This is a genomic window from Bacillus sp. FJAT-29790, assembly GCF_019039215.1.
Classification (GTDB): domain Bacteria; phylum Bacillota; class Bacilli; order Bacillales; family Cytobacillaceae; genus Cytobacillus.
The window spans coordinates 1,149,677-1,207,347 of record NZ_JAHNZZ010000001.1; the positions used below are offsets into that span (position 1 = coordinate 1,149,677).

At 38.8% G+C, this 57,671-nt stretch carries 51 protein-coding genes, 2 pseudogenes and 2 riboswitches (1 of these 55 cut by a window edge); of the genes and pseudogenes, 48 read left to right on the forward strand and 5 right to left on the reverse strand.

Annotation, left to right across the window (positions count from 1 at the left end; genetic code table 11):
* The 24 genes from BGM26_RS05380 to BGM26_RS05490 all read left to right on the forward strand — a co-directional run.
* Nucleotides 1-307 carry the 3' portion of an NAD-dependent succinate-semialdehyde dehydrogenase gene (locus BGM26_RS05380; RefSeq protein WP_217040658.1) on the forward strand. 1,127 nt of this gene lie to the left of the window's left edge, so only the last 307 of its 1,434 coding nucleotides appear in the window; its start codon lies beyond the left edge, outside the window; it ends in the stop codon at nucleotides 305-307.
* Between the two features lie 407 nt (nucleotides 308-714).
* Nucleotides 715-1,587, forward strand: a complete 873-nt coding sequence (locus BGM26_RS05385; protein WP_217038687.1) for a 3-hydroxyacyl-CoA dehydrogenase family protein — start codon at nucleotides 715-717, stop codon at nucleotides 1,585-1,587.
* A 37-nt stretch (nucleotides 1,588-1,624) separates the two neighbouring features.
* Nucleotides 1,625-2,386 (forward strand): IclR family transcriptional regulator, encoded by a 762-nt coding sequence (locus tag BGM26_RS05390; protein ID WP_217038688.1) that lies wholly within the window; start codon nucleotides 1,625-1,627, stop codon nucleotides 2,384-2,386.
* Between the two features lie 125 nt (nucleotides 2,387-2,511).
* Nucleotides 2,512-3,201, forward strand: coding sequence for a CoA transferase subunit A (locus BGM26_RS05395; protein ID WP_483297793.1), 690 nt, complete (start codon nucleotides 2,512-2,514; stop codon nucleotides 3,199-3,201).
* Nucleotides 3,179-3,844 carry a 3-oxoacid CoA-transferase subunit B gene (locus tag BGM26_RS05400; protein WP_254119041.1) on the forward strand — a complete coding sequence of 222 codons (666 nt, stop codon included), beginning with the start codon at nucleotides 3,179-3,181 and terminating at the stop codon, nucleotides 3,842-3,844. Before BGM26_RS05395 ends, BGM26_RS05400 begins: the two co-directional genes overlap by 23 nt.
* Before the next feature lie 17 nt (nucleotides 3,845-3,861).
* Nucleotides 3,862-4,638, forward strand: coding sequence for an enoyl-CoA hydratase/isomerase family protein (locus tag BGM26_RS05405; RefSeq protein ID WP_254119044.1), 777 nt, complete (start codon nucleotides 3,862-3,864; stop codon nucleotides 4,636-4,638).
* Nucleotides 4,639-4,651: 13 nt separating this feature from the next.
* A complete protein-coding gene (locus BGM26_RS05410) occupies nucleotides 4,652-5,800 on the forward strand; it encodes an acyl-CoA dehydrogenase family protein (protein WP_217038691.1) in 1,149 nt (382 codons plus the stop codon).
* A gap of 21 nt (nucleotides 5,801-5,821) precedes the next feature.
* Nucleotides 5,822-7,015 carry a thiolase family protein gene (locus BGM26_RS05415; protein ID WP_217038692.1) on the forward strand — a complete coding sequence of 398 codons (1,194 nt, stop codon included), beginning with the start codon at nucleotides 5,822-5,824 and terminating at the stop codon, nucleotides 7,013-7,015.
* Nucleotides 7,016-7,150: 135 nt separating this feature from the next.
* Nucleotides 7,151-8,161 carry a hydroxyacid dehydrogenase gene (locus BGM26_RS05420; protein WP_217038693.1) on the forward strand — a complete coding sequence of 337 codons (1,011 nt, stop codon included), beginning with the start codon at nucleotides 7,151-7,153 and terminating at the stop codon, nucleotides 8,159-8,161.
* Between the two features lie 144 nt (nucleotides 8,162-8,305).
* The gene (locus BGM26_RS05425) at nucleotides 8,306-9,400 is read left to right on the forward strand and encodes a tartrate dehydrogenase (RefSeq protein WP_217038694.1); all 1,095 of its coding nucleotides are present in this window, start codon (nucleotides 8,306-8,308) and stop codon (nucleotides 9,398-9,400) included.
* Nucleotides 9,401-9,743: 343 nt separating this feature from the next.
* The gene (locus tag BGM26_RS05430) at nucleotides 9,744-10,385 is read left to right on the forward strand and encodes a spore coat protein (RefSeq protein WP_217038695.1); all 642 of its coding nucleotides are present in this window, start codon (nucleotides 9,744-9,746) and stop codon (nucleotides 10,383-10,385) included.
* 188 nt (nucleotides 10,386-10,573) lie between these two features.
* Nucleotides 10,574-11,752, forward strand: coding sequence for an ABC transporter substrate-binding protein (locus BGM26_RS05435; protein ID WP_217038696.1), 1,179 nt, complete (start codon nucleotides 10,574-10,576; stop codon nucleotides 11,750-11,752).
* 93 nt (nucleotides 11,753-11,845) lie between these two features.
* A complete protein-coding gene (locus tag BGM26_RS05440) occupies nucleotides 11,846-12,730 on the forward strand; it encodes a branched-chain amino acid ABC transporter permease (protein WP_217038697.1) in 885 nt (294 codons plus the stop codon).
* Between the two features lie 4 nt (nucleotides 12,731-12,734).
* Nucleotides 12,735-13,715: a branched-chain amino acid ABC transporter permease gene (locus tag BGM26_RS05445; RefSeq protein ID WP_217038698.1), complete on the forward strand. Its 981-nt coding sequence runs from the start codon at nucleotides 12,735-12,737 to the stop codon at nucleotides 13,713-13,715.
* Nucleotides 13,687-14,460 carry an ABC transporter ATP-binding protein gene (locus BGM26_RS05450; RefSeq protein ID WP_217038699.1) on the forward strand — a complete coding sequence of 258 codons (774 nt, stop codon included), beginning with the start codon at nucleotides 13,687-13,689 and terminating at the stop codon, nucleotides 14,458-14,460. The genes BGM26_RS05445 and BGM26_RS05450 overlap by 29 nt, the downstream gene beginning before the upstream one ends.
* Nucleotides 14,453-15,163, forward strand: coding sequence for an ABC transporter ATP-binding protein (locus BGM26_RS05455; RefSeq protein ID WP_217038700.1), 711 nt, complete (start codon nucleotides 14,453-14,455; stop codon nucleotides 15,161-15,163). Before BGM26_RS05450 ends, BGM26_RS05455 begins: the two co-directional genes overlap by 8 nt.
* A gap of 122 nt (nucleotides 15,164-15,285) precedes the next feature.
* Complete coding sequence (locus tag BGM26_RS05460; RefSeq protein WP_217038701.1) at nucleotides 15,286-15,855, forward strand: uracil-DNA glycosylase; 570 nt, start codon at nucleotides 15,286-15,288, stop codon at nucleotides 15,853-15,855.
* 273 nt (nucleotides 15,856-16,128) lie between these two features.
* The gene (locus BGM26_RS21645; protein ID WP_302053219.1) at nucleotides 16,129-16,260 is read left to right on the forward strand and encodes a hypothetical protein; all 132 of its coding nucleotides are present in this window, start codon (nucleotides 16,129-16,131) and stop codon (nucleotides 16,258-16,260) included.
* Nucleotides 16,261-16,457: 197 nt separating this feature from the next.
* Nucleotides 16,458-18,782 (forward strand): xanthine dehydrogenase family protein molybdopterin-binding subunit, encoded by a 2,325-nt coding sequence (locus tag BGM26_RS05465; protein WP_217038702.1) that lies wholly within the window; start codon nucleotides 16,458-16,460, stop codon nucleotides 18,780-18,782.
* Nucleotides 18,779-19,612, forward strand: a complete 834-nt coding sequence (locus BGM26_RS05470) for an FAD binding domain-containing protein (RefSeq protein ID WP_217038703.1) — start codon at nucleotides 18,779-18,781, stop codon at nucleotides 19,610-19,612. The genes BGM26_RS05465 and BGM26_RS05470 overlap by 4 nt, the downstream gene beginning before the upstream one ends.
* Nucleotides 19,613-20,101 (forward strand): (2Fe-2S)-binding protein, encoded by a 489-nt coding sequence (locus BGM26_RS05475; protein WP_217038704.1) that lies wholly within the window; start codon nucleotides 19,613-19,615, stop codon nucleotides 20,099-20,101.
* An 87-nt stretch (nucleotides 20,102-20,188) separates the two neighbouring features.
* Nucleotides 20,189-20,335 carry a hypothetical protein gene (locus BGM26_RS05480; RefSeq protein ID WP_217038705.1) on the forward strand — a complete coding sequence of 49 codons (147 nt, stop codon included), beginning with the start codon at nucleotides 20,189-20,191 and terminating at the stop codon, nucleotides 20,333-20,335.
* A gap of 378 nt (nucleotides 20,336-20,713) precedes the next feature.
* Entirely contained in the window at nucleotides 20,714-21,223 is a 510-nt protein-coding gene (locus BGM26_RS05485; RefSeq protein ID WP_217038706.1) for a DUF3189 family protein, read from the forward strand.
* 368 nt (nucleotides 21,224-21,591) lie between these two features.
* Nucleotides 21,592-22,212 carry a branched-chain amino acid aminotransferase gene (locus tag BGM26_RS05490; RefSeq protein WP_217038707.1) on the forward strand — a complete coding sequence of 207 codons (621 nt, stop codon included), beginning with the start codon at nucleotides 21,592-21,594 and terminating at the stop codon, nucleotides 22,210-22,212.
* A gap of 354 nt (nucleotides 22,213-22,566) precedes the next feature.
* Here BGM26_RS05490 and mprF read toward each other — a convergent pair whose 3' ends face one another.
* Together mprF and BGM26_RS05500 are read right to left on the reverse strand one after the other, a co-directional pair.
* The gene (gene mprF / locus BGM26_RS05495; RefSeq protein ID WP_217038708.1) at nucleotides 22,567-25,092 is read right to left on the reverse strand and encodes a bifunctional lysylphosphatidylglycerol flippase/synthetase MprF; all 2,526 of its coding nucleotides are present in this window, start codon (nucleotides 25,090-25,092) and stop codon (nucleotides 22,567-22,569) included.
* Between the two features lie 48 nt (nucleotides 25,093-25,140).
* Nucleotides 25,141-25,737 carry a DedA family protein gene (locus BGM26_RS05500; RefSeq protein ID WP_217038709.1) on the reverse strand — a complete coding sequence of 199 codons (597 nt, stop codon included), beginning with the start codon at nucleotides 25,735-25,737 and terminating at the stop codon, nucleotides 25,141-25,143.
* 207 nt (nucleotides 25,738-25,944) lie between these two features.
* On the opposite strand from BGM26_RS05500, the gene BGM26_RS05505 reads away from it, so the two are divergent.
* The 21 genes from BGM26_RS05505 (at nucleotide 25,945) to BGM26_RS05605 (ending at nucleotide 50,291) form a co-directional block, all read left to right on the forward strand.
* Nucleotides 25,945-26,850 carry a DUF1002 domain-containing protein gene (locus BGM26_RS05505; RefSeq protein ID WP_217040660.1) on the forward strand — a complete coding sequence of 302 codons (906 nt, stop codon included), beginning with the start codon at nucleotides 25,945-25,947 and terminating at the stop codon, nucleotides 26,848-26,850.
* Nucleotides 26,851-27,398: 548 nt separating this feature from the next.
* Nucleotides 27,399-28,343, forward strand: coding sequence for a beta-ketoacyl-ACP synthase III (locus BGM26_RS05510; protein WP_217038710.1), 945 nt, complete (start codon nucleotides 27,399-27,401; stop codon nucleotides 28,341-28,343).
* Between the two features lie 19 nt (nucleotides 28,344-28,362).
* Entirely contained in the window at nucleotides 28,363-29,598 is a 1,236-nt protein-coding gene (gene fabF / locus BGM26_RS05515; RefSeq protein WP_217038711.1) for a beta-ketoacyl-ACP synthase II, read from the forward strand.
* A gap of 253 nt (nucleotides 29,599-29,851) precedes the next feature.
* The gene (gene desA, locus BGM26_RS05520) at nucleotides 29,852-30,880 is read left to right on the forward strand and encodes a Delta(5) desaturase DesA (protein WP_217038712.1); all 1,029 of its coding nucleotides are present in this window, start codon (nucleotides 29,852-29,854) and stop codon (nucleotides 30,878-30,880) included.
* 333 nt (nucleotides 30,881-31,213) lie between these two features.
* Nucleotides 31,214-32,350, forward strand: coding sequence for a sensor histidine kinase (locus BGM26_RS05525; RefSeq protein ID WP_217038713.1), 1,137 nt, complete (start codon nucleotides 31,214-31,216; stop codon nucleotides 32,348-32,350).
* Complete coding sequence (locus BGM26_RS05530) at nucleotides 32,347-32,946, forward strand: response regulator transcription factor (protein WP_217038714.1); 600 nt, start codon at nucleotides 32,347-32,349, stop codon at nucleotides 32,944-32,946. Before BGM26_RS05525 ends, BGM26_RS05530 begins: the two co-directional genes overlap by 4 nt.
* A gap of 380 nt (nucleotides 32,947-33,326) precedes the next feature.
* Nucleotides 33,327-34,400 carry a branched-chain amino acid aminotransferase gene (locus BGM26_RS05535; protein WP_217038715.1) on the forward strand — a complete coding sequence of 358 codons (1,074 nt, stop codon included), beginning with the start codon at nucleotides 33,327-33,329 and terminating at the stop codon, nucleotides 34,398-34,400.
* Nucleotides 34,401-34,544: 144 nt separating this feature from the next.
* A riboswitch (TPP riboswitch) is annotated at nucleotides 34,545-34,653 on the forward strand.
* 65 nt (nucleotides 34,654-34,718) lie between these two features.
* Nucleotides 34,719-34,809, forward strand: a riboswitch (TPP riboswitch).
* A gap of 309 nt (nucleotides 34,810-35,118) precedes the next feature.
* Nucleotides 35,119-35,808 (forward strand): thiaminase II, encoded by a 690-nt coding sequence (gene tenA, locus BGM26_RS05540; protein WP_217038716.1) that lies wholly within the window; start codon nucleotides 35,119-35,121, stop codon nucleotides 35,806-35,808.
* A gap of 84 nt (nucleotides 35,809-35,892) precedes the next feature.
* Nucleotides 35,893-36,708 carry a bifunctional hydroxymethylpyrimidine kinase/phosphomethylpyrimidine kinase gene (gene thiD / locus BGM26_RS05545; protein WP_217038717.1) on the forward strand — a complete coding sequence of 272 codons (816 nt, stop codon included), beginning with the start codon at nucleotides 35,893-35,895 and terminating at the stop codon, nucleotides 36,706-36,708.
* Nucleotides 36,709-36,732: 24 nt separating this feature from the next.
* Nucleotides 36,733-37,536, forward strand: a complete 804-nt coding sequence (thiM, locus tag BGM26_RS05550) for a hydroxyethylthiazole kinase (protein ID WP_217038718.1) — start codon at nucleotides 36,733-36,735, stop codon at nucleotides 37,534-37,536.
* Nucleotides 37,533-38,141 (forward strand): thiamine phosphate synthase, encoded by a 609-nt coding sequence (gene thiE / locus BGM26_RS05555; RefSeq protein WP_217038719.1) that lies wholly within the window; start codon nucleotides 37,533-37,535, stop codon nucleotides 38,139-38,141. Before thiM ends, thiE begins: the two co-directional genes overlap by 4 nt.
* Nucleotides 38,142-38,602: 461 nt before the next feature.
* The gene (locus tag BGM26_RS05560) at nucleotides 38,603-38,935 is read left to right on the forward strand and encodes a DUF485 domain-containing protein (RefSeq protein ID WP_217038720.1); all 333 of its coding nucleotides are present in this window, start codon (nucleotides 38,603-38,605) and stop codon (nucleotides 38,933-38,935) included.
* A gap of 15 nt (nucleotides 38,936-38,950) precedes the next feature.
* Nucleotides 38,951-40,495, forward strand: coding sequence for a solute symporter family protein (locus BGM26_RS05565; protein WP_217038721.1), 1,545 nt, complete (start codon nucleotides 38,951-38,953; stop codon nucleotides 40,493-40,495).
* Nucleotides 40,496-40,924: 429 nt separating this feature from the next.
* A complete protein-coding gene (locus BGM26_RS05570) occupies nucleotides 40,925-42,841 on the forward strand; it encodes a DUF294 nucleotidyltransferase-like domain-containing protein (protein WP_217038722.1) in 1,917 nt (638 codons plus the stop codon).
* A 137-nt stretch (nucleotides 42,842-42,978) separates the two neighbouring features.
* Nucleotides 42,979-43,629 (forward strand): 3'-5' exonuclease, encoded by a 651-nt coding sequence (locus tag BGM26_RS05575; protein WP_217040661.1) that lies wholly within the window; start codon nucleotides 42,979-42,981, stop codon nucleotides 43,627-43,629.
* Nucleotides 43,630-44,269: 640 nt separating this feature from the next.
* A complete protein-coding gene (gene proB / locus BGM26_RS05580) occupies nucleotides 44,270-45,364 on the forward strand; it encodes a glutamate 5-kinase (RefSeq protein ID WP_217038723.1) in 1,095 nt (364 codons plus the stop codon).
* Nucleotides 45,365-45,382: 18 nt separating this feature from the next.
* Nucleotides 45,383-46,630: a glutamate-5-semialdehyde dehydrogenase gene (locus tag BGM26_RS05585; protein WP_217038724.1), complete on the forward strand. Its 1,248-nt coding sequence runs from the start codon at nucleotides 45,383-45,385 to the stop codon at nucleotides 46,628-46,630.
* 103 nt (nucleotides 46,631-46,733) lie between these two features.
* Nucleotides 46,734-47,573 (forward strand): HAD family hydrolase, encoded by an 840-nt coding sequence (locus tag BGM26_RS05590; protein ID WP_217038725.1) that lies wholly within the window; start codon nucleotides 46,734-46,736, stop codon nucleotides 47,571-47,573.
* Nucleotides 47,574-47,772: 199 nt separating this feature from the next.
* Entirely contained in the window at nucleotides 47,773-48,702 is a 930-nt protein-coding gene (locus BGM26_RS05595; RefSeq protein ID WP_217038726.1) for an ABC transporter ATP-binding protein, read from the forward strand.
* Nucleotides 48,699-49,802, forward strand: a complete 1,104-nt coding sequence (locus BGM26_RS05600) for an ABC transporter permease (RefSeq protein WP_217038727.1) — start codon at nucleotides 48,699-48,701, stop codon at nucleotides 49,800-49,802. Before BGM26_RS05595 ends, BGM26_RS05600 begins: the two co-directional genes overlap by 4 nt.
* 54 nt (nucleotides 49,803-49,856) lie before the next feature.
* Nucleotides 49,857-50,291 (forward strand): DUF6526 family protein, encoded by a 435-nt coding sequence (locus BGM26_RS05605; RefSeq protein ID WP_217038728.1) that lies wholly within the window; start codon nucleotides 49,857-49,859, stop codon nucleotides 50,289-50,291.
* A 582-nt stretch (nucleotides 50,292-50,873) separates the two neighbouring features.
* On the opposite strand, the pseudogene BGM26_RS05610 reads toward BGM26_RS05605, so the two are convergent.
* Nucleotides 50,874-52,159, reverse strand: a pseudogene (locus tag BGM26_RS05610) (IS110 family RNA-guided transposase).
* 385 nt (nucleotides 52,160-52,544) lie between these two features.
* Here BGM26_RS05610 and BGM26_RS05615 point away from each other — a divergent pair.
* The 3 genes and pseudogenes from BGM26_RS05615 to BGM26_RS21650 all read left to right on the forward strand — a co-directional run bounded on the left by BGM26_RS05615 (nucleotide 52,545) and on the right by BGM26_RS21650 (nucleotide 53,410).
* Nucleotides 52,545-52,832: an SRPBCC domain-containing protein gene (locus BGM26_RS05615; RefSeq protein ID WP_254119048.1), complete on the forward strand. Its 288-nt coding sequence runs from the start codon at nucleotides 52,545-52,547 to the stop codon at nucleotides 52,830-52,832.
* Between the two features lie 95 nt (nucleotides 52,833-52,927).
* Nucleotides 52,928-53,227 (forward strand): annotated as a pseudogene (locus tag BGM26_RS05620) (DinB family protein); the annotation flags it as partial.
* Nucleotides 53,228-53,278: 51 nt separating this feature from the next.
* Nucleotides 53,279-53,410, forward strand: a complete 132-nt coding sequence (locus BGM26_RS21650; RefSeq protein WP_302053220.1) for a hypothetical protein — start codon at nucleotides 53,279-53,281, stop codon at nucleotides 53,408-53,410.
* A 177-nt stretch (nucleotides 53,411-53,587) separates the two neighbouring features.
* Here BGM26_RS21650 and BGM26_RS05625 read toward each other — a convergent pair whose 3' ends face one another.
* Both BGM26_RS05625 and asnB read right to left on the reverse strand, forming a co-directional pair.
* Nucleotides 53,588-55,063 (reverse strand): UDP-N-acetylmuramoyl-L-alanyl-D-glutamate--2,6-diaminopimelate ligase, encoded by a 1,476-nt coding sequence (locus BGM26_RS05625; protein ID WP_217038730.1) that lies wholly within the window; start codon nucleotides 55,061-55,063, stop codon nucleotides 53,588-53,590.
* 92 nt (nucleotides 55,064-55,155) lie between these two features.
* The gene (gene asnB, locus BGM26_RS05630) at nucleotides 55,156-57,072 is read right to left on the reverse strand and encodes an asparagine synthase (glutamine-hydrolyzing) (RefSeq protein ID WP_217038731.1); all 1,917 of its coding nucleotides are present in this window, start codon (nucleotides 57,070-57,072) and stop codon (nucleotides 55,156-55,158) included.
* Between the last annotated feature and the right edge of the window lie 599 nt (nucleotides 57,073-57,671).

The window sequence follows — 57,671 nt, forward strand, 5'->3', positions numbered from 1 at the left end:
AACCTTCGGACCAATTGCCCCTCTAATACGGTTTTCTTCTGAGGAAGAAGTCATTCAAAAAGCCAATAATATTGAATATGGCTTAGCTTCCTATTTTTACACAAATGATCTGTCACGAATGTACCGAGTTTCTGAAAAACTAGAATATGGAATGGTAGGTATCAATGATGCTGTACCTTTTTCTGTTCAAGCGCCTTTCGGAGGAATAAAAGAAAGTGGGTTAGGAAGAGAAGGAGGCAGAGAGGGGATAGAAGATTATTTGGATATAAAAATGACATCTACTCGTATTCAGTTATTAAAAGACTGATAGATATCTTATTTAAAATAACTTGGGCTGATTATTTTGGTTATCATTTAAAAATATAGACTGTTTTCGTAAACTTTGTTGCTTTTCAAATTGATTTTATATAAAAATCTGAGTTGATTGGAGCGGAGGGCACTTGACTCCAACGGGAAATTGAGGGAACGGGAGACCCCACAGGCGGTAACGCCGAGGAGGCTCCCGTCCCTCCCCGTGGAAAGCAAGTGCCCGCAGCGAAATCGACGGGCTAAATTTAAGGCTAAAAACAACAATATATGCGAAAAGAGATAAATATATAAATAATCAGCCTTATTTCCTTCATATTTTTGTAGAAAATGCACATAGATTTATAGAGTGTTCAACAACGATAATGAAACCAATAGGAAATTTTTAGAATAGGAAGGAGTAAAGATATGACGAATCTTTCAGTAATAGGCTCTGGGACGATGGGAAGGGGAATTGCTTATACGGCTGCTTTGAGCGGATTTCAGGTTACCTTACAAGATATTAACGACGAAATCCTTGTACTTGCAAAAAACCAAATCAGTGCAGAAATGAGGAAGAGTGCTGATCGTGGGTTCGTTGATCCTGACAAGGTGGATGAAGCACTCGGAAATATCAGATTGACAACATCCTTAGAAGAAGCCGCGGAACGAGCTGATATAGTCATTGAAGCTGTATATGAAAACATTGCATTGAAAATGGATCTTTTTAAAAAGCTTGATATCCTTTGCCAAAAGCATACAATTCTTGCATCCAATACATCCACGTTAAGTCCTACAGAAATAGCCTCACAAACAAAACGGCCAGATAAATGTGTGGCAATGCATTTTTTTAACCCTGTTCATAAAATGAAGCTGATTGAAATTATCCGGGGATTGGATACATCAGACGAAACAGTTACCACTGCAAAAGAAATCGCTGCAAGATTTGGAAAAGAAACAGTAGAAGTCAATGAATTTCCTGGGTTTGTCACAAGCAGGATGAATTGCCTGATCGGGAATGAAGCGATGAATATGCTAATGGAGGGAGTTGCTTCGGCTGAAGATATTGATAAAGCGATGAAACTTGGATTGAATCACCCAATGGGTCCGCTTGAGCTGGCAGATCTGGTAGGTTTAGATACTCGTCTAAGAAACATGGAATATTTATATCAAACGCTTGGCGAAAAATACCGTCCATGTCCATTGTTAATTAAGTATGTGAAAGCAGGAAGGCTGGGAAGAAAATCGGGTCAAGGTTTTTATACTTACGAAATGGATGATAGGACTGTTTTGAATAAATAATAACTTCTATTTTCATGTCAAAAACATGAGGGCTGCCATGAACCAAAGTGTGGTAAAAGCATTAAGACTATTACAATATTTCACATTAGAAAATCCAAAATTATCACTCGCCGAAATTGCCAGATCGTCTGGATTAGCCAAACCGACAGCATATCGCTTATTAAGAGCACTTGAAGAAGAAGGCTTTTTAACGCGAAACGAACATAATCTTGAAGATAAGAACTATATGCTCGGACTTCGTTTGTTTGAACTCGGTAATATCGTCGCAGAAGGTATGGAACTACGAAAAATTGCCCTTCCATATATGGAGGAACTACGAAATCAAATTAACGAAGTGGTGCATCTTGTCATTCTTGACAGGACGGAAGCGGTCTATGTTGAGAGAGTAGAAACCGATCGGCCAATGAAATTATTTACCCGCATTGGTTTGCGAACCCCATTATATGCCGGTTCGGCACCGAGATTATTGCTTGCATATATGAATGAAAGTGAAAAAGAAGAGATCTTAAAAGAGATGAAATTAGAACCTTTTACAAAATCAACGGTTAAAAATATCGATCATTTACGAACGCTTTTAAATGATATTAAAACAAATGGCTATTCGATTAGTTATGGTGAATTTGTACCAGGTACATTAGGAATGTCCGTTCCAATAAAAAATCATACGTCAGATGTGATTGCATCACTAACAGTTGCGATCCCAGGTGATCACTTTGATGAAAGGCAAACTACGAATATCTTAGAAAGATTACAATTAACAGCCCGGCAGATTTCGCGAAAATGCGGCTTCAATACTTAAAAATTTGCAATCGACCTATATAAAAAAATAGGTTTTTCAATTGATTAACTAATGAAATGGCATTTCATTTAATGAAACAATTTCGAGGAGGGATGGAAGTGATTCAGCCTATCTATGAAAATATAATGATAAGTCCAGAAGAAGCGATCGGAAAAATCCAAGATAGCGACACGCTTTTAGTTGGTGGCTTTGGCCTTTGCGGAACGCCATTTACTTTAATTGATGCGATCGCACAGCAAACAGAAGCAATGAATCTGACTATTATCAGCAATAATCTAGGGGAATCTGGAAAGGGATTAGGGAAGCTGCTTCCAACAGGACACTTAAAGAAAGCAGTCGGATCTTATTTTACATCTAATCGAGACGCGGTCAAGGCATGGAAAAAGGGAGAGCTTGAAATTGAGCTGATCCCGCAAGGTACATTGGCAGAAGCCATCCGTGCAGGAGGGGCGGGTATTGCCGGATTTTATATTAAAACCGGGGTTGGTACTGAGCTGGCAGCAGGGAAAGAAGAAAAAATATTTAACAATGAACGCTATATTTTAATTGAGGGCATCAGGGCAAAGGTAGCACTCATTAAAGCGTGGAAAGCGGATCGATTAGGGAACCTCGTTTATACAAAATCAGCAAGGAATTTCAATCCGATGATGGCAACTGCAGCAGATTTAGTCATCGCAGAGGTGGATGAAGTGGTTGAAGTTGGCGAGTTGAACCCGGAAAGCATTGTTACGCCGCATAATTATGTTGACTTTATCGTTCAAAGCAAATACGAGAAGTCTGGGGGTGTATATATTGAAAAACCATCAGGATATTAAAATCACGATCGCAAAAAGGATCGCAAAGGAATTAACGGGCGGGGCCGTCGTTAATCTCGGAGTTGGAATCCCTACTTTAATTCCGGATTACTTAGAACCAAGCCAGCACGTATTCCTACAATCCGAAAACGGGATGCTTGGGATGGGGCCAACACCTCCGAAAGGCGAAATTGACATGGATTGTATAAGCGCAAGTAAGCATCCTGTTGTCCTTGATCCAGGTGCCTCTATATTCTCCAGCGCAGACTCTTTTGTGATGATTCGCGGCGGGCATATTGATGTCGCTGTATTGGGCGCCTTGCAGGTAAGCGAAAAAGGTGAAATTGCTAACTGGGCGATTCCTGGGACTGACATACTTGGCGTGGGAGGAGCGATGGACCTTATACCGGGTGCGAAAAAAATTATTGTTGCAATTACACATGTTTCAAAAGACTTTTCACCAAAACTTGTTAAAGAACTAACATATCCGAGCAGTGGCATTCGTTCAGCGGAAATGATTGTTACGGAAAAAGGCGTTTTTGCAATCAAAGAGGGCGTTATGGTCCTAGAAGAAATCGCAGAGAATACAACGATCGAAGAAATCAAAGCCACTACAGAAGCAAGATTTATAGTAGCTGAGAATCTCAAATGTATGACTGTTTAAAGAGAGGGAGTGAAAAATTGGCCTATCAATATATCAAAACAGACATAGCCGATCGAATCGGAACGATTACAATTAATCGGCCGGAAGTGCGAAATGCTTTAAATCTTGACACGCTAAAAGAAATCGAAGCTGCTTTGGATGACTGGAGAAATAATAATGATGTGCTCGTCGTTATTTTTACAGGATCAGGCGAAAAGTCGTTTGCTGCAGGGGCAGATATTGCTCAGCTACAAAAACGAACAATGCTCGAAGCCTTACAGCCGAACATGACAGCTGTTTATCGAAAAATCGAAGAATACGAGAAAGCAACGATTGCTTCCATTAATGGATTTGCTTTAGGTGGCGGGCTTGAACTAGCCTTAGCCTGTGATATACGCATTGCATCTACCAATGCCAAGCTTGGCCTTCCTGAGTTAAATTTAGCGATCATTCCAGGGGCAGGTGGAACTCAGCGATTAACTAGGTTAGTAGGGAAAGGGAAAGCGATTGAAATGATATTAACTGGCGATATCTTAACAGCTCAAAAAGCGGAGGAAATTGGTTTAATCAGTAAAGCGGTTCCTTTTGATGAACTAATGACAGAAGCGAAAATGATGGCCGCTAAAATTTTGAAAAAAGGACCTTTAGCTGTCCGTCTTGCTAAAATAGTCATCCATCAAGGCGCAGACCTTGATATGGGTACAGCACTTTTACTAGAAAAATTCGCACAAACCATTTTGATGGGGTCAGAAGACAAAAATGAAGGTACGCAAGCATTTTTAGAAAAAAGGGCTCCTGAATTTACGGGAAAATAAGAGGAGGATTTAAATGGACTTTAAGTTTTCTGAAGATATAGAATTATTGCGTAAAGTGGTGAGAGATTTTGTTCTCGAGGAAGTAGAAGAAGTGGCAATGGAGATTGAGGAGCAGGATGAAATCCCAGAAAAAATTGTCAACATGTCTAAGGAGCTTGGCCTATTCGGCTTGGGTATCCCGGAAAAATATGGTGGTCTCGAGTTAGATATGGTTGGTAAATGTGCGATCTATGAAGAACTTGGAAAAACACATAATGGCTATACGACGTTGATCGGTGCACATACGGGTATCGGTTCAGTCGGGATTGTGGAACTAGGAACGGATCAACAAAAAGAAAAGTATTTGCCGAAAATGGCGAGCGGCGAATGGATCGGAGCTTTCGCCTTAACTGAGCCGAGTGCCGGTTCCAATGCAGCAAACCTAAAAACGACCGCCGTGAAAAAAGGAGATCGCTACATCATTAACGGATCAAAACACTATATTACAAACGCAGTCTGCGGTCATGTATTTACTGTTATGGCTGTTACGGATCCTTCAAAGGGTGCGAAAGGAATCACATCTTTTATTGTCGAAAAAGACTTTCCGGGATTCCAGCTCGGAGCGGTGGAGCGAAAGATGGGCTTGCGCGGATCCCATTCAGCAGAGCTATTTTTCGATAATATGGAGGTTCCAGCAGAGAACGTTTTAGGTGAGGAAGGAAAAGGGTATGTGAATGCCTTGAAAATCCTAGCCAACGGTCGGGCCGGCCTTGCAGCACGGAATCTAGGATCAAGCGAAAAGCTTCTTCAGATGAGCATGGATTATGCGATGCAAAGAGAGCAATTTGGGAAGCCGATCTTTGAACAGCAAGCCGTTCAGCATATGCTCGCTGACATGGCAATGGAAATTGAGGTTCTTCGGTCCATCACATACCGAGTTGCCTGGATGAGTGATCAGAAAATGCGTGTAGTAAAAGAAGCGGCCATCGCAAAGCTTTACGGTTCTGAAGTTTATAATAGAATCGCAGACTTAGCTGTTCAAATCCACGGAGGCATCGGCTACATGAAAGATTATCCAATTGAAAGATATTTCCGTGATGCGCGTATTACAAAAATCTATGAAGGAACAAGCCAAATACAAAAAAACATCATAGCTGGCGAATTAAAACGGGAATTCCAGTAGGAAAAAGGAGGGCGAGCATAGATGAGAAACGTAGTAATCGTTGAAGGGGTTCGAACAGCCATTGGAAAAATGGGGGGAGCCATAAAGGATATCGAAGTGGATGCTTTATCTGAGGTTGTAATGAAAGAAGTGTTAAAAAGAAGTGGAATTGCCGGAAGTGAAGTTGACCAGGTCGTTTGGGGACATGCCAAACAAAGTTCGGACCATCCTAATTTAGCCAGACTGGCCTCACTTAAAGCAGATATTCCAATTGAAATTCCAGGGTATACCGTGCACCGCCAATGTGCTTCGGGATTGCAGGCGATAATAAACGCGGCACAGGAAATCATGTGTGGGGACAGTGAAATCATCCTTGCAGGCGGAGCTGAGAGCATGAGTACCGCGCCTTATTATTTAAGAGGTGCAAGATATGGGTACGGTGCAGGGAATGCTGAAATCATAGATCCTAACACGGAGAGCCAGCCAAGGGCACAGCCAATAAATGTGTATGGACATTTAACGATGGGAATGACAGCGGAAAATCTCGTCGAAAGGTACGATATCAGCCGAGATGAACAGGACGAATTCGCCCATGAAAGTCAGGAAAAAGCGGCGGCGGCCATCTCAAAGGGAATTTTTCAAAGTGAAATTGTCCCAATTGAAATAAAAACCAGAAAAGAGACGATTCTTTTTGATAGAGATGAACATCCAAGGCTTACGTCGGTAGAAAAACTAGGCCAATTAAACCCTGTTTTCAAAAAGGGCGGAACCGTCACAGCGGGCAACTCAAGCGGTAGAAATGACGGTGCAAGTGCGCTTTTAATTATTTCTGAAGAAGAAGCAAATAAACGCGGCTTTAAGCCGAGGTTCCGACTCGTTTCACAAGCCTCAGCAGGAGTATCACCTGAAATCATGGGTATCGGACCTGTCCCGTCTACCATTAAAGCTCTAAAAAAAGCAGGTCTCACAATAGATGACATCGATTTAATTGAATTAAATGAAGCATTTGCAGCTCAAGCACTTGCCGTCGTAAAAGAATTAAAGATTGATCGTAACAAACTAAATGTGAATGGCGGGGCCATCGCATTAGGTCATCCAATTGGAGGGACTGGGGCCATTTTGATGACCAAATTAATGAAGGAAATGGAGCGCAGAGGGAGCAGGTACGGTCTCGTTACATTATGCATCGGTGGAGGTCAGGGCCTAACGGCGATTGTGGAAAATTTAATCATATAGTGCAATAAAATTACACTTTATCAGCGAGTTTGACTGATTTGTCAGCCAAATTTGTCAGTTTATCAGCCAAATTTAGCTGGTTGTCAGCCAAATTATGTGTTTTATCAGCCAATCAATTATTAAAAGGAGTGCATTATGACGAAGCCTAAAATATTACAAATCCTCTCCATGTATCATGAAGAGGGTGAGAAGATTTTGAATGAAGGCGCGCATGTCATTCGAACTGACAATTTGGACCCACACGTCCTTAATGAATTGGCTAAAGATGTCGAGGGAATTGTTCTTCGGGCGCCTGCCAAAATTACAAAAGAGATCATCGATGCCGCTCCGAACTTAAAGGTTATTTCAGGAGCAGGTGTCGGGCTGGACAATATCGATGTCTCATATGCGACAGAAAAGGGGATCCCTGTCCTCCACGCACCTTCCGTAAATAGCGTATCAACAGCCGAACATGCGGTCACTTTATTGATGGCATTAAGTAAAACATTGATTCCATTTCATAAAGAGATGATCAATGGAAACTATGAATCCAGAATGAGACTCAAAACATATGAGCTAAAAGGGAAGCGGGCTGGCTTAGTAGGATTCGGCAGTATATCAAAAGAGGTAGCAAAAAGATTAAAGATCGGCTTAGAAATGGACGTTACAGTTTGGGTGCGGAAATACGATGAACAAAAGCATGCATTCGCAAAGGAATTAGGCATTAAGGTAACGACTGACTTAGACGATATTTTTCAATCATCCGATTTTGTATCCCTCCATATTCCATTAACACAATATACAAGAGGGTTTATTAATAAGTCTCATTTTAACTTAATGAAATCCTCAGCCTACCTTATCAATACAGCTCGTGGAGGGATCGTTAATCATGAGGATCTATATGAGGCATTAAAAGACAAAAAAATAGCTGGAGCAGCACTAGATGTATTTGATCCGGAGCCTCCTCCGAAAGATCACCCAATACTTTTTTGCTCGAATGTAATTGTCACCCCGCATGTTGGCGGAACAACTGTAGAGTGCAATTATATGATGGCAACCACGGTTGCAAAAAATATATTAAAAGCGCTAAATGGAGAAGTACCAGATCATATCGGAAATCCAGAAGTCTTTATTAACGGCTCGTTTCAAAAAGATTCTTGTTTTTAAACTGGATTTAAATAATAGCAATCGGTGATTCTCCGATTGCTTCAAGTTCATTTCTGACTCGCATCAAGAATAAGTTCATTCTGCTATATTCTAAAGAAATATAGTGCAAAAATAGCCTTAAGATGGCAGGCAGGAGCTGGAAAAATGAGACATTATTCGGTTGCGCTTATTCCAGGGGATGGAATAGGTGTAGATGTAATCAGGGAAGGAAAAAAAGTATTAGACACATTATGTGAATTGGATGGAGGCATCTCCATTGAGTATGAACATTTCGATTGGAGTTGTGAATATTATCTCAAACATGGCAAAATGATGCCTGATAATGGTTTAGAACTACTTAAAGATTTCGATTCGATTTATTTGGGTGCAGTCGGCTATCCTGGTGTTCCCGATCATGTTTCCCTTTGGGGCCTCTTACTCCCGATCAGAAGGCAATTTCAGCAGTATATCAATATTCGGCCAGTTAAACTCCTTCGCGGGATCAAATCCCCGCTTGCAAACCGTGGCACGGATGACTTGGATTTCATCGTTGTTCGCGAAAACAACGAAGGGGAATATTCAAGTATTGGCGGAAGAATGTATGAAGGCACAAACATGGATATGGCGATACAAAACAGCGTTTTTACAAGGTATGGAACGGAAAGGGTATTAAAATATGCATTTGATCTAGCGAATCGCCAGGGGAAAAGAAAGCTTTTAACAGCTGCTACTAAGTCCAATGGAATTAATCATACAATGCCATTCTGGGACGAATATGTTCAAAAGATAAATAAAGAGTTTCCTGAAGTTAAAACAGACATTGTTCATATCGACGCCCTTTGTGCATTTTTCGTATCTAAACCTGATGCATTTGATGTCGTTGTAGCCTCCAATTTATTCGGTGACATTTTAACTGACTTAGGAGCTGCCATTGTTGGGGGAATGGGCATCGCCCCTTCAGCAAACATCAACCCTGAAAAGACATTCCCATCGATGTTTGAACCTGTACACGGATCGGCTCCCGATATTGCCGGAAAGGGACTCGCCAATCCAACTGCCGCCATGTGGACGGCCAGTATGATGCTAGACCATTTTGGTGAACACAGACTATCCTCAGCCCTCATGGACTCCCTTCAGGACATATTGGAGGAAGGGCAGTTCGTCACCCTTGACTTAGGCGGAAAAGCCACAACTGAAGAATTTGGCGATCAAGTCTGTCGAAAATTGAAAATGAAAAATATCTTACAAAATACAAAATAACCGTGAAAACGTGTGAAGATATTTAACTTTATTCAGAAGAAGTCTTCCATTACTCTAAGTGGCGAGATGAATGCAAAAAGGTATTCAATTCAGTGAGGGCTCAAACCTCGGCTGAATAAAGTTAAGCTTCCGGCGGATGCCTCAGATTTTTAAAGGAATTTATCGAGCAAGCTAAGGTAAAAATCTGGTCGCAAATACGCCAAGGCGAATTTGATAAGGATTATTTATATTCGAATAATTTATCCTTTTGGGAATCATGAAGATTCTTATATTTGACGAACAGGAATAAATATTAAATTCCGTCGCAAAATAACCTTGATTTTAAAACAAGGAGGAATCTGATTTGCAAAACCAACAGGGACAAATCATGCACGAAAATATGCATACGGGAATGGTTAACCAACATTTAAACCATGGGGGACACGAAGTCTTTGATGTTCATGAAGTACTGTCAGGAACGATAGGGACTTTAAATTTATATACTTTACTACGTCCGCATGTGAAAGATCAGGAGCTATTAAATATACTTGACCGTCAATATCAATTTATTCAAACCGAATATAATACAACCGTCGACTGTTTTAAGTCCGGGCAAAACCCAGCGGTCCCTACGCAAAGTTATGAAATGACCCAGGGAAATGATTTCATTTACGGATTAAAACCTTCTCAGCCTAAAAAGCCGCTGCAGTCTGTTTCAGAAATTACCGATGAATGCATTTCAGGTCTAATGCTTGGTTCTGTAAAATCGGCTGCTGGAATGAAAACAATGGCTGCATGTGAAGTAACGAACCCAGTCGTACGCAGAGTACTCGCTGACTCTGTGCCGAATTGTATCGAAATGGCCTATGAACTTTCGATTTATCAAAACAAGCACCATTACTATCAGGTGCCGCAGCTCGCTGGGCAAGACATGCAACAGCTATTAAATTCATTTGCACCAGCGCAAATAAATACACAAATGCCAAATCCAAATGCTACTCATTAATAATAATAAATACCTAAAAGGCGATTCTTCATACAAGAATCGCCTTTTTTCATGGAATATTATATTAAAATTACAAATTTCTATTAAAACTTCAAATATTTCGACAAAATCCATTTACTTTAGTGCCTAAATACTATTTAATAGATTTATGTTTTAAAATAATCAGATAATTAGATAGGGGGAGAAAGATGAAGAACATGTTAAAAAAATCATTTTTAGTAATTACTATGTTAACGTTAGCGATGTTAACAGCGTGTAGCGGCAATAGTTCAGAGACTGCCGGCGAAGAAAATCCTTCAAAAGACGGAGAACAAGGACAAGCTACCGAAACAGTGAACGCAAAAATAGGTGTCATTTCTTATTTAACTGGCCCTGGTGCGGCATATGGAGAAGCAATAACGAACGGGTTAAAATTAGCGCAAAAAGAAATTAATGATGAAGGTAAAGTAAATATTGAACTCGTTACGGAAGACTCAGCCGGTAAGCAAGAACAGGCATTATCTGCTGCCCAAAAATTGATGAGCGATGATAACATCGTTGCTCTCATTGGCCCAACATTAAGTACAGAAATGAATGTCGTTGGACCTGAAGCAGATTTAAATGGAATTCCGATCATGGGTACATCTACCACAGCAGAGGGTATTCCGCAAATTGGTGAGTACGTATTTAGAAATTCATTGCCCGAAGCACTAGCAATCCCAGCTGCAGTCCAAAAAGCGGTTGATAGTGTTGATGCCAAAAAAGTAGCGATTCTTTATGGAAACGATGATGTATTTACAAAGTCAGGCTTCGATACCATGAAAAAAGTAGCCGAAGATATGGGACTTGAAATTACGACAATTGAAACTTTTCAAAAAGGCCAAGCAGATTATAATGCACAATTAACAAAAATTAAGGGACAAAACCCGGACTTGATCTTATGTTCTGCTCTATATAACGAAGGGGCAGTTATCATGGACCAAGCCAGAAAAATGGGCGTTGATGTCCCATTTGTAGGTGGAAACGGATTTAACTCTCCACAGGTGATTGAAATTGCAGGGGAAGCTTCTAACGGATTAATCGTAGCCACTCCATGGTTTGGTGAAAAGGAAGATGCAAAAGTTCAAGCTTTTAATGAAAAATATGAAGCGGCATATGGAAAGAAACCAGATCAATTTGCAGCTCAAGCCTATGATGCACTTTATATTTATGCAGAGGCCCTGAAAAATGCCGGAGAGGCTGACCGTGATAAGGTTCGTGATGCTCTTTCCGAAATAAAAGACTTGGAAGGAATCCTAGGCAGTTTCTCCTTCGATAAAGATGGAGATGTCGTTATGGACCCAACAGTTCTTATTATTAAAGACGGAAAGTTCCAACCGTTTGAATAAAACTAAAAATTCCATCAGTAAGGGATTTATTGCATCCCTTCTGGTGGTTCATTTTTTTATTACAAAAAATTAATAATTAAAGGGTGAGATGTCTTGCTGTTAGAACAGTTAATTAACGGAATAACACTTGGTAGCATCTATGCCATCGTTGCCCTCGGATTCACTCTAGTTTTCGGAGTTCTTGGCATCATTAATATGGCGCATGGTGAAATTTTTATGTTTGGCGCTTTTACCGGAGTAATCATAACAAGTACGCTTGGTTTACCAATTTGGATAGCGTTTGTTGCAGCAATTATAGTTACGGCCATTTTAGGGTATTTACTTGAGCGTTTTGCTCTACGTCCATTAAGGGGAAAACAAGGCGTTTCACACTTAGCTCCCTTAATCAGTACAATCGGAGCATCAATCGTTCTCGAAAACCTTTCTCACCATATATTCGGAGCAGGAAATCATCCTTTCAAAAATGCGTTTTCTGAGATTAATTTTAAAATCGGTTCTATAACCGTTTATTTAGTACAAATCTTAATTTTTGTCATCTCAATTCTATTAATGATGGTCCTCTCTTATTGGCTATTAAAAACAAAAGCTGGGAAGGCCTTAAGAGCAACCGCAGAGAATTTAGAGACAGCGAGTATCCTTGGTGTAAACACAAAACGAATCATCATTTTAACGGTTGTCATCGCATCTGCGATGGGAGGGATTGCTGGGATCTTAGTCGGAATGGCATTTAACTCCGTCAATCCGCAAATGGGTTTATCCATGGGGCTAAAAGGTCTAGCAATTATTATTTTAGGTGGTATGGGTAATGTAAAAGGTGCAATGGCCGGCGGGCTGATCCTTGGTTTATCTGAGACTTTGATCGTCGCTTATGGCGATTCAGGTTATCGTGACGCTGTTGCATTTATCACAATTATTTTTATTCTTTTGTTAAGGCCTCAAGGAATATTCGGCAAAAAAACATCAGAGGCAGGACGGTGACGGAATGCTCGGAGAATTAATCAATCCATATTACTTACAAATTGCTTCATTCATTCTGATCAATATTATTCTTGGATTAAGCATTTATATTACTCTTTCTTCAGGTCAACTTTCTCTCGGAAGTGCAGGGTTTATGGGGATTGGTGCGTATACATCAACATTATTAACAATTAATTTTGATATTCCAATCATCATTGGCATCCTTGTGGGATCATTAGTTGCAGGAATATTCGGGATTATTATCGGTATCCCTTCTCTCAGATTACAAGGCGTTTATTTGGCGATAGCTACCCTTGGCTTTGGTGAAGTCATGCGTGTGTTCTTTGTAAACTGGGAATCTGTTACAAAAGGAGCCGTTGGTATTTCAGGGATTCCTCATATCGGGCGAGAATTATTTAAAATGGTTAAGGATGCTGGATTTGATCCAGCAATGATTGGGCTAAAGAATAATCAATTTGTTTTTTTACTCGTATTTATCATCTTGCTTCTCATCAATATCCTGCTCATTTGGTTTTTTATCAGACAAAATCAATCACGGGTTGGACGAGCTTTCGCATCGATAAAAATGGATGAAAAGGCTGCAGAATCTATGGGGATTAATATTACTTATTATAAGGTGCTGGCCTTTACTCAAGGTGCAATCATATCCGGATTTGCGGGGGCGTTATTTGCCCATGTAATGGCTTATATTAGTCCGGCAGATTTTGCCTATCATCGTGCTGTTGAAATCCTCATTTTTGCTATATTCGGTGGCAGTGAAGTCATTTGGGGTGCTGTTTTTGGAGCGACGTTCATGACTGTATTGCCAGAGGCATTAAGATTTATCGCCGAATATCGCTATATGATTTACGGACTTATTCTTATCATCATGATGGCATTCCGTCCACAAGGGATTATCGATGCATCGGTTTTGCAATGGTTTCAAAAGATAAAGCTGCCAAAAAGGGGGATCACCAATGGTTCTAAAAATAAACAACATTACTAAAAATTTTGGCGGCATCTCCGCTTTAACCGATGTTTCTTTTACATTAAACGAAGGGGAAATCTATGGATTAATCGGTCCTAACGGTGCCGGCAAAACGACAATGTTCAATATCATTACAAGTATGTTTCCCCCAACCTCTGGGGAAATCACCTTCAATGGGGATTCAATAACGGGGATTAAACCACATAAAATCACCGAAAAGGGGATTTGCCGCACCTTTCAAAATATCAGGCTCTTTTCCCAAATGACTGCTCTGGAGAACGTGATGGTTGGGGGACATTGCCGCAGTACATCAGGTGTTTTAAAGGGCGTCTTTCGTACAAAAGCACAGCGTAATGAAGAAAAAAAACTGACAGATACCGCAATAGATTTATTGGAATTAGTAGGTTTAGCAGGCTTTGAGGAGGTTATAGCTGAAAATTTAGCATATGGACAACAGCGAAGACTTGAAATCGCGAGAGCTTTAGCTAGTAATCCTAGGCTATTATTGCTAGATGAGCCTGCTGCGGGCATGAATGAAACTGAAACGGACAGTTTGTTTGATTTAATTAAAAAAGTGCAAGCGCGAGGGACTACCGTTTTAATCATCGAACATGATATGCCCCTAGTAATGAAGCTTTGTGATCGAATTACAGTATTAAATTTTGGGAAGAAGCTTGCAGAAGGAACACCGGAGGAAATTCAAAACAATCAGGCGGTCATCGAAGCCTACCTCGGTTCAGAGGAGGAAGATCATATTGCTTAAAATAACAGATATCGAGACTTTTTATGGGAAAATTCAAGCATTAAAAGGAATTAGTCTAGATGTAGAACAAGGGAAGATTGTAACACTTCTCGGGGCAAATGGTGCCGGCAAAACGACGACGATGAAAACAATCGCTGGGTTATTAACACCTCAGCGCGGGAAAATTGAATTTCAAGGGGAAGATGTAACAGGCTTAAGACCGGACCAGCTTCTAAGAAAAGGAATTGCACTTGTTCCAGAAGGAAGAGCGATTCTTGCGGGAATGACGGTTATGGAAAATCTTGAAATGGGTGCCTACCATCGAAAAGATAAGGAAATCAATAAAGACATTGAAAATGTTATGAAACATTTCCCTATTTTAAAGGAAAGAAAGGATCAGCTTGGCGGAACGATGTCAGGCGGGCAGCAGCAAATGCTCGCAATTGCGAGGGCATTGCTTTCAAGACCGAAGCTTTTATTGCTGGATGAGCCTTCCATGGGACTTGCGCCTTTAATTGTTGCTGATATTTTTAAGATTATAAGAGAAATTAAAGATGACGGGACAACCGTTCTTCTTGTCGAGCAAAATGCAAAACAAGCTCTAAAAATCGCCGACTATGGCTATGTAATGGAAACGGGTAAAATTATCATTAACGGAAAAGCTGCTGATCTATTAGATGATCCGCGAATCGTAGAAGCTTACCTTGGAAGAAAATCAACATAGGCTTTTACGGAAATAATACAACGAAGACTCCGATGGATTCGGGGTCTTTCTTCGTCTATGGAATTATTGAATAAATGGAAATACTAAATGTAGTTTCTATCAATCCTAAAGGAGGGAAGCTTATGACAAATTTCTGTCCTGTTCTCTGGCCGGAGGAACCGACCCCGGAACATTTCAAGAATTGCAGTGAGTGTGGACTTAATGAACACGGCTCACGAATGATTTGGGGAGAAGGGAATCCCGAAGCGCCAATTATGGTCGTGCTGGACAATCCGGGAGCACGCGAGGATCGGGAGGGAAATCCAATTGTATGCGGTACCCGACAAACATTACAAGAAGCGGTAAATCATGTCGGTTTGATCAAAGAAGACGTGTATGTAACCTATATTTTAAAAAGAAAACCTGTGCGTGCATATGATAAAGAACGTACCCGGCAAATCTGTATGATTCATCTAAAAGAACAGCTTCAGTTCAAACAGCCTGCTTTAATTGTTTGCTTAGGGAATATTGCAGTTCAATCCTTTTTCCAAAATCCTGAGGCGGATGTGAAGGCATTACGGGGTAAGATGTATCGTGTTCAAGGCTTTCAAACGGCGGTAGGCTACCATCCATTAGCAGTTAGAAGACGACCGAATATGCGGAAGCTATTTGTTGAAGATTGGATGTTTGTTGCGAAGCAATATCAAAATTAATTTGAAAATTACTGGCAATTTATTAAAAACTAATACATTTTGTAATCGGCTAACAGTTAAATTACATAAAAACCTTCAAATTAGAGCACCTATCTAATTTGAGGGTTTTTTTCATAAGAAATAGTATTGATCAGACGACTCTGGGTGGCATCAGGAAAATAGCTAACAACGCTCCGTCCCCATTTCCTCCATAAAAAACATCTTTTCGCAAAATAATTCATAAAATAGAAAACAAAGGCACTAAAAAAGAAAAAAATAGATACTGGAGTGGCCATGGAAAATATTATTCACTTGTTGGAAGCTGTTCAACTTACGAATCAGCGCTGCGTACTAGCAATGATCATACATATTGATGGAACAGCCTATTTAAAGGAAGGAACTTCGCGGGATACGATGGGAAAATAACCATTCTTTTGGAAGCTGTCACGGAAAAATGTAAAAAGGAACTCATGTTTTTAAAATTGGCTTTGGAAAAAACGTAAATATTGTTGGTTAAAAAGTAATAAATTTTGCGAAAATAGCAAAAATAAATGATAAATTTTTGACAATGTGGGTTTTACTGTTAGTTATTCAGCTGGTAAGAAAGAGGGAGGGGATAAAACGTGCATATCATAGGGAAAAGTGTGTACCGGAAGGATTCTGATGAAAAAGTAATGGGGAAAGCAAAATATACAAATGATTTCGATTCGAAAGACATGCTGCATGCAAAAATGGTGACGAGCCCATATGCACATGCAATGATTACCCATATTGATGAATCTGAGGCGCTAGAAATACCTGGTGTGCGTGCAGTGATTAAAGGCGGCAATCTCCCTTTAACTGGGGAAGAAATCCGGGACCGGCCGCCAATTGCATTTGATCGTGTTCGTTATCATGGTGAAGTAGTAGCGCTTGTAGTAGCTGATACACCTTATCTTGCAATACGCGGAGCAGTTGCAATAAAAGTTCAATACAAGTTGCTTCCAGTGGTGAATTCCCCCAGTCAAGCTTTAGCCCCCGATGCACCAATTATTCATGAGAATCTAGCAAACTATAAAATAATGCCCGGTGCCTATCCAGAGCCTGGTACCAATGTGGCTCACCGGACAAAAATTCGCAAAGGCGATATAAAACGCGGTTGGGAAGAGAGTACACATACAGTGGAAGCTAATTTTTCATTCCGACCTTCTGATCATGTGGCAATGGAAACAAGATGTTCATTTGCACAAATTCATCCAAATGGAAATATTGAAATAACATCATCATCACAAGCTCCTTTTATGATTAAAAGAATGATAGGAGAGTATTTCAATGTCGAATCCGGAAAAATAATCGTTCATACTCCTTTAGTTGGTGGTGCTTTTGGAGGGAAAGCGTCCATTCAATTGGAAATCTTAGCGTACATTGCTTCAAAAGCTGTCAATGGAAAATTAGTGAAACTACTTAATAGCCGCGAAGATGATATTATTACATCACCCGGTCATATCGGCCTCGATGCGACAGTCAAGCTCGGCTGCACAGACGAAGGGATCATAAAGGTCGCTGAAATCCTTTACTTGTTTGATGGAGGCGCGTCCGCCGATAAATCAGCAGACCTAAGCAGGGCGGGAGCTGTAGATTGTACCGGCCCTTATCATATTGAAAATATTTGGTGTGATTCCTTGTGTATGTATACAAACCATCCATATGCCGCACCATTTAGAGGCTTTGCCCATTCGGAGGTATTGTTTGCTTTTGAAAGAACAATGGACATCCTAGCAAAAAAAATCAACATGGATTCACTTGAACTCCGATATAAAAATGCGATTATGCCAGGAAATACGACACCAACACAAGTTCTACTGAATTCTAGTAACGTTGGAAACCTGCAAAAATGTATTTTAAGATTAAAAGAGTTAATAAATTGGGATGAAGGCCAAATGATGGATCTAGGAAATCATAAAGTACGAGCAAAAGGAATTAGCTGTATTTGGAAAACATCTACGATTGATCCAAATTCCAGTTCCGGTGTGATCTTAACATTTAATCCGGATGGCAGCATTAATTTAATTTCGGGTGTTGTAGAGATCGGTACAGGAACGAAGACGATCTTAGCCCAAATGTTAGCGGAAAAAATGAAAATGAACATTGAAAATATCCATGTGCAAATGGAAGTCAATTCACAAAATACCCCTGAACATTGGAAAACGGTTGCCAGCAGAGGTACCTTTATGGCTGGAAGAGCGCTTTTAGAAGCTGCGGATGATGCTATACGTCAGTTGAAGCAAATTGCCGCCTGTGTTTTGCGTGTATCTGATGAGGATTTAGAAGTCGGGTTTGGCCAAGTGTACTTAAAAGATGATCCGAGTATAAAGATAGCCATTAAAGATATTGCATATGGCTATACGTACCCGAATGGAAATGCCATAGGCGGCCAAATTATTGGACGCGGTAACTATATTTTAAGACACATTACTTATTTGGACAAAGAGACCGGGGCTGGTAAACCGGGTCCTGAATGGACAGTAGGTGCTCAAGGTGTTGAAATCGAAATCGATACAAGGGATTTTACTTACAAAATTTTAAGAGCGGTATCCGTCATCGACATTGGGCGGGTTCTTAATCGAATGACTGCATTGGGGCAAGTAAAGGGCGCAATGAGTATTGGCCTATCCTTTGCTGGAAGGGAAACCTTTGTTTTTGACACATATGGAAGGGTTCTTAATCACCAATTTAGAACATACCGCCCCATTCGATTTGGGGAGCATCCAGAATATATCGCTGATTTTGTTGAAACCCCGCAAATCGACGCACCATACGGAGCACGAGGTGTCGGGGAGCACGGATTGCTTGGCATGCCTGCCTCATTAGGCAATAGCCTATCAACTGCACTTTCTGTCCCAATCAACAACCTACCCCTCATTCCAGAATTACTTTGGAGGATCAAAGAAGGGGGGCAATCCCAGTGATCTCTACTGAAATCGAATACTATAAACCTGCAAGCCTGAAAGAGGCCACTGAATTATTTTTCGCCTTAAAGCATGAAAACAAACAGCCGATGTATTATTCTGGCGGCACCGAAATCATTACTTTTCGGAGATTAAATCTCATCCATACAGGGGCGATCATCGACATAAAAGGCATACCTGAATGTATGATCTTTAATATAAATGAGGACTTTCTAATAACAGGGGCGGCACTTCCTTTAACTTTATTAGAAGAAAAAAATTTTTTTCCACTTCTCAGTCAAGTTTCGAGTGGTGTAGCTGATCGCACGGCTAGAAATAAGATTACTGTAGGTGGAAATATAAGCGGTCAGATTTTTTATCGTGAAGCTGTACTCCCATTCCTGTTGGCGGATAGTTATGCGATTGTTGCAGGATTAAGCGGAGTGAAAAGCGTGCCTGTCAATGAGATATTCAACCAAACACTTCAGCTTGAGGATGGGCAGTTTCTTGTTCAGCTTATGACAGACCGGAGTTTTCTGACTCTCCCTTATTTAAGTATCAAAAAGAGGCAGCAATGGGAAACCGGATATCCATTAATTACAATTGCTGCCCTAAAAAAAGATGATCAAATCAGATTTGCCTTTAGCGGACTTTGCCCGTTCCCGTTTCGTTCATTCGAAGTTGAAAGAGAATTAAATAATCTTCTCTTACCCTTAGATGAAAGAATCCATCTTGCCATTGAACATCTGCCGGGTCCAATACTTAATGATGTTGAAGGATCAAGTGAATACCGATTATTCGTGCTAAGAAATACATTGATGGATATTCTTCTAGAAATGGAGGGGAAATAAATGGATGTTACACCATTAAAAAAACTTAATGTCCCGCTTCATATTAATGGAGAAATTTATCATACGGAAATAAGACCAGCAAGCACACTTCTGTCTGTTCTCCGTGAACAATTAGCTTTAAATGGGGCGAAGCCGGGCTGCCTAAATGGAGATTGCGGCGCATGTACGATCATAATGGATGAGACCCCATACAAGTCCTGTATTATGCTTGCTATCGAAGCAGTTGAACATAAAATAATAACGATTGAAGGCTTAATAAATACGCCTATCCAAAAGGCGTTTATTGAACATTTTGCCTTCCAATGCGGATATTGTACCCCTGGCTTCATTATGAATTGTCAAGCCTTGCTGACGAATCATCCAAATCCGAACCAAGAAACGATTAGGGAATGGTTAGCGTCAAATATTTGCAGGTGCACTAGCTATGAAGAAATTGAAAATGCGGTGAAGTCGGTCATTCAATTTAATACGGAACCGAGGAGTGAATAAAAAAAGCCTAGGTAGTTAGAAAGAAAAATGAACATATCGCCCAATTCTGCATATGATTTGAATGAGAAGGAAAAAGGAGCGATTTCATTGAACGCTGAACAAATTTGGGTTGATAAATTAACTTTCATTGGTCGATTATTTACTGTGGGCAGTTCGATATTCTTTTTTATTGGAGCGATAATTGCAGCAATCGTTGCGTTTCCAGCCTTCAAGAGGGCAGTTTGCTTAGAATGATAGTCGCATCACAAATTAGTTTGAAGAATTCGTTTGAAATCTTCCCTAATGTCGAAGACTAGATTCGACATTAGCCATTTAAATAATTTCTCTCCATTGAGTGGTGACTCTAACCTCCTATAGCTACTTATTCCAGCCGCCATATTCATACCTTATACCACTAAGCCAAAGGCAATAGTTTTGTGGGATAAAGGTTTTTGATTGGCGGCTTTTTTATTTATGCTTCTTTTAAAACCACTATACTCTCTGTCGGAAAGATGCCTAGATTTTCAATCTAAATGACCTTTGGCAAACTTTTTAATCTCAGTTGCTTTTGCATGAATGCCTGATTATTGGTGATAATACAACTAATAAGAATACCTGACAAAGGATGATATTGTGATTTATATATATAATGATTATGGCGGCACACATACCACATCCCTAGCAGCAGCCTATCATTTACAGAAACTCCCTACTGATCGTAAGCTGACGAAAGAAGAAATTTTGAATGTTGATTATTTCAATAAATTAGATCGATCAGATACGTGCAGATTTATTTTTCATGGGATCGATGAGGACGGAAACCGCGTTTATTCAATTGGCCGCAGATCGTCCAAGCTTGTCGTTCCTGCATTAAAAAACTTAAGCTTATTATATCAAGAACAATTTCATATTGATGAAAAAATCATTTATTCAAATACATCCCCAACCGTTCCATTTGCGATGACGATGGGGGGATTTTTTTCAAGAGGGTTAAAGATTGATTTCATTGGGGTGCCATTATTAGTGATAGGTGCTAAACAGGCCTGTAAAAATATTTTTCAGCTTGTCGAATACACAAAACAAATCGGGAAAACAGCCAATTCAAAAGTGACCGTCTTAGAAAATAAAGATTTTCAGGCGTAATAATCAAATGAAAACAGACGAACGTTTAAAGTCTGTTTTTTTATTATTTCAAAAAGTCTGTTTTCGTAAAGTTTGTTGTTTTTAAAATGTGATTTTAATAAAATAATCTGAGTTGATTGGAGCGGAGGGCACTTGACTCCTGCGGGAAATAGAGGGAACGAGAGACCCCACAGGCGGTAACGCCGAGGAGGCTCCCGGCCCTCCGCGCGGAAAGCAAGTGCCCGCAGCGGAAATCAACGGGCAAATTTTGAAGGCTAAAAACAACCATATATAAGAAAAGAGCTTTTTAAAAAACTGTACATTTGCTATTTCTTAGAAAAACCATCAAAATTAATAGGAAAATGAATTCGCAATAGAGGAGATTGAACATGTTAAAAAACAAAATGCAGGAATACATTTCAAATGCAATAACAAAGCACGATGCTGAAATATTAACACTTGAAACATTTAAAGAGGAAATCGAGTATGTTGAAAAACATCAATTGATTGGAACTGAACTTAACGAGAAAATTACTCTGATAGAGAAAAATCCTGTTTCCCGCTTCTCAGATATTTATATTGAGCGATCTGATAAAGAATCAGAAGAACTGCTTGCAGAAGAAAATGCCAATTTTTTAGAACAACCCATTGACTATCTGAAAAAACACAAAAACGAATTTATTTACCTTGAATCTGATTGGTTTGAGATGATCGGTGCAGATTCCGTTTCTTTAGAGGTCGATGATGTGTTCGGTACATACGAAGTTATGCTAGGCTTAAAGCTCAAAAAGAAATATGAAGGGGCATTGAAAGCACAGCTAAAAAGTGAATTAAAAGAAGGAGCCAAATTTAGTTTACTCTTTAGCCAAGCTGACGGTTTATGGGATTTTAATTTTGCTTTGGATTATGTAGAGGGGTTTAATGAAGAATTGACGATTGGTGAAACATGCAGTTTATTTTATTCTTTTCTTTTTAAGCTAGTTGAAACTGTCGAAGAAGAAAAAGAATGATTGTCTAATTTATAGAAGGCTGTTTTCTAAATGATTGTTGTTTTTAAATAGGTATTGTATGTAGTTGATTGGAGCGGATGGTGCGAGATCCTCGAAAATGCTATCGCATTTTCTTCGTGCGATGATAATTCAAGGAAGCTTATTCAATGTCCTGCGGGAGTAGCGGGACAGGTGTGACCCCGCAGGCGGGAACGCCGAGGAGGCTCACCGCCCCGCGGAAAGCGAGCTCCTGGAGCGGAAATCAACTAGACCTCATCTCTGTTAAATAGAAACAAAGTTTAAGAAAACAAGCTTATTGAAAAACAGACTTTCAAAAGAAGGTCTGTTTTTTACGTAGATTAATGAGCAATGATATTATGCTCTTTTTTTTCCAATCAAAAGCGCGACTTGCGCCATCGTAAAAGGCAAAGAGGACTTTTTTCGGAAAGCGAGATATTTAGGTTCCCATACATCTGCATATTTTTCTTTGAATTTTCTGAGGCCTTGAAAATGGTAAACAAATTGGCCATGTAAATAAATTTGTGAAGCGATTTTTTCACTTAAAAAAGAAAACTTTGAAAGGCCTACATTGGATAGGGGAGCCATTCCTAAATTAAAGTGTTGATAGCCTTTTTCTTTTGCCCATTCAAATAACGACAGAAAAATAAAATCCATTGTACCGGATGGTGAACCAGGCCTGAACCGCATTAAGTCCACGGAAATTGTTTGGTTGTCATCATAAACCGGCATGAGATTTGCAAAACCGATAATTCGGCTATCATTTGACTTCATAATGGCAATCTCATTCTTATTGAGATAACCTACATCGAAGTAGCCAAGTGAAAAGCCTTTTTCACTTCTCCCTTGGAGCCAGTCATCTGATACTTCATTAAGCTCCTTCATCAATTCGTTACTAAATGGCGGTGCCACAATTTCAAAAATAAAATTCTCGCGCTCAAACTTATTTTTGACTGCTCGAGCCCCCTTCATTTTTTTGCCAGTAAGCGAAAAGCTTTCTAAATTCACAAAACCTTCCTCACCAAACTTAAAAAAATCATAACCATTTCCATGAAGAGTAGGAAGCATTCCATTGCTAACCTCATAATAAACAGGCGTAAACCCATGAAGATCTGAAATTTGCTGAAATTCCTCTATGGCAGATAAAAAATCAGCTTTCTCACCGATCGGATCCCCAAGAACGACTAGCTTGTCTGCATATTTTTGAAAAGAGAATAGGACGTTTTTCTTGTTATTCCAGAAAATATATTTATCATGCAGAAAAATTAAATGAGTTAAGACGTTTCCATTGTATTTGTTTATATGTTCGACTATGTTATCCTCATGGCTAAACGATTTTGTCATCACCCATTTTCTAGGCTTCTTAATCAAATATCCGATAGCGAGAACAAGCAAAGCGATGATCAGACCGATTAAAGCACTATAAAACAAATCTCGATAATCCGTTATAACGTACGGCATCAACTTTTTCGGGATGATAATTTTTGCGGATGGCAAGTTTACATATCCGATTAACAGATACATGGAAGTAATGAAGATGATCACCATTACATCAATAATCGTTTTACCCCATGTTAAAACATAGCTTTCGCGATAAAATCGAGTCTTGGATATTCTCAGTAGAAGAGCTACGATCAGCAGAAAGCTAGCCTCCTCATAGTCCAATCCTTTAAATAGTGAAAATAATGCGGCAAGGGCCAATACTACAAAGGTTAGATTATAGGCTCGTTTTACTTTATATTCAATCCCTCTAGATAATCCAAGCAAGATAAATCCAGTCGCAACGGAAAGCTGGTGTGAGATATTCATAATCGGTAAGGATAATAGCTCCTCAGCGATTGTTAACCTCTGTGTGATTCCGGGTACAGCTGCCGACAGAAGCAGGATCAGACCTGAAAGAAATACCATGATCGTTAAAAGCACATGGCTCGCACGCTGAATAAGCGCATTCGGCAGATTATCCCATGATTGATTCCATTTATCCCAATATTCTTTTAAAAATAAAACAACTCCGAAAAAAAACGGAATAAAAAAATAGCCAATTCGATATAAAATCAAAAGTGCAATGATCTTCTCATCCTGGATGCCTAATTCATGCGTCCCCCAAATGAATACCAGATCAAATGAGCCAAGCCCTCCAGGGATCATACTGACAATTCCAGCACATGAAGCAACAATAAAAACAGGAAATAAGTCATCGAACCGAATCGGTATTTTCATCACTAGGGCCAAGAGCCAGACAGCTAGGAATACAGCTGTCCACTCAAGAAAAGAAACAAAAATAAGCTGAAGCCTAGTCCGCAAGTCTACGGAATGTTCAGTTTTTCTTTTCAAAGTATATGATATGAGAATTATAGGTAGATATGAAGCGACCACTATCACGGCAAGGTAAAGCCACTTGGTAGTTAATAAAAGTGAAATCTCTCTGTAACCCGCAAGTAATATCCACGAAAGTAATGATATGCCTGTTAAATAATATAGTGAAACGAACGCAATTGTTTTCAACAGTTTGCGCTTGTCCACTTCATATGCTCGATAAAAGTATGTTCTTAGCATTGCACCGACTAGCCCGCCAAAACCAATTAAATTTGAAAAGGAATTAACTATTAGTGAATACTTTACTAATTTTTTTGTTGGCATTTCAATCTTTAATAATCTTACTATCACTACATCATAAAAAAGCATGGGAATGAGCGCAGCAAATGTACTCAATAGGACGATTACCAGGATTGCAAGATGGATTTGGCTTACTTCATGCCAAATTAATCCAATATCTAAGCCCCCAGCAAACTTTTGAATTTCGATTGCTGCAAGGATTAATAACATGACTGGAAATGCAAGCTTTAAGAATAGATATATTTTTTCCTTTTTAAAAATTTGCATATTCATCTCCATTTTCTTTTTCAATAAATGTAATATTTCAAGTCATGTTTACGCCTCTTTTGACTTAAGATGACTTCTCCAGAAAATAAAAACAATTACACCCAGTCCAATAATTAAACCTAGAATGATACTGTATTTTGAAAAATAAAACTCTACCTTCCCCCAATTTTTTCCCAGTACTTTTCCTAAAGTAATAAATGAAAAACCCCATAACGCAGCTCCTGCGTAGGCAAAAGCCGCAAATTTTCTAAATGGAAATGAATTTATTCCTGCAAGATACGCCGTAACATGTCGTACACCAGGGATAAAATATCCGATAAAAAGCAGAAAGGGTCCAAACTTCTCAAACATTTTTCTTGTCTTATCAATTTTTTCTGCAGTTAAATTTATTTTAGGACCAAATTTTAACAGGATGGGCAAACCTAATTTTTTCCCTAATAAGAAGCTAAGAGAGATTCCCCCAACTGCACCTATAAACGCACTAAGTAAGGAGGGTATGTAGTGCATGATTCCTTGGGAAACATTATATCCGACATACGTTAGAAGGATCTCATCCGGAATGGGCAATCCAACGATCCCGCCAACTAAAGCGATCACAATCCCTATATAGCCAAAATGTTCTAATAAATAATGGATGTGCTGCATTTTCTCGGGGAAACCCACCTTCTATTTTTTATTATTATTCTCCCTCACTTGATCGATATTATAAAAATTCAGGAATTTTCTCGAAAAGTATGTTAAAATTCCCTATACATTATGCTCGTTCATGATGAATATTATGTGCTAAAAAAATCAGATATTCGCTTTTTGAATGAAAAAGGGAGAGTCGGAAGTGAAATGATACTTATGAGAATGATGAAATGGATCATGATAGCAACTGTATTAACTTTTGTTCTTAATTTAGGCAATAGCGCCATTGCATCCAACGGAAATAATGATGAAGAAAGCATTAACGAAAAATTTGGTATGCCAATCATTGTGTACGGAGCCGCATTGTCTCCTGCCCAGAAAGAGGAAGTCCGGAAGTTATTAGGAGTAAAGGACACAAGCAAGGTAAAGGAAATTACCGTGAGCGGTGAAGATCTTGTTACCTACATAAAAGGGGACCGGAATGCTAATATGTATTCGTCCGCAAAAATCACGCGAAAAGAAAGCGGCGAAGGACTTGTCATCAATCAGGTGACTCCTGAAAATATTACCGAAGTGACAGATGAAATGTATGCGAATGCTCTACTGACAGCGGGAATCCAGGATGCAGTCGTCGATGTTGCTTCACCAGTAAAAGTAAGCGGCCATTCCGCTTTAGTTGGAATTTATAAGGCTTATGATGAGGGAAATGGCGCAGAACTAAATAAGGAGCATACGGAAGTAGCGAATGAAGAGCTTAGTCTGGCAACGAATCTTGCGAAGAAGGAAGGACTAGATCCAGATAAAGTCACAGAGCTGCTAACAGAAATCAAAAAAGAAATTGCTTCACAAAAGCCCGTTACAAAAGAGGAAATCGAACAAATTATTAATGAGAAATTAAATACACTTGAAATTCAATTAAGCCCGCAAGATCGGCAGTTGCTCATTGACTTATTTGAAAAAATGCGCAGTCTTAACATCAATTTTGACAATGTTCAATCCCAGCTTGAAACGATTTCGAAAGACATTAAACAGCGTATTGAAGAAGCTGTTGGCGACAAAGGATTTTTACAAGCAATCTCTGATTTTTTTAAAAATCTAGTCGACAGCATCAAAGCTATTTTTTCATAAGTGTTGGCTGAACTAAAAAAATAAATTGGCTTCAGGAAAAACGCTGTTAATATAACTGATTAACAGCGTTTCTTTGTTATGGATTCTCTTGAGTTCAATCCTTTCGCGTTAACTTTATTCAGTAGAAGTCTCCACTTTTATAAGTGGCGTGATGAATGCAATTAAGTATCCAATTCAGTAGGGTTCAAACCACGGCTGAATAAAGTTAAGCCTCCGCGGATGCCTCAGATTATTATCGAGCAAGCTCGATAATAATCTGGGCGCAAATACGCCAAAGCGAATTTGATTATTACATTTTAATTATTTTTATATTTTAATAAAGCTTTTTTACTAGAAACGTTTATAATATTTAGATAGGAGATAATATGACCTGGTCATTAAAATGAATTTTTCAAAAAGCAGTATTTTTTATTATCCTCCAAAATGGCTTCTCTTCTTCTTTTCAATTGGTCGTGTATCCTGCACGTAAATCCTGGATAGAGTGAAATTTCCATTTTGATTTTTACTGCTTGTTTGTCTAGGATAAATAAAATTGTCAGGGTGATTAAATGAAATGTATAGGCATTATCGGTGTAGGGGCTTATCTGCCGGATAATATTGTAACTAATCGTGATATGGAAAATAGGGTTGATACAAATGATGAATGGATTCGAACTAGAACAGGGATTGAGGAACGCAGAATTGCCAGCGATCAAATGGATACGTCTGATATGGCTATTATTGCCGCGAAAAAAGCCCTTTTAGACGCATCTTTGGATGCTTCAGATATCGATTTAATTTTGGTTGCAACAGCGACCCCTGATACCGCTTTTCCGTCTGTTGCCTGCATGGTGCAAGAAGCCCTTGAAGTGAATAATATACCTGCTATGGATGTAAGTGCTGCTTGCTCAGGATTTGTCTATGCTTTAATAACTGCCCATCAATTTATTGCAGCCAATACATATAAAAATGTGTTAATTATTGGCAGTGAGAAATTCTCGAAAATTATTGATTGGTCAGACAGAAATACTTGTGTGTTATTTGGCGATGGAGCCGGGGCAGTAATCCTTGGGGAAGTCTCTAAAGAAAAAGGGATCCTGTCATTTGAATTAGGTGCTGACGGTACGGGTGGTAAACATTTAGCTGTTGATAAAAAAACGAATTTTGTAGGCATGAATGGCAGGGAAGTATTTAAATTTGCTACCCGTCAGATGCCTGAATCTTGCTTGAATGTGATAGAGAAAGCGGGTCTTAAAAAAGAAGATGTTAATTTTCTAATCCCACATCAAGCAAATGTGCGAATTATTGATGCAGCAAGAGAAAGACTAGGACTTGAAAAAGATAAAGTTTCTACTACTGTTATCAAACATGGAAATACATCGGCAGCCTCTATCCCTTTAGCCTTGTTTACTGAAATACAGAACGGAAGGATCAATGATGGGGATGTCATCGTCATGGTTGGTTTTGGTGGTGGATTAACATGGGGTTCTGCCTGTTTAAGATGGGGTAAATAAATTTGAAGGGGAATATAAAATGAAGAAACGGGTAGTTATTACAGGCATTGGAGCAATCACACCTATAGGAAATGATGCCTTTACAACATGGGAAAATATTAAAAATGGTGTGTCAGGCATTGCGCCAATCACAAAGTTTGATGTTGAGAAATTTAACGTTCGGGTTGCAGGGGAAGTCAAAGACTTCGTACCAGAAGAATTTATGGATGGCAAAGAAGCAAAAAGAATGGGGCGTTTCACGCAGTTTGCTGTTGCTGCGAGCAAGATGGCTATTCATGATGCGGGGGTTCAAATCGGCCAGAATATTAACCCAGAGCGTGTCGGCGTTTGGATTGGCTCAGGTATTGGCGGATTAGATGAATTCGAAGTCCAGCATAAGCGATTTTTAGATAAAGGCCCAAGACGTGTCAATCCATTTATTATCCCTATGCTGATCCCAGATATGGCTTCTGGGCGTGTGTCGATTGAATTGGGGGCAAAAGGAATAAATAATTGCTCGGTTACAGCATGCGCATCTGGAGCAAATTCAATCGGAGATGCATATCGTGTCATTCAAAATGGCGAAGCTGAAATGATGATTGCTGGGGGAACGGAAGCAGCGATCACGGAGATGACGATTGCAGGATTCTCAAACATGACTGCACTTTCTACGAATCCAGATCCGGAAACAGCAAGCCGCCCATTTAGTAAGGATCGCGATGGATTTGTTATCGCCGAAGGTGCAGGAATTATTATTTTAGAAGAGTTAGAACATGCGTTAGCACGCGGCGCGAAAATTTATGGGGAAATGGCAGGTTATGGCGCTACAGGTGATGCTTACCATATTACGACGCCAGCCCCAAATGGAGAAGGCGGTCAGCGGGCAATGAAACTAGCTTTAAACGATGCTGATATCGCTCCTGAACAAATTGATTACATCAATGCACATGGGACAAGCACCTATTATAATGATTTATACGAAACAATAGCAATCAAAGAAGTTTTCGGTGATCATGCCTATAAATTAGCTGTTAGCTCAACGAAATCTATGACTGGACATTTATTGGGCGCAGCTGGTGCAATTGAAGCCATTTTTTCTCTCTTATCAATCAAGGATGGGATCATCCCGCCAACCATTCATTATGAAACACCAGATGAAGAGTTAGACTTAGATTATGTTCCAAATAAAGCAAAAAATGCTAGCTTAAATATAGTCTTATCCAATTCATTAGGATTTGGCGGACATAATGTGTCATTAATATTCAGGAACTATTGAATAAAAAAAGCTTGTAGGCATCGTCAGTATTTGGGCGATTCTACGAGCTTTTTTCTATAATAGGATGCTCCATAATAGTGATAGTTGAAAACGTGACAATAAATAAAAGTAGAATTCACTACTAATAACTGAATTTTGTTTTCAAACCATGACATTTATCATGGTTTGTACATGACACGTATGACTTATCATTCTTTCTTCATTCTTTTACTATTAGAATTAATAGAATAATTAGAGGAAGGGTCCAATTAATATGACTAAACAAAAGCAAAATAATTTAAGAAAACAAATGGCTCCATATGAAAAATCAAATACAAAAGCGAGCATTATGCAGATCATTAATACGATAGTGCCTTTTATATTGTTATGGTTTCTAGCATATAAAAGTATATCTGTTTCATATTTATTAACGTTAGCACTCGCTGTAGTAGCAGCAGGATTTTTGGTGCGAATATTCATCATTTTTCATGACTGCTGTCACCATTCCTTCTTTAAAAATCGCCTTGCGAATAAAATTATCGGAACGATCACCGGTGTAATAACTGTTTTTCCGTACAGCCAATGGCAGCACGACCATTCCGTCCATCATGCAACAAGCAGCAATTTAGATAAGCGGGGTACGGGGGATATTTGGATGCTTACGGTTGATGAATATATGGCTGCGTCATTTTGGAAGCGTTTAGCCTATCGCCTTTATCGGAATCCACTTGTTATGTTTGGACTTGGACCTATCTATGTTTTTCTTATTCAAAATCGATTTAATCGAAAAAATGCCCGCAAGAATGAACGGATGAATACGTATTTGACGAATATTTCGATTGTTGCTTTATACGCATTGCTCTGCTGGGCAATTGGCTGGGAAGCATTTTTATTAGTACAAGGCCCAATCTTTTTAATATCAGGCGCCGCAGGTATTTGGTTGTTTTACGTACAGCATACATTTGAGGATTCATATTTCGAAGAAGATGAAAACTGGGAGTACGTGAAAGCAGCGGTCGAAGGAAGTTCGTTCTACAAGCTGCCGAAACCGCTGCAATGGATAACTGGGAATATCGGTTACCACCATGTTCACCATTTAAGTCCAAGAGTGCCAAATTATAAGCTTGAAGAAGCGCATAATAATACACAACCATTGCAAAACGTACCAACTGTTACTTTATCCACAAGCTTAACTTCTTTGCAATTCCGACTTTGGGATGATGAAAATAAAAAGTTTATCGGATTTAGGGAAGTTACAGATTATATGCAAAGCAGAAAAAATAGCGAGTTAGCGTCTAAGTGAAATCGGAACGTTTGAGATGAATTTATAATGGAAGTATATTTTTGTTATTGAAAATTGAGAACGGCTGAAGAGATCAAAGAAAAATATTCTTCCGGACAAAGTGAAACCTCCAAATGTGGGGGTTTTACTGTATGGTAAAGTAGGATAGAATAGCATGTGAGTCCCATTTCAACAAGTAAGGCGCTGTTAAACAAGATTGTTGGTACCGCACGGGTTCGATTTAACTTCAAAAGTTTACGTTTTGCATACGCAAAAAGGTACTCGATTGGATTGTCGCCATGCGATAAATCAACTTTATTCATTAATAAAGCCAATATTAAAAGAGGTTCTATCATGTTTAAAAGGTATTTACCATTTCTAAAGAGCTCAGGTATTTCTCCATATATTTGGAGCGTTTTTAGCATATTGCCATTTTATTTTATTTTCCAAACCTCCTCCACGATAGAAATCATTGTTGGTTTTACCCTGACTATTTTGTTTTTTATTTCGTATCGATTTGCTTTTATGTCAAAAAAATGGCCCATTTATTTATGGACATGTATCTTAATCGGTATATCCACAGCAATGGCGATCCACTTCCAATTTGTTTATTTTGCTTTTTATATTGCCTATTACAATGGCAATATAAAGAACCGCGTGACTTTCCTGACGTTATATATTATTCACTTAGTCTGTACGACCATTTCGATTAATTATAACTTTGTTCTTAAAGATGAATTATTTTTACGGCAACTGCCATTTATCATTATTATTTGGATTAGCGTCATCCTTCTGCCCTTCAATATTTTCAATAAGAAAAAGCAGGAGCAGCTTGAAGAACAACTGGAAGATGCCAATAAGAAAATTGCAGATCTCGTTAAACAGGAGGAGCGCCAACGGATTGCCCGCGACCTTCATGATACACTAGGACAGAAGCTCTCGCTCATCGGATTAAAAAGCGATTTAGCAAGAAAATTAGTTTACAAAGATCCTGAGCAAGCGCGAAGTGAAATGAAAGATGTTCAACAAACGGCGAGAACTGCCTTGAATGAAGTCCGGAAAATGGTATCGCAAATGCGTGGAATTCGATTGAAAGAAGAAATGATTCGGATTAAACAAATCCTAAAGGCAGCCCAAATTACCTTTGTTCATGAAAAGGAAGTAAAGCTAATAAATGTGTCCATTTTTCTTGAAAATATTCTTAGTATGTGTATGAAAGAAGCAGTAACCAATGTTGTAAAACATAGCAAAGCGACAATATGCGAAATCACCATTGAGCAAACACCAAATGAAATATGCATTATCGTTTCCGACAATGGAAAAGGCATTGTCGAAGATTATGATCTTTCAAAAGGGCATGGTTTACTAGGAATAAGAGAACGTCTTGAATTTGTTAACGGAAGCCTTGAAATTGTTGCAAATAAAGGGACGATGATCACGATGAAAGTACCAAGTGTCGTAAAGCAGACAGATAAGGAGGAGCTTAAATGATTCGAATTGTCATTGCTGAAGACCAGCGGATGATGTTAGGAGCATTAGGTTCACTACTCAATTTGGAAGAAGACATGGAAGTTGTTGGAAAGGCAAGCAATGGTGAAGAAGCTATTGCGCTTGTGAATAAATATCAACCCGATATTTGTATCATGGATATTGAAATGCCGGAGAAAAGCGGTCTTGAGGCTGCTGAGGAGATAAAAGAGCTAGAATGCAAAGTGATTATTTTAACTACCTTTGCTCGTTCTGGTTATTTTCAAAGGGCTCTAAAGGCAGGAGTCAGAGGCTATTTATTGAAAGATAGTCCAAGTGAAGATCTTGCAAATTCCATCCGCATGGTAATGGGCGGAAGGCGCATTTATGCTCCCGAACTAATGGATGATGTCTACAGTGAAGAAAACCCTCTAACCGAAAGGGAGAAAGCAGTCCTGGAACTCGTTGCAGACGGAAAAAACACAAAAGAAATCGCCGATCAACTTAGCATCAAAACCGGTACCGTCCGAAACTATATTTCACAAATACTAGATAAACTTGAAGTGAAAAACCGAATCGAAGCGATTACCCAGTCAAAGGAAAAAGGCTGGTTTAAATAAGAAATATATTAGGGGAGAGATTCTATTTTCATAGGATCTCTTTTGTTTTGGGTGTTTTTTAAATCAACTAGATCTCTTTTTGGTTAAATAGTAACAAACTTTACGAAAACAGCCTTTGTTTTATACAATTTTCGCCTCAAAATCGAAGCAGCAATCACAAGGAAACAAAATTTTTTGATTAATTTGTAAAAATCACTCGACAAAAGCCTATTAATTGTCGGATAATTATTATTATAATTACTAGTTAAAAATGAAATACCAGTATTTCTAGTAAAAAGGTTGCGTAAAGCATATTAGAGAGGTTCATTTTGTGATCAACTCTTTATGATAAGCAACAGAGCTCAAGTGAGCTGCATTAATAATAGACAGGGAGAAGTAAGATGACAGACTATCAAATTGAAATTAACCTAAGTACAACAAGAAAACAAAAACCTGCATTTGATCAGCTTCAGTTTGGAAGGAATTTTACAGATCATATGTTTATTGCGGATTACACGGAAGAAAAAGGCTGGCATGATCCACGAATTGTACCATATCAGCCGATCACCTTAGAGCCTTCCGCTATGATCTTCCATTATGGACAAACGGTATTTGAAGGACTTAAGGCTTATCTGACAAAAGATGAGCAGGTATTACTGTTTAGACCTGAGAAAAATATGGAGAGGTTAAATCGTTCGACCGCACGCCTATGCATGCCGCAGATGGATGAAGAGTTCGCATTAAATGCGTTAAAAAAATTGCTAATCGTTGATAGAGAGTGGGTTCCTACTGTTGAAGGGACATCCTTATATATCCGCCCATTTATGATTTCAACAGAGCCATATTTAGGTGTCGCACCTTCACATAGTTATCAATTTATCATAATACTTTCTCCGGTGGGTGCTTATTATAAAGAAGGCATTAATCCAGTGAAAATTGCAGTAGAGCAAGAATTTGTAAGAGCCGTAGCAGGCGGAACAGGGAATGCAAAAACAGCCGGGAACTATGCTGGCAGCTTAAAAGCACAAGAAGAAGCAAGTCTTGCTGGTTATTCCCAAGTTTTATGGCTGGACGGGAAAGAAAAGAAGTATATTGAAGAAGTTGGAAGTATGAACGTCTTCTTTAAAATCAATGGAGAAGTCGTCACTCCGATTCTAAATGGAAGTATTTTAGAAGGAGTAACAAGGGATTCAATCATTCAACTATTAAAACATTGGAATATCCCTATCGTAGAACGTCAAATTTCTATGGAAGAAATTCAACAAGCCCATAAAGATGGATTATTGGAAGAAGCGTTTGGTACAGGAACAGCAGCCGTCATTTCACCAATCGGCGAGTTTTTCTGGCAAAATGAAAAGCTTATCGTCAACAATGGGGAAACAGGCGAGTTATCCAAAAAATTATACGATACATTGACTGGCATTCAAAATGGGACGATAGCTGATCCATTTGGCTGGACGATGAAAGTCGAGTAATATCATAGAATTTAACTGATCGACATAAACGCAATCTTCAATTGCTTTAGCAACACGATTCTTGCTCTGTTATATAATAATCTAAATATTACACCATTTCCCTTGCTTAAATAAATATACATGTTATGATATGAATTAAATGGTTGTTAACACTAGGGGTGTCTTTTTTTTAAGACTGAGATTGAGCGGACGTTCAAAACCCTTTGAACCTGAACTAGTTCATTCTGGCGTAGGGAAGTGGATAATGGTTGAAAGAATGTCGTTTATGTCAACCCCCACTCTAATGTCAGCTGAGTGGGGGTTTTTTGATAACTTTATATGATCTGCTAGGGGCGCCTTTATGGCTGAGAAGTAACCCTTTGAACCTGATCTAGTTTGAACTAGCGTAGGGAAGTAGTTTTGATGATTGACAAGAATCAGTAAATCATTCAACCGCTTTCCAAATCTGGAAAGCGGTTTTTCTGTTTGCTGAGATTTAGAATCAGTTATTTTCTGTGTGAATAACTAATTGGACCTACGCAGAATTTGCCTTAGACGAACCATATCCATTTCCGTGAAAGAGATTGAACGACATTTACATACTGTGCTTTAAAGTAGATGCGCATGAGTGTTTGTTTTTTATAAGTACAAGGCAAATTTCCTTAATTATTGTAATACTGAAATACCAATATATAAAACTGGAAAATACTTTCGTTTTTTCCATTGAGGAGGAATTAGGGTGGAAACCGTAAAAACAAAGAAATTCACAGACAGATTATTTGAAAACGTGCAGCCAATTTGGGAGAAAAATCACAATCATCCATTCGTTCAGGAGATAGGAAAAGGAATATTAGAAGAAGAAAAGTTCATTTACTACATGAAGCAAGATTACGCATATTTAATCGATTATTCTAAGCTTTTTGCGGTGGGGGTATTAAAGGCGCAAGACTTAGAGACGATGGGGAAATTTGCTCAAATTCTGCATGAAACGTTGCATTTTGAAATGGAATTACACCGTCAGTTTGCATCGGAATTTGGCATTTCAAGAGAGGAGCTAGAGGCCACAAAACCTACCCCAGTCAATCTAGCATATACCAGATATATGTTAAATGTCGCACAAAATGGGAGTTTAGCTGAAGTAGTCGCGTGTTTACTCCCATGTGCTTGGGATTATTGGGAAATTGGAAAACTATTAAGAAAGCAATATGGGGATCAGATAGAAACTAATCGGTATGCAAAATGGATTGAAACTTATGATTCCGAAACATTTGGTGATGGTGCTAAATGGTTAATTCAGCTGATGGACAAGCTTGCAGAAGGGAAACCGGAGCGTGAGCTTGCTGTATTAGAAGAGCATTTTCAGATGACATCCAAATATGAATATTTATTTTGGGATATGAACTATCGCAAACAAGACTGGCCGATCTAACGAATAGTTCTTATACAGGGGCAAACATGGGTTACGGGCTATTGAAAATATTAATTAGAAATAAGGCGGTAGGAGGAATCATTCATGAAAACAGCACTTACAATCGCGGGCTCTGATTCCGGGGGCGGTGCAGGAATTCAAGCTGATTTAAAAGCATTTGCAGCTCATGGTGTCTATGGTATGTCTGTTATTACAGCAGTGACAGCGCAAAACACGCTCGAAGTTCGTTCCGTGCAAAATATGGAACAGCCGATCATAAAGGATCAAATGGAAGCTGTCTTTGATGATATTCGCGTTGATGCAGTAAAAATTGGGATGCTTTCATCCGCTGCCACAGTAGATGTTGTTGCCCAATCTCTAGAGAAATACAAACCTGCCCTTATCGTTTTAGATCCTGTGATGGTGTCAAAAGGGGGACATTATTTATTACAGGAAGAGGCGATTTCAGCATTGAAAGATAAAATGATCCCGCTATCGACGATCATAACACCCAATATTCCAGAAGCAGAAGTATTGATAAAGAGACCCATTCATACTGATGAGGATATGAAGGATGCATGTCTTGTGATCAACTCCCTTGGGGCAAAGACGGTTCTCTTAAAAGGTGGTCATTTAAGCGGTGAGCCAAATGATTTATTTTACGATGGGGCAAATTTCCATTGGTTAAATGGAAAAAGAATTCATACAAATAATACCCATGGAACGGGCTGTACGCTTTCATCCGCGATTACGGCAAATCTAGCAAAAGGCGCTTCCCTAATCGAAGCCATTCAGATTGCAAAAAAATATATTGAGATAGCGATTGCGCATAGTCTCGATCTCGGCAATGGGCATGGGCCAACAAATCATTTTTACGAACTCTATAAAAAAGCAAATCTTATACCTTTACTAAGTAAATAGTAATCGATATGGAGGATAAATCGTATGAATATAACTGCCATTAAGGATTTATTTTCAAAAATAAGAGACCAGCATCCACTTGTTCACCACCTTACTAATACTGTGACGATTAATGATTGCGCAAATGCAACACTTGCAATAGGTGGTTCACCTGTGATGGCAACGAGTTTGGATGAGGTTGAGGACATGGTAAACCTTGCAGATGCACTTGTTATTAATTTTGGCACAATTGATAATCTTACGTACGAAGCTATGGTAATTGCTGGCCAAGCTGCAAATAAGAAAGGAATACCTGTTGTTTTCGATCCTGTTGGTGTTGGAGCTACTCGTTTTCGATCAGAAAGGGCGAACGACTTTTTAAAGAATGTAAACGTCTCAATCGTACGTGGAAACGCAACCGAAGTGTATGCGCTAATTGGTGGTAAGGCACAAACAAGAGGGGTGGATGCAGGGGAACTTTCTTTGTCTAAAGAAGAACTAGCCCTAAAGGCTTCCCAGCAGCTACAAGCGATCACGGTCATTAGTGGAGAGCATGACGCTATATCGAATGGAGAAAAGTGTATCCAAATTGCTAATGGCGATATTTGGTTGACGCGAGTCACCGGAACTGGCTGTATGACCGCTTCCTTAATCGCTTGTTTTGCAGGGTTAACAGATGACCTGTTTTCAGCTGCAATTGCAGGAATGTCTGTCATGAGTTTATCCGGGGAACGTGCTAAAAAAGCGTTACATGAAAACGATGGAATTGGTACGTTTCGAATAAAACTAATGGATGAAATCTTTCAGATGGATGAGCATATTTGGGAAAAAGGAGTACGTTTCGTATGAATTACAAGCTATATTTAGTCACAGAAGAATCTGTTCCTATAGAGGAGCTTCTCAGAATTATAGAAGAGGCTATAAAGGGCGGGGTGACGCTCGTTCAACTACGTGAAAAAAAGACTACAGGAAGCAGCTTTTTAAAAAAAGCGAAAAGTGTCAAAGAATTGCTTACACGCTACGATGTCCCGCTTATCATAAACGATCGCGTCGATGTCGCCTTAGCAGTTAATGCCGCTGGTGTACACGTCGGTCAAAGTGATCTCCCTTTATCAGCTGTTAGGATAATTGTACCGGACTCAATGATCGTTGGAATTTCAGTATCAACAGTAGAAGAAGCGAAAGAGGCGGAGGAGAATGGTGCTGATTATATTGGTGTCGGTGCCGCTTTTCCAACTCAATCAAAAAGTGATGCAGAAGTCCTTCCTAAAGGAATGCTAGAAACAATTGCTAATGCCGTTTCCATCCCCGCAGTAGCAATTGGTGGGATCAACCTTAGAAACATAGAAACAATTCGAAATATAAACCTTGCCGGCGTTGCGATTGTTTCAGGGATTATGAAAGCTGAAAATCCCTTTGAAGCGGCAGTCGCATTTCGGAAGGCTTGGGACTAGATTGTAATGGAGTAAAACCCCTTTATAGGGGTTTTGCTTTTCTTTTTGAGAATTTTTACGAAAATGATTTGAAATTGTAACTAAATCAAAATCCTTATTGTAAAATATAAGTAAAAAAGGGAAAATTAATAGAAGTTTCTATTGATTAATTTCTGAAAATTTGAAATAATGTATATTATGTGATAGAACAGTATAATGTTTTATTACATTTTTCAAACAGGGGGGGTTAAAAAACTCGATGGACTCTCTTTTTTTAGTGCTTACGAGAGACCAAATCAAGGGGGGAAGACAGGTATTAAGCAGGACTGGTCCCTTTTACATTGAAGGTGACTAAGCGTTCAGTCTGCAGGGGGTGGTAAATTCATAGAGACATATAACAAATAGAAAGAAGAGGAATGCACTATTATACTTCCCGAAGACAGAAGATTGCGCATCTTCAAAAAAATAAAGGAGCTGAAACGATGAGTAATAAAGCGTACAAAAAAGAACTGGCTACTGATTTAGATTATGAGAAAATTGTCAATACACCGGAATTCAAAAGTTTTGTCAAAAGAAAAAATAAATTTATGACGCCTTATATTATATTCTTTTTTGCTGCCTATTTCTTATTACCTATTCTGACTGGATTTACATCAATTCTTGAGGTGAGAGCGATCGGTTGGATTACATGGACATGGATGTACTCTTTCGGGATGTTCATTATGGTATGGGTGTTTGCAACTATTTATATGAAAAAAGCTTCTGGATTCGATGAAGAATCGGAAGAAATTATCGCAAAAAACATTTTAAAATAAAAGGGGGTATTTAATTTGGAATTTGATGTTTTTTCAGCACTTATATTCGTTGGTGTCATTGGAATTACACTGTACATCACTTACTGGGCATCGAAACGGACATCGACAGCGAGTGAATTCTACACAGCCGGTGGATCTTTGACTGGATGGCAGAACGGGCTAGCGATTGCAGGTGATTACTTATCTGCTGCATCGTTCCTTGGGATTGCGGGAGCCATATCGTTAAATGGATTTGATGGTTTTTACTACAGCATAGGCTGGCTTACGGCATACTTAGTCGTTTTGTTTCTTATCGCAGAGCCTTTACGAAATTTAGGGAAATATACGATGGCGGATATGATCGGTTCGCGTTTTTCTGCGACAAAAGTCCGTGGTGCTGCAGCTTTAAATACGATTACGATAGTTATTTTTTATATGATTGCCCAACTTGTTGGGGCTGGTGCACTTATAAAGTTACTTCTTGGTATCGACTATTGGATTTCGGTACTAATCGTCGGGGTGATGATGTCGATTTACGTACTGTTCGGTGGAATGGCTGCTACGAGCTGGGTACAAATTGTTAAAGCGGCTCTTCTTATGGCTGGAACCATTATTATTTCTTTCCTTGTTCTTCTGAAATTTAATTTCAATATGCTTGACATGTTTGCCCAAATGTCGACAGCAACTGCTCACGGAGAGAGTTATTTACATTCAGGTGTTGTTTATAAAAATCCGTTCGATCTTATATCCGTTCTTATTGCACTAATATTGGGTACTGCTGGCTTACCGCATATCTTAATGCGTTTCTTTACCGTAAAAGATGCGAAAACTGCTCGTTCTTCCGTTATTTACGCTATTTGGATTATTGGAATTTTTTATGTTATGACGATCTTCCTTGGTTTCGGGGCGGCTAAATTCGTTGGAGCTGATGCAATTATCGCTGAAAACGCAGCTGGAAATATGGCGGCACCAATGCTTGCAGGAGTTCTTGGCGGTAACTTACTTGAATCGTTTGTCGCAGCTGTTGCGTTTGCAACCATTCTTGCGGTTGTTGCAGGGCTTGTATTGTCAGGAGCTTCAGCAATTGCACACGATCTATACGGACAAATTATTAAAAAAGGAAAGGTGACAGAAAAGCAGCAAGTAAACGCTGCACGTTGGGCAGCTCTCGGCGTGTCTGTTTTCTCTATCCTTCTTGCACTTGGTTCAGAAAAACTAAATGTAGCGTTTCTCGTTTCACTTGCATTCTGTGTCGCTGCATCTGCGAATGTACCGACGATTCTTTTTACAATCTATTGGAAGCGCTTTAATACGACAGGTGCAGTTGCTTCAATGCTGACGGGTTTGATCGTCGCAGTCGTCCTTGTTGCTGTAAGCCCGAACGTTATTAATCCTGTTGAAGGAAAAGCGTTTTTCGTTGGCAATCCGTTATTCCCATTCGCAAATCCTGCCCTAATTTCTGTTCCAGCAGGATTCTTGGCAGCGATTGTTGGTACCCTGCTTTCATCGAAAAAACAGGATGAGAAGAAATTCGAAGAGGTGCACTTCCAAGCGCAGACAGGTTATAGAAAACTCGGTTAATTTCCGATTAGGAAACCGTATAGATGATGGGAAGGTAGCTCTTTTACTTTTCAATAAAATCTTTTAATCCGTATCCCCCGTCTTCTTAGTGAACGGGGGATTTTTAAAATAATTGAAGGCTGCTTTCGTAAAGTTTGTTGCTTTTATAATGTTATTTTTATTTAATAATCTGAGTTGATTGGGCGTAGGGCACTTGACTCCTCGAAAATGCTATCGCATTTCCTTCGTGTGTGGGCCAATTCAAGGATGTAAATTCAGTGTCCTGCGGGAATAGACGGAAGGGAGACCCCGCAGGCAGTTACGCCGAGGAGGCTCCTGTCCCTCCCCGCGGAATGCAAGTGCCTGCAGCGGAAAGCAACGGGTAAACTAAGAAGGCTAAAACAACAATATATGCGAAAACAGCCTAAAAAAATAATGGAGATAAGATAGATGAACGTTCATGAAGAGAAAGAACGATTAAAGTTGGTACACAATCAGCCTCTTTTTAAAGGAATTCCAGATGAAACATTTGCACTGCTGATGGAAGACTGCAGACTGAAGTATTATCGAAAATCCGAAAAAATACTTCACTCAACCCCCCCTTTTGAAGGACTCCTTCTTATTTTGACAGGTATGGCCGAAGTTTACGTCGAAGACGAAAACAATAACTGTGAAGTTCTTGAAGTGCTTCAAGAAGGAGAATTCTTTGGTTTTTACACCCTTGCTCATTTTTTAGGAGAGGTTGAAGATTCTATTGATCACCACAAATTCGAAATCGAAGCCGCGGAAAATTCATACTGCCTCCATATCCCTTATTCGGTCGTTCAAGTCAGATGGGAAGATGAATTTGTTCGTAATTTTATATTAAAGAAGGTGGCGGTCCGCCTCCGGGATACATACTCATCACTAGCGGAACAACTGAAATTTACTGGTGAATGGGGAGAAAGTGAGCCATTCGTCCGCCGTGTGCAAGATTTAATGCAATCACCAGCTATCACTGTTAATGAAGAGGAAACAGTTCAAAATATTGCGGAGAAGATGGTCGATTATTCGATCAGCTCCGTCCTAGTTATTGATGGAAATGAGCATCTCACAGGGATCATTACCGAGAAAGATATCGTTCAACGTGTTGTGGCGAAGGCCTTTAGCGGCTCTCTAAAAGCGAAAGATATTATGACGAGTAGGTTGTACACCGTTTCCCGACACGATTATTATTTCGAGGTACTTTCAGCATTTTATATGAATGGAGTAAAACACTTACCTGTCGTTGAGGGAGAAAAAGCAGTCGGTATTGTAACACTTTCTAATTTGTTAACAAAAAGAAATCGAGGATCAATGGGAATAATCAAGACGATTGAAGAATCTTCGTTCGAAAACTTACCAAAGGTGAAATATGCTATCTACGATGTTTTATCTAATTTAATACACGATGAAATCTCTACCATACAAACACTTGAAATGATTACAAAGCTATACGATCGGCTTGCGCGCCACTGTGTAAAATTGGCTGTCGATTCGTTAGAAAGACAAGGGAAAGGGATCCCGCCTGTTTCTTTTTCCTGGTATCAAATGGGCAGCAGCGGGCGTGGCGAGCAGTTCATGCTAACAGATCAGGATCATTTCCTTGTCTACGCTGACCCAGAGAAAGAAAATGAAGCATTTGTAGATAAATACTTTTCCTTGCTCGGGCAAGAAATTGTTAATCATCTTCAACAAGCTGGTTATTCCTTATGTAAAGGTCGGATGATGTCAAGCGAAGAGGAATGGCGAGGTTCCGTAACTAAATGGCAGCAGCGCATTCGCCAGTGGGCATTAAAGCCAACTGACGATCATATACTCTTAGGATACAATTTTTTATCCTTTCGTTTTTTATATGGAGATCCCTCATTGGATGGGCTATTTACAAATATGGTGCAGTACCAAATGAAAAGCTCTCAAACCTTTGTTTATTACATGGCCCAGCAGGAGCGAGAAAAACTTGTTCCGCAGTTTGAACATCCCTTTCAGATTTTGTTTAAAGGGAAGCGGCAGATGATTGATATAAAAAAACATGCTTTGTTTCCACTCCATCATTGCCTGCAGGTGTTAGGTGTCCATAACGGCATTATTGAAGGAACACCGGTGCTGCTATTGAATGAGCTAGTAAAGAGAGGTGCGCTTTCAGATGGGTTTGCGGATGATTTACGCCATGCATATGAAGTGGCACTTAGAACACGCATTCAAATGTCATGGAAAAAGCATCTACGCCATGAAGAAATTACGACAGAAATAAAATTCGCACTCATTCGCAGCTGGGAAAAAGATGAATTAATTACGATGTTAAAAACAGTCCGGTCTTTGCAATTTCACCTTTTATCAAAATTGTAAAAATATCTTCAGGTTAAAACAATGCAGCTTTTGGACACTTCACAACAAAAGCTAGATTATACGATCGGGTCTTTCTTAAATGGTTCCTTTGCGGAATGCAGTAAAGAAGAAACAAAGGGGGATGGAATTTGTTTTGGATGAAAAAGCGATTAAATTACCGTTTAGGTGAATCTCTACAGCTAGACACGCCGGTTCGCGATTTGTCATTTACGGTATTTGATACAGAAACGACTGGCTTTGCGATTGGTGCAAATGATCGGGTTATCGAAATTGGCGGCGTTCTTGTTGAAAAGATGGAAGTGACAGATAAGACTTTTCAATCATTTATCAATCCGCATCGTGTTATTCCGGCCCATATTACAGAATTAACATCCATCGAACAGAAGCACCTGGAAGAAGCTCCATCTGCTCTTGAGGCGATAGATCAATTCTTTCAATTTATGGTGAATCATCAAAGTACAGGATGGGTAGGGCATTATCTTAGCTTTGACGCAATGGTCATCAAAAAAGAATTACAGCGGGAAAAATTTAAATTTAATGAACCGATGTCCTTTGATACACTTGACTTCATCAACTATTTATATCCAACATGGGATATGCACGATCTTGAGGAATATGCCCATTTGTTTAATACAAAAGTGTTTACACGCCACAGAGCACTTAAAGATGCATTGACAACAGCCCACGTGTTCGTTGAACTACTAAGGCGTCTTGAGGAAAAAGGGATCACAAGACTCGGTGACTTACTGCGCCTATCTGGGGGAAAAAATAATTACTATGCATTGTAGTCTAGAAAATAACAAATCGAGTTTGAATGGTTTGCATCACTTGACATTCTATTACATCTCCGTCATAATATTAAAAAAACATTGAACGTTTACGGAGAACTAGTATGTGGACCTTTATGTGCCAGAGAGCGAGATTTATAAGCTGGAAGATTTCGCCACAGATAAGCCGCAGAACCTGTCTCCCTAGTCCTATGCTAAATCATAGGCGCATACCTGGCGTTAATAGGCAGAGTGGGATGTATTCATACATCCAATCAAGGTGGTACCACGGAAGCAGAGCCCTTTCGTCCTTATTTATAGGACGAATTGGGCTTTTTTTATTGATATTATTAATTGGCTGTTTTCGTAAACTTTGTTATTTTAAAAGTATGATTTAATATAACAATCTGAGTTGATTGGAGCGGAGGGCACTTGACTCCTCGAAAATGCTATCGCATTTCCTTCGTGCGTGGGCAGATTCGAGGATGTAAATTCAGTGTCCAGTGGGAAAAAGAGGGAGCGGGAGACCCCACAGGCGGTTACGCCTAGGAGGCTCCCGTCCCTCCCCGCGGAAAGCAAGTGCCCGCAGCGGAAATCAACGGACAAAATTTCAAAGCAATGAAAATAATTGATTAGATCAAATAAATAGGAGTTATCGCAAATGGAAAAAAAACGAGTGGTTGTGAAAATTGGCAGCAGTTCTTTAACGAATGAAAGGGGAGAAATTGATCAAGCAAAGTTTTCTGATCATATCAATGCTGTTGCGGCTCTTCGGAAAGCCGGCCATGAAGTATTATTAGTATCTTCCGGGGCTGTAGCGGCAGGCTTTGCACGACTAGGTTATCCATCTAGGCCAATTACGCTAAAAGGAAAACAAGCTGCGGCAGCTGTTGGTCAAAGTCTTCTTATACAATCTTATATCGGAAAATTCAGTGAACATAGCATTGTGCCTGCACAAATTCTTTTGACGCGGAGCGACTTTTCAAATCGCGACCGGTACAAAAATGCTTATGCAACACTAATGGAACTTTTAGAAAGAAGGATTTTACCGATTATTAACGAGAATGATACCGTTTCTGTAGAGGAATTAACATTTGGAGACAACGACATGCTTTCAGCCCTTGTTAGTGGACTTATTCACGCGGACCAACTAATCATTTTGACAGATATTAATGGACTTTATGATTCTGATCCACGTTTCAATTCACATGCCAAAAGAATGGATTTTCTTGAAACTGTTTCAGATGAAATGTTAGCTGCTGCAGAAGGATCCGGTTCAAAGGTAGGAACAGGTGGAATGAAGTCGAAACTAATAGCTGCAAAAACAGCAAGTTCCCTTGGTGTACCTGTTTTTATCGGACAGGGAAAAGGAACTCGAAAGTTAATTGAAATCTTAGAAGGAAATGGGGATGGTACATACATCAGTAATAATGATCTAGGTTCACTAAATACAAGCCGACAATGGATCGCACTCCATTCAGAAGTTGCAGGGGAAATTTACATTGATCAAGGGGCAGAGGAGGCAATCCTCTATAACGGAAAAAGCTTGCTCCCACCTGGGGTTTTTAAAGTGAAAGGAAGCTTTGACAAGGGCGATGTTGTAGAAGTATTTGGACGAAACGGCTTGTTAGGGAGAGGGGAAGTCACCTATTCCTCAGAAGATTTGATAAAAGTAATTGGGAAACGTTCTGATAGAAGAGAACCCATTATGTCAAATATTGAAGTTATTCATCGTGACAGATGGGTAAAAGTATAAATTTTGGAGGGATCCGCAATGAGTGAAGTAAAGACAAAAGGACATGCAGCTAAATTAGCAAGCTATTCATTAATTGGTATTACAACTGAGGAAAAAAACGAGGCATTGGAACTGATCGCTAACCAGCTTGTAGAAGATCAAAATACAATTCTTGCAGAAAATGAAAAGGATCTCCATGAAGGAAAACAAAACGGGCTTGCTGATGCGATCCTTGATCGGATCATGCTAAATGAAAAGCGTATTCATGATATGGCTCATGGAATCAGGCTTTTAATTGAACTAAAAGATCCAATTGGAGAAACACTAGAAACAATCCAAAAAGAAAACGGATTATTGATTAAAAAAACTCGCGTCCCACTTGGCGTCATTGGGATGATCTATGAAGCAAGACCGAATGTCACGATCGATGCGGCAACCTTATCCTTAAAAACGGGGAATGCGGTCATATTAAGGGGGAGCTCATCCGCCAAATTCTCGAACATGGCTCTTATTCAATCGATCCATCGAGCGCTTGAAAAAAGTGTCATCCCAACTGATGCGGTCCAGCTCCTTGAAGATACGAGCAGAGAGACTGCGAAGGAGCTTTTTCATCTGAATGAATATTTAGATGTCTTAATTCCTCGCGGTGGTAAAAACCTAATTGAAACAGTTGTGCGGGAATCTACTGTTCCAGTTTTAGAAACAGGAGCAGGGAACTGCCATATTTTTATAGATGAAACAGCAAAACAAGAAATGGCCGAACAAATCGTGTTAAATGCTAAAATTCAGCGTCCATCTGTCTGTAATGCTATTGAAACGATTCTAATCCATGAAACATGGTTTGAACAATCTGGGGAACGGTTACTTGTAGCACTGCAACAAAATGGTGTTGAAATTTATGGAGATGAAAAAGTCACAAGCGTATTTAAGGCGGCAAAACAAGCAACTGAAGACGATTGGTTAACAGAATATCTAGCTTTATCTGTAGGCATTAAAGTAGTGAAAAACCTTGATGATGCGATCGATCATATAAACAAGTACGGTACGAAGCACTCTGAAGCGATTATCACCAATAACGATCTTCATGCTGCTGCCTTTTTAACTAAAGTTGATGCAGCAGCTGTTTATCATAACGCATCGACCCGTTTCACGGACGGTTTTGAGTTTGGATATGGGGCAGAAATTGGAATCAGTACGCAAAAGCTTCACGCAAGAGGTCCAATGGGATTAGAAGCACTCACTTCAAGCAAATTTTTCATATTTGGAAATGGACAGATTCGAGAGTAAGAAGGTACTAGCCATTTAGATAGCTATTGCAAACAATTCAAAAAAGTAAATAGTATGGTAAACTAGTATTCAAACACTAAAACAAACAAAAGTGAGGCTCGAAATGATAAAAGCCATTTTTTTCGACTTAGATGATACACTTCTTTGGGATCAAAAAAGTGTTAAGGAAGCCTTTACAGCTACGTGTAACATAGCTGGGGAACGATATGGGGTAGACCCTAATCAGTTTGAGGAAGCTGTTCGCGAAGCAGCTAGAAATCTATATTCCTCCTATGAAACTTACTCATTTACGCAAATGATTGGGATTAATCCGTTTGAAGGATTATGGGGAAATTTTTTAGATGATGATGAAAATTTTAAAAAAATGAAAGAAATCGTTCCTACTTATCGAAGAGATTCGTGGACAATGGGGTTAAAGGCTATCGGTATAGATGACCCGGACTTTGGATCCGAGTTAGCTGAACGTTTCCCGCAGGAGCGCCGAAAAACACCGTTCGTGTACGAAGAAACGTTTCATGTATTAGATACGTTAAAAGAGAATTTCCAGCTTCTGCTTTTAACGAACGGTTCACCAGACTTACAAAATACGAAATTAACAATAACACCAGAGCTTGTTCCATATTTTGACCATATTGTTATTTCTGGTGCTTTCGGAAAAGGGAAGCCAGATCCTGCTATCTTTGAACATGCATTATCCCTCATGTCCCTACAGAAAGATGAGGTTCTCATGGTCGGAGATAATTTAATGACAGATATCCTTGGCGCTAATCAAGCAGGAATAAAATCAGTATGGATAAACCGTCATGAAAAAGTACGGAATGAGGTCGTTCCTACTTTTGAAATTCAGCATTTAGAAGGACTATATCAAATATTAGAGGAACTCAGTGAAAAAAGTTTGCGTAACAATATGATAGGCGTAGATGAAACAATGGACAAAAGATAACCCCAAAAAACCAAAAATAAGGCGAAGGTACTCAATTAACATTTATAGCATATTTATTGACGGAGTTGATTTCGAGATCAGCTCCTTTTGTTTTGTTAGGAATGTAGAGACGATAAATTGATAAATATTGACAACAGCAGGTACAGAATTCTATATTTAACCATATGCGGTTGGTGATGAAAGATTTGGAGTGTGAGAGATGAATTCAGCGGAAGAGATTATTAAAGTTCAGAAGCTTTTGAAAAAATATGGTGATTTTACAGCGGTAAATGGGATCGAGTTTCAAGTGAAGAAAGGAGAAGTTTTCGGCTTGCTTGGTCCGAATGGTGCTGGCAAAACAACGACATTAGAAATGTTGGTTGGGCTTAGGAAACCAGATGATGGTACTGCGTTTATTGATGGATTTGATATCACCCGTGAATTAAATAAGATAAAAGAAGTGATCGGTGTTCAGCTCCAATCCACAACACTTTTTGAGCTACTAACAGTGAAAGAAATATTACACTTATATGCCAGCTTTTACAATAAACAAGTGTCTATTCCTGCATTAATCGAAGATATGCTTCTTACCGATAAAACGAAGAATCGGATCAAGAGTTTATCTGGCGGACAAAAACAAAGATTAGCGATTGCATTAGCACTTGTACATGATCCAAAGATTATTTTTTTGGATGAGCCGACAACAGGACTTGATCCCCAGGCTAGGAGAACACTGTGGGATATTATTCTTCGCCTAAAAGAAAGAGGAAAAACGATTGTTTTAACGACTCATTATATGGACGAAGCACATGTCTTGTGTGATCGAATTGCCATTATGGATCAAGGGCAGCTAATTGCCTTGGATACACCTTCTTTGCTCGTTAAAAACCTGCAATCAGATAGTGCTGTAGAGTTTCGTTTTCAAGATGAGTCCCTTGAAGTGGATTTAAAGGAAATTGAAGGAGTAAAGCAAGTTGGAAATCATAAAGATACTTATGTTCTTTACACTGATGATTTGCAAACCACCTTAACGAGCTTGATTCAGACGGCCTCCGACAAACACCTCAAATTAGTAGATCTGCAGACACGTACAGCTACCCTAGAAGATGTGTTTATACACATGACAGGAAGGAGGTTACGTGAAGGATGAGAGCATACTGGCAATTAACGCTATCGCAATTACGCATTTTTCTGCGTAATCGCCAAGTCTTATTTTGGACGTTAGCCTTTCCAATTTTTCTCATGATCATGTTAGGCTCATTTTTAGGAAACGGAAATGGAATGTCAGTATCGATTGGAGTAGTGGATCAAGATCAATCCACTCAGTCGCAACAATTAATTGACATGTTAATACAAAACGAAGCCATTCAGTTGAATGAAGAAAGTAGTAAAGACGATGCATTTATGCAGTTAAAAAAAGGCGATCTTCATGTCGTTGTAGTTATACCGAAAGGATACGATTCTTTTTTGAACAAAACAACTTTAGATACACAGCAGCCGTTTTCTCTACCGGTTTACTATAATGAAACCAATTTTGCCGTTTCTCAGGTTGGTATTCAGCTAGTAAACGGTGCGATAGATGGAATTAGTAAAGCGAAGGTTGATTATGTTCCAGTCATTGTTACCGATACGCAGGGAATCGAAGCATTAAACTTAAAATATATTGATTTCTTAGTTCCTGGGATTGTCGCGATGATGATTATGAGCAACAACATGAACGGGGTCGCGGGGCAAATTGCGGCTTGGAGGGAACGCGGGATTTTAAGAAGAATGCAAGGAACTACATTAAAGGCATCAACCTTTATTGCTGCACAAATTACCGCAAGACTAGTATTAAATGGCATGCAGGCACTCATTGTTCTTGGTGTTGCCCATCTTATTTTCGGCATTGAAGTTAGAGGATCGTGGCTTACTCTGATCAGCTTTGTCATCCTAGGAACTTTAGCATTTATGGCGATTGGATTCATCATTGCAGGTATTGCAAAAACGCCAGAAAGTGCTGCACCTATTGCTGGTTTTCTTTCCTTTCCAATGCTGTTCTTGGGAGGAGTATTTTTTCCGATTAAAGACATGCCGGAATTTCTGCAGCCGATTGTTCAAACCTTGCCGATCGCGCATTTAAGTCATGCACTCCGAGAAACGATGAATGTCGGAGCATCGTTTATGAGTTTAGGAACAGAGGCACTTATTCTAGGCGGCTGGCTCATAGGAGCATTTATCGTTGCCAGCTATACGTTTAAATGGGAATAGGGTAAAGGACTATCGAATAAAATGAATAAACTGGGAGAAAAAAAGGAGGACACAATGAATAAACAAGATTATCAAACACATATACGAATGCATCCGATTTATCATTATGTTTTAACGGTATTAGTATTAGGAACTTTAGTAGCTACCATTGTTCAACTGGTTCGTTCCATAAATGAAGGAGCAAACATTCTACAAGCAATAATTCTACTTTTGCTCTTAATCATTATTGTCATTATCGCAGGTCTTGTGAGATTATACCCATTAAAAGCTCAAGATCGTGCCATACGCGCAGAAGAAAACCTGCGCCATTATGTATTAACTGGGGAATTATTAGACCGGAAACTAAGCATGGCGCAAGTGGTAGCTTTACGTTTTGCAGATGACAATGAATTTCCTGTACTTAGTAAAAAAGCTGTGGAGGAAAATTTAAAGCCGGATGAGATAAAGAAAGCAATCGTAAATTGGCGACCTGATATGAATAGAGTTTAAATGATTGTTGAACAATTCAGGAGTTTTGTAATAAGGAATAATATAATAAATCATCGAAACAAAACGTGTGTTCTGCATCTGGAAATGGTATAATAAAAAAAGCAATAGATTAGATTTCTCAAGGGTGGTCGGCATTTCCCCGATGAAAGGGGGTGATGCTGGTGACGGTGTTTCAGGCGTTTATGGTTTATCAATACCTATTAATAAAAAAGTTATAATTTAATTGTGTTCTATCATTGTAGACATGTATTTAAAGAATGATTTAAAAATGGCTAATCTTTAAGGATGTTAGCCATTATATTTTCCAAAGATATCTTCCAAAGTTTCATTTGTGGCATTGAAATAAAGTTCGATAATTTATAAAAGTTTGATCAAAAATCCTGTATTGATATGCAGGATTTTTTCTTGTTCAGCAAAACCAGCCAATAGTTGTCAACATTTTTTAATAAAGTTATTAAAAATATCATGTTATACTAAAATTATGCATGCCAAATAACCTTCCAAATACTATGTTTTGGAAAGTCTTGGTTCACTTGGTTAAATTGTTAAATCAAGCTAAATCTTGAAAAGAAGTTTTGTTGTTTAAAGTGCATAAATCCAATGTAAGAGCTTGTTTGCACAAGCGATCACAGCTACTCTAAAAGGTTTTACTACTTCCAGTTTCTTATCATAGAACGCTCGTAATCTCTTATTACGAGGAAGGATTTCATCAGTTGTTTTCTGTTTTCGACAGTCACGAATAGCACATTTAACAGCCATATACAAGGCTTGCCGAAGTCTGCTAGATCCTCTTTTGGTAATTCGATTGTAAGTACCTTTGAATGTGCCAGATTCAAAGACACTTGGGTCAAGACCGGCAAATGCCACTAGTTTCTTAGGGTTATTAAACCTTTCGATTTCCCCAATTTCAGAAATAATCGTTGCCGCGATTTTTTCACCAATACCGGGAATTGAACGGATAATTTTAGATTCCTCAATATGCTTTGCCAAGGCATCTATTTCATTTTCAAGCGTGGATAGATGCTTCTTGCGCTCAAATAGCATATTAATATACATATCCAAGCTTAGGGAAAGGCTAGAGTATAAAGTCTTCCGAAAAGGGTTTTGTGCTGCTGCAGTCATTAGTTTTTCGGCCTGTTTGTTTGCCCATTGTAGTGACCGGGAGTTACAGAATTCCTTTATTTTAACCGTTAATGTTTCAACATCGGTGTTCAAGACATCTTCTGAAGTAGGAAATGCTTGTAATGTTTTTAAAGAAACATCCGAATATAAGTCTCCAAAAACCTTACTATATTCAGGGAATATTTGATCCAAAACTGCCTGAAATTGTAGTTTGGTTTGTACAAACATGCCTGTAATATTATCGTGCTGCCGCGTAAGATGACGTAGGTTCATCAGTTGAACACCACGCTTTTTGTATGGTTCTAAATCCTCTTTGTAATACAGCTCGCAGAGGTGATTGGCATCAATGATATCTGTTTTTACCTTTCGCAAACTAGAACTTTTTGCTTTATAGGAGATAAGTGGATTTACAATAATAATTAAATAACCTTTGTCCTCAAAATATTGATATTTGGTGTGTGATAATGACCCGTTGATTCCATTACAAGAGGTGGGCGTTCTCCTGAAATATCTTCTATCTCTTTAATAAATGCTAATAAACTAGCTAACCCATCAAGATCATGTTTAGCTTTGAAACTTTTCTTATAAGGCTTCTTTCTTTCCAAGTATGCTTGAACCTGACTTTCACCTTTTGCCACATCCAGACCAATGACTGGATTCATTATAAATCTCCTCCTCCAAATATAATTACCGGTACCCCTAGTCCTTCTTGTAGTGTCATAGCTTCGCTTGTTATACGAGATCATTGTCCCAACCAGCCTCAAACGTGTTTCTACAAGTAGGGGGCGAACTGTTTTGCGGACGGGATCATGTCCCACGGGCCGTTACGTTCTACCCCGGCTACCATTAGCATATATCGATAAAAAAAATGATCAACCAGAAATATTTTCTGGCTGACCTTATAATACGATCGGGCCATTTAATTGAATAGGGAAGGAATTATTAGAAAGTAAATCGAAGTAAAAGTACTAACAAAGACTGTTAAGAATTATGAGGTGAAGAAATGAATAACCAAAGAATTATTGGAAAAACAAAGGATGTCGGATTTCAGGTCGGAGTTAGAAGGACTTTTTCAATTTCACAGGAGAAAGCTTGGGAGCTTATTACTTCTAGGAAGGATTAGATTTATGGTTGGGTGAGATTACTAGCATCATTCTTGAACCAGGTCAGAAATACATAACGAAAACGGGGGCAGGGGAAATTCGGATTGTTAAACCGTTACAACAGCTTCGCCTAACATGGAAAAAAGAGGAATGGGAAAAACCCTCAACAGTTCAAGTCTGTATTATATCGAAAGCAAGTAATAAAACAACGATTAGTTTGCATCAAGAAAAGCTTGCCGATAAGAATGTTCGAGAGGAAATGAAAGTATATTGGGGAGAAATTCTAGATGGAATAACGGAAAGGCTGCAAAATTAATCCGATTTAGATAAAGAAGGGTTGATGTGAAGTAGAATGCTTGCCCACTCGACTGAGTTTATAGTACTCAAAACCATAAGTGAGGAGAGGAATTTATGATTAAACAACTGATCATTGGCGACGCAACGCATGAACTGGCCTCTACGCGCCGCATTCTGGAAGGTTTGTCCGATGAACAGATGTCTTGGAAGCCGCACGATAAATCAATGACGCTCGTAGGACTAGCCACACATCTGATCAACCTGCTAAATTGGCAAATTGCGATTTTACAGTACCCCGCGTTCGATCTTGCGACCATACCGCAGAGGAGAGAGGCTTTGAAAAAACGCGCTGATGTTCTGGAGGATTTCGACGCGAACATCGGTAAGTTAATAAAGTTACTAGACGAATGCGATTAGCTGTGGGTGCTTTAGTGGTAATGTTATTTACTGAGATGATGTAAATATTTGAATCCTAAGGAAATGAATGTAGAAGAAATCGAGGATATTGATGGAGGATTGGATCCGTTTTTTGATGATTACCTTGAGGAATCCTTATTAAATCATATGATTGTTTATCCTGGGATTGACCGAATCTAATTAAGTTGGGCAATGCAGCAGAAAAGATTAAAAAAGTACCCAAGCGAAATTTCGTCAATGCCTGGGTAGGATGGGTAATTGTTAAAAATCCCCATATCTGTATTTTGAAAACTTAAATCAGTAACAATAAAGTCGTTTGAAAGTATGGGCAATGTCTTTTAGTTGAAGAAAGGCATTTTATTCCTTCTTCAATAAAGTCTTCTTGGCTATTATTTTATCATCAAAGTGGATGGTCTTATCTTTTAGTATTTGATAAGTTTCATGTCCCTTTCCTGCTATTAGAACAACGTCATTAGATGAAGCCATGTTAATCGCCTTTTTAATAGCTTCTTCACGATTTACAACTAATTGATAATGACTGGAGCTCTTCATTCCTTTTTCAATATCCTTCATAATTATAATGGGATCTTCTGAACGTGGGTTATCAGAGGTAACAAAGACAAAGTCACTATAACGATTGGCTATTTCACCCATGATAGGCCGCTTTGTTACGTCTCTATCTCCACCGCATCCAAAGACAGTAATTACTTTACCGTTTGAAAACTCCTTGATTGTTGTAAGTACATTTTCTAAAGCATCAGGTGAGTGAGCATAATCGACTAATACAAGAAAATCTTGCCCTTCATCTATTATTTCCATCCTACCTCCAATACTTTTTAGGTCAGATAAACTATTCCTAATACTTTCTAAAGGTATTCCTTCAATCAAAGAAGATGTTATTCCCGCTAAAGCATTATACACATTAAATTTACCTACTAAATTAAGTCTTATTTCTATTTCACCAATAAAAGAAGTAAGTAAAAATCGGATACCTCGTGGTGACATGATAATATTCTTTGCAGAAACATCAGATTTATTGTTAATTCCATATGTAATAACCTCTGTTGAAGTTAATTTACGGAAATATTCAATTGAAGGGTCATCTGCATTTAGAACAACATACTTTTTGTCCTCAGGGAGGAATGTATTTCCAAGCCTTGAAAATAAAAGCCCTTTAGTTTTTCTATATTCTTCAATAGTTCCATGATAATCTAAGTGGTCTTGAGTTAAGTTTGTAAATACAGCAGTCCTGAAATTACATCCCAAAACTCTCCCCATGTCCAACCCTTGGGATGTGACTTCCATTACACAATAATCAGTTTTGCAGTCTCTCATTTTCCGTAAATTTCGTTGAAGTATTGGTGGTTCTTGAGTATTAATATCAGTGGGGTATAAATGATTATTTATTTTCATTCCGTTATTACCCATCAAACCAGTTTTAGATCCATAGTCGGCCAATATTTTTTCAATAATATACGACGTTGTTGTTTTACCATTTGTTCCTGTAATTCCTATAAGTCTCATTTCATTTGATGGATAACTATAAAAATGGGATGCAATAACTGACATGGCATGTCTTGCATCCTGAACAAATATCTTCGGAATGTCTATATCTATATCTCTTTCAACAATAAGTGCTATGGCCCCGTTTCTAACCGCATCTTCTGCATATAAATGCCTATCTGCAAGAAATCCTCTAATGGCAGGAACACATATAAATAAATTTCCTTTTTCTATTTTTCGGGAGTCCATTTGTATGCCTGTGAATTCTACATTCATATCCCCCACCGTCTTCTTAACCATAAAAAGGTCTGCAATCTCTTTTAACTTCAATTACAACATCCTCTCGTTTATTAATTAGTTAAACATTACATTCCACATGGTCTTAGTAATTATTTCTTTAACTAAATTAAACAACTTTATTGTTAGTCAACAATGGGGGGATAAGCGATACTCTTACTTTGTACTTGATTCGCATGTAAATAATTAAAATCGTAGGCACCTTCTATATTAATTTGATGCCAGATCATAAACACAAAAATGGTCCATAACTTTCGACTGTTATCTTTTTTGTTTACGACATGTTCTTGTAATAAATTGAATACTTTTTGTTTATTAAAAAGGTAATCTGTTGGGCTTGAGCGAACTAAATTGGTGGCCCAATCATACATTTCGTCTTTCAACCAATGGCGGATAGGAACCGGGAAACCTAATTTTTTTCGATTCAATACATGTTCTGGAACAATACCTTCTGCTGCTTTTCGGAGTATATACTTAGTCGTATTATTTTTGATTTTTTGATCTGATTGTATTTTTGCTGCAACTTTGAAAACTTCTTTATCCAAGAAAGGAACTCTTAGCTCAAGGGAATGGGCCATCGTCATTTTATCTGCCTTCAGCAAGATATCTCCCATTAGCCATGTAAGAATATCCAAATGCTGCATTTTTGTAATGGGATCATATGATATGGACTGGTTATAAATCGGTTCGGTTACAGCTGAATAATCTAAGTTGGACTTGTAATTCCTAAGCAACAATTTCTTTTCTCTTTCTTCAAACATTTTTGCATTACCAATATATCGCTCTTCCAAAGGAGTAACACCGCGTTCAATGAAGTTTTTACCTTTTACACCATCTGGTAAAATACGGCTCAGTATCTTTAAAAGATACTTTATCGGATTTGGGATATAGTTAAACATTTTCAATGATTGAGGCTCTCTATAAATATTATAGCCACCAAAAAGCTCGTCCGCCCCTTCGCCGGATAGTACGACTTTTACGTGCTTTCTGGCTTCACGGGCCACAAAATATAATGGAACAGCTGCTGGGTCTGCCAGCGGATCGTCCATGTGCCAAATAATTTTAGGGAGTTCTGCCAAATATTCTTCAGGGGAAATGATATAGCTAATATTTTCTAAATTAAGAGCTTGGGCTGTTTCTTTCGCAACATCAACTTCACTGAATCCATCTCTTTCAAAACCAACGGAGAACGTTTTTAAATGAGGATTAACCTCTTTTGCTAAAGAAACAATAAAGGAAGAATCAATGCCTCCAGACAAAAATGATCCTACAGGTACATCACTACGCATATGCACATTCACGGAATCAATTAGAATATTACGAATTTCTTTAGAGAGTTTTGCTTCAGATAGATCCATCGGTTGGAATTTTGGTGACCAATACCGTTTGATGTTCATCTTATTTCCTGTTATTTTCGTAAAGTAATGACCTGGTAAAAGTTTTTTTATATGGTTTGTCATCGTATCAGGTTCGGGTACATATTGGAAACTTAGGAAGTGCTGCAAAGAATTGGAATCCATTTTACCATCCATCGCAAGAAGGATACTTTTTTTCTCGGAAGCAAAATAAGCAATGTCCCCTTGTTCAGAGTAAAAGAAAGGTTTTATGCCAAAATGATCCCTTGCTCCGAATAATTTTTGCTCTACTTTATCCCAGATGACAAAGGCAAACATGCCCCTCAGCTTTTCTACAGCTCGTTCCTTTATGGCGCTGTATAAGGCGATGATAACTTCTGTGTCAGATTCTGTAGCAAATTCATATCCTTTTTTCGTTAATTCTTTCCGTAATTCAAGGTAGTTATAGATTTCTCCATTGAAAATAATCCAAAATCGATCGTTCTCATAAGAAAGAGGCTGGTGCCCACTTTCAATATCAATAATACTAAGTCGTCTAAATCCAAAGTTTATATAATCATCAAAATAATATCCTTCATCATCCGGTCCTCTGTGGGTAATAATGTTGTTCATTTCTTTTATTTGATTATCCATATCTGTATTCATTTTTTTAGGTTGATGATACATACAACCGATAAATCCACACATCGTAGCCACCTACCTAATAAATTTCAGATATCTAGTTTTTCTTGTTATGATTGTACTTTATCAAAGAAGATATACGTATTAACACCAACTAAGTATGTAGAAATTATGGAGTCACTAATTTATTATAAGATTTTTGCCGAAATGGTTGTTTTCACCATATCCCTTTCTGTTTAAATAATTTCATAGTACAAAAACAGCTTCGTGTACTAATAATGTAGGTACGGGCGTTACTAATGAGCAGTTCGAGGAACAGTGGGGAATAGTGGTTTCTTGAAAAAGGAAATTATAAAATGGAAAAACAACGATTTTTCGATGAAATCGCTGTTTTTATTGTTCATTTACTTGAATTAATTTTATAAAGCTATATAAAATTGAAAAATGAACAATAATTTTGGTTTCATATATTGTTTTTCGCTTAGATCAGAACAATAGTTGCGATAAAATTTATTTTCATTCGTTTTTGGGTTTGGTTTAACTATATAAAATGTTTGCAGTTGCTTTTGCAAGCTTATTAATAGCCATTCTGTCATTTAACCAAAAAAAATAACCCACCCTTGAATATAGCGGCTCGAGTGGATTACTTTTCCAATAAGTGCTGA

Bases quoted from the DNA above. Each gene is read 5' to 3' on its own strand.
- BGM26_RS05390 (WP_217038688.1), top strand. From the start codon at position 1,625: ATGAACCAAAGTGTGGTAAAAGCATTAAGACTATTACAATATTTCACA.
- desA (WP_217038712.1), top strand. From the start codon at position 29,852: ATGACTAAACAAAAGCAAAATAATTTAAGAAAACAAATGGCTCCATAT.
- BGM26_RS05505 (WP_217040660.1), top strand. From the start codon at position 25,945: ATGATGAAATGGATCATGATAGCAACTGTATTAACTTTTGTTCTTAAT.
- BGM26_RS05450 (WP_217038699.1), top strand. From the start codon at position 13,687: ATGGTTCTAAAAATAAACAACATTACTAAAAATTTTGGCGGCATCTCC.
- BGM26_RS05425 (WP_217038694.1), top strand. From the start codon at position 8,306: ATGAGACATTATTCGGTTGCGCTTATTCCAGGGGATGGAATAGGTGTA.
- mprF (WP_217038708.1), bottom strand. From the start codon at position 25,092: ATGCAAATTTTTAAAAAGGAAAAAATATATCTATTCTTAAAGCTTGCA.
- BGM26_RS05570 (WP_217038722.1), top strand. From the start codon at position 40,925: ATGAACGTTCATGAAGAGAAAGAACGATTAAAGTTGGTACACAATCAG.
- BGM26_RS05385 (WP_217038687.1), top strand. From the start codon at position 715: ATGACGAATCTTTCAGTAATAGGCTCTGGGACGATGGGAAGGGGAATT.
- BGM26_RS05605 (WP_217038728.1), top strand. From the start codon at position 49,857: ATGAATAAACAAGATTATCAAACACATATACGAATGCATCCGATTTAT.
- thiD (WP_217038717.1), top strand. From the start codon at position 35,893: ATGAAAACAGCACTTACAATCGCGGGCTCTGATTCCGGGGGCGGTGCA.
- BGM26_RS05530 (WP_217038714.1), top strand. From the start codon at position 32,347: ATGATTCGAATTGTCATTGCTGAAGACCAGCGGATGATGTTAGGAGCA.
- fabF (WP_217038711.1), top strand. From the start codon at position 28,363: ATGAAGAAACGGGTAGTTATTACAGGCATTGGAGCAATCACACCTATA.
- BGM26_RS05575 (WP_217040661.1), top strand. From the start codon at position 42,979: ATGAAAAAGCGATTAAATTACCGTTTAGGTGAATCTCTACAGCTAGAC.
- BGM26_RS05560 (WP_217038720.1), top strand. From the start codon at position 38,603: ATGAGTAATAAAGCGTACAAAAAAGAACTGGCTACTGATTTAGATTAT.
- BGM26_RS21645 (WP_302053219.1), top strand. From the start codon at position 16,129: ATGGAAAATATTATTCACTTGTTGGAAGCTGTTCAACTTACGAATCAG.
- thiE (WP_217038719.1), top strand. From the start codon at position 37,533: ATGAATTACAAGCTATATTTAGTCACAGAAGAATCTGTTCCTATAGAG.
- BGM26_RS05525 (WP_217038713.1), top strand. From the start codon at position 31,214: ATGTTTAAAAGGTATTTACCATTTCTAAAGAGCTCAGGTATTTCTCCA.
- BGM26_RS05460 (WP_217038701.1), top strand. From the start codon at position 15,286: ATGACAAATTTCTGTCCTGTTCTCTGGCCGGAGGAACCGACCCCGGAA.
- BGM26_RS05445 (WP_217038698.1), top strand. From the start codon at position 12,735: ATGCTCGGAGAATTAATCAATCCATATTACTTACAAATTGCTTCATTC.
- BGM26_RS05600 (WP_217038727.1), top strand. From the start codon at position 48,699: ATGAGAGCATACTGGCAATTAACGCTATCGCAATTACGCATTTTTCTG.
- proB (WP_217038723.1), top strand. From the start codon at position 44,270: ATGGAAAAAAAACGAGTGGTTGTGAAAATTGGCAGCAGTTCTTTAACG.
- BGM26_RS05415 (WP_217038692.1), top strand. From the start codon at position 5,822: ATGAGAAACGTAGTAATCGTTGAAGGGGTTCGAACAGCCATTGGAAAA.
- BGM26_RS05510 (WP_217038710.1), top strand. From the start codon at position 27,399: ATGAAATGTATAGGCATTATCGGTGTAGGGGCTTATCTGCCGGATAAT.
- BGM26_RS05435 (WP_217038696.1), top strand. From the start codon at position 10,574: ATGAAGAACATGTTAAAAAAATCATTTTTAGTAATTACTATGTTAACG.
- BGM26_RS05395 (WP_483297793.1), top strand. From the start codon at position 2,512: ATGATAAGTCCAGAAGAAGCGATCGGAAAAATCCAAGATAGCGACACG.
- BGM26_RS05585 (WP_217038724.1), top strand. From the start codon at position 45,383: ATGAGTGAAGTAAAGACAAAAGGACATGCAGCTAAATTAGCAAGCTAT.
- BGM26_RS05590 (WP_217038725.1), top strand. From the start codon at position 46,734: ATGATAAAAGCCATTTTTTTCGACTTAGATGATACACTTCTTTGGGAT.
- BGM26_RS05490 (WP_217038707.1), top strand. From the start codon at position 21,592: ATGTTAAAAAACAAAATGCAGGAATACATTTCAAATGCAATAACAAAG.
- BGM26_RS05475 (WP_217038704.1), top strand. From the start codon at position 19,613: ATGGATGTTACACCATTAAAAAAACTTAATGTCCCGCTTCATATTAAT.
- BGM26_RS05535 (WP_217038715.1), top strand. From the start codon at position 33,327: ATGACAGACTATCAAATTGAAATTAACCTAAGTACAACAAGAAAACAA.
- BGM26_RS05410 (WP_217038691.1), top strand. From the start codon at position 4,652: ATGGACTTTAAGTTTTCTGAAGATATAGAATTATTGCGTAAAGTGGTG.
- asnB (WP_217038731.1), bottom strand. From the start codon at position 57,072: ATGTGTGGATTTATCGGTTGTATGTATCATCAACCTAAAAAAATGAAT.
- thiM (WP_217038718.1), top strand. From the start codon at position 36,733: ATGAATATAACTGCCATTAAGGATTTATTTTCAAAAATAAGAGACCAG.
- BGM26_RS05420 (WP_217038693.1), top strand. From the start codon at position 7,151: ATGACGAAGCCTAAAATATTACAAATCCTCTCCATGTATCATGAAGAG.
- BGM26_RS05595 (WP_217038726.1), top strand. From the start codon at position 47,773: ATGAATTCAGCGGAAGAGATTATTAAAGTTCAGAAGCTTTTGAAAAAA.
- BGM26_RS05500 (WP_217038709.1), bottom strand. From the start codon at position 25,737: ATGCAGCACATCCATTATTTATTAGAACATTTTGGCTATATAGGGATT.